This is a genomic window from Eubacterium coprostanoligenes, from assembly GCF_900167205.1.
Taxonomy (GTDB): domain Bacteria; phylum Bacillota; class Clostridia; order Oscillospirales; family Acutalibacteraceae; genus Eubacterium_R; species Eubacterium_R coprostanoligenes.
The window spans coordinates 1-57,671 of record NZ_FUWW01000010.1 but is presented as its reverse complement, the minus strand read 5'-3'; the positions used below and the strand labels follow the sequence as shown (position 1 = coordinate 57,671).

Sequence of the window (57,671 nt, the reverse complement as noted above, 5' to 3'; positions counted from 1 at the left end):
ACAATCAGCAAGGCGGTCACAAAAACTTCTATCCGGGCGACAAGGCAAAATTCTACCGTCGTACAAATCTCAACGAACTTCCGGGTGACTTCACAGTTAAGGCTGTTGTTGATGACCTTGAGGGCAAAACCTGCAAGGTAACATTCAACGAAACACTTCCGCAAAACATCGGCGAAAAGCATCTTCATCAATCAAATATTGTTATTGAAAACAAGACCTACTGTCCAAATGTTGAAATCAGCGATTGTGTATTCACCGCTATTCCGACAAGAGATATTCTCTGCACAACATCGGGCAAGGTCAGAATTCATCACAACATTTTCAAGCACAGTCAAATGGCTCATATTTTCATCAGTGACGACTCAATGTTTTGGTACGAAAGCGGTCCTGTAAGAGATGTTGAGATATATGAAAACAAGTTTTTGCTTTCACCATCTATTTATTCAAAATGCCCTGCTATTCTCATCAAGCCAATCACATTTGGCAAAATGAACAGCAAGGTGCACGAAAACATCACAATCCGCAGCAACTACTTCCTTGTTGGCAGAGATGTGCCAATCAGAGCAAAGGGCGTTACAAACCTTGACATTTACAGCAACACATTTAACGGTTCATCAAGGGTTGTGACCTCTTGTTGCAAAAAAAGCAAATAAAATAGCAAAACAAAATCGAAAGGAGGATACACCTTGACAGAAAAAGAATTGCGAAAAAAAGCAATGGCATTGCCACTCAATCCCGGCGTGTATATTATGAAAAACAAGGACAAAAAAATAATATACATCGGCAAGGCAAAGGCTCTCAAAAACCGTGTTTCTTCCTACTTCGGCTCGCACACAAATCATTCACTCAAGGTAATAAGAATGGTTGAAAATGTTGATGATTTTGACTACATTTTGTGCGACACAGAATTCGAAGCTCTTGTGCTTGAATGTTCGCTCATCAAACAGCACACACCAAAATACAACATTCTTTTAAAAGACGACAAGGGCTACAACTACATCAAAATCACAAAAGAAGAATTCCCAAAAATCAGCGAAGCAAAACAAGTGCTTGATGACGGAGCAACATACATCGGTCCGTTTGTTTCTAACTTCTCGGTAAAAAATGCGGTTGAAGAAACTTTGAGAATATTCAAACTTCCGCAATGCAACAAGAAATTCCCAAAGGACTACAACAAATCCCGTCCGTGCCTGAACGGATTTATGGGCATTTGTTCCGCACCGTGCAACGGCAGAATATCCAAGGAGGATTATCAAGCCTCAATCAACGATGCAATAGCTTTTTTAAAGGGCGGAGCAATCAAATCCGTTGAGGATATGGAAAAGCGAATGTACGAATATTCCGAAGCGATGGAATTTGAAAAAGCCGCAAAACTCCGAGATAGAATAAAGGCAATCCGCAACCTTGAAGAAAAGCAAAAAGTAGTGTCAATCAATGTTCCGGAAGAGGATGTTTTTGCACTTGTCAACTCCAACAAAAAGGCTTGTTTTGAGGTTATTCGTTTCAAATTCGGCAAACTTGTTGACAGCGAGCACTGGATAATTGACAGCGTTGACGACCTTGCGGAAGCACGATTTGACTTGATTGAAAGATATTATTCTATGCGTTCAGACATTCCCGGCAGAATAGCCGTTGACGGTGATATACTTGAAGAAGAACTTTTGCACGAATATCTTGAAAGTCAGCGTGGCAAGAAGCTTGAATTCATACATCCGCAAAAGGGCGAGCATCTGTCGATTGTTAACCTATGCATCAAAAATGCAAACGAACACCTTGCACAAAACCAAGGCAGACTCGGAAAGGAATTTGCCGCACTTGAAGAACTTGCGGAACTTTTGGGTTTGCCGAAGCCTCCCGAATATATTGAATCCTACGATATTTCGCACACATTCGGCGCAGACAATGTTGCGGGAATGGTTGTGTTCCACAACGGCAGACCGATGAAAAAAGCATACAAGAGATTTGCCATAAAAGGCTTTGACGGGCAAAACGATGTCGGCTCAATGAACGAAATTTTGGAACGCAGATTCAAGCATTACTACGAAGACGATGACGAAAGTACATTTAAAATTTTGCCTGATTTAATTTTGCTTGACGGCGGTCAACCGCAGGTCAACGCTGTGCTCCCGGTTATTGCAAAAATGAACATTGATGTGCCTGTCTTTGGTATGGTCAAGGACAACAAGCACAGAACAAGAGCAATAGCATATGACGGTGGCGAAATCGAAATAAATTCGCACAGAAGTGCATTCACCCTTGTGTCACGCATACAAGAAGAGGTGCACAGATTTGCAATCACCTACCACCACAAAAAACACCAAAAATCATCGTTTACCTCCTCCCTGCTAAAGATTGACGGCATAGGAGAAAAAAAGGCGAAAGCACTTATGAAGCAGTTTAAAACAATTTCTGCAATCAAAGAAGCAAGCGTTGAGGAACTTTCAGAGGTTAGCGGAATATCGAAAGCAAACGCAGAAAGTGTCTATCAATATTACAGAAATGATTAAAATACAAAAGAAAACTTGACGAAAAGCAGTTGTATCTGTATAATATAATAGTAAAAAATTAAGGAAATGTTTTTATGAAGGTAATTACAGGCTCTTTAAGAGGACGAAATCTTGAAACCTTGAGCGGTGACGAAGTCACAAGACCAACAACACAAGCCACAAAAGAAGCGCTGTTCAGCTCTATTCAATTTGAGATAGAGAACAGAAAAGTGCTTGACCTTTTTGCAGGCTCGGGTCAGCTCGGAATCGAGGCACTCTCACGAGGAGCAAGAGTGTGCACCTTTGTTGAAAGCAACAGAAGCGCATACAAAATCATCGAGGGCAACCTCGAAAGATGCAGAATTGCCGACAAAGCCAATTTGGTTTTTTCGGAAGCAAAGAGCTTTTTGATGAAAAAAGACAACTTTGACATTGCATTTTTAGACCCGCCGTATCACCAAAATCTTGTTGTGGATTGCTTGCCAAGCCTTACAAACCTTATGAGCGAGGACGGCGTGATTATTTGCGAAACTGCCAAAGACGAGGAGCTTCCGCAAGAAGTTAATTCTTGGCAAATCTCAAAGCAAAAAAAATATGGCAAGACATTGCTCACCTATTACAGAAAGGGTTAGCGAAAATGAAGATTGCAATTTGTCCGGGAAGTTTTGATCCCGTAACCCTTGGACACCTTGACATTATTGAGCGAGCAGCCGAATTATTTGATGAAGTTATCGTTTTGGTAATGAGCAACAAGTCAAAAAAGACATCACTGTTTACTATTGAGGAACGCATTGACCTGCTAAAAAGGACAGTACATTCCAAAAATGTAAAAATTGATACATACGACGGTCTTTTGGTTAACTATGCAGAACAAAAAGGCGCAGTCGCAATTGTTAAGGGCTTGCGTGCTATGTCGGATTTTGAATACGAATTCCAGCAGGCGCTTACAAACAAATCACTTTACCCAAAGGTTGAAACTATATTTTTAACTTCTGAAGGCAAAAATATGTTTTTGTCATCAAGTATGGTAAAAGAGGTTTGTACCCTCGGAGGGGATATTTCTTCATTCGTTCCGAAAGAAATAATAAACGATATTTATAAAAGATGCAAAGGAGATCAACAAAATGACTAATACCGATATTTTACTTGAAGATCTTGAGGATGTGCTTGATGACGCTACATCCATTCCGCTTTCTAAAAAGTGTGCTGTTGATGTTGATAAAATAAAGACTATTATTGAGGACATCAGACTCAACACACCGCAGGAAACAAAGCAGGCAAAGGCTATTGTTGACTCAAGAAACACAATTCTTGAAGAGGCAAAGAAAGAAGCTGCAGAGATCATCAAGAAGGCACAGGAAGAAGCAAGAGAGCTTGTTGCCAAGGATGAAATCACAAAGACTGCACAGGCTGAAGCTGCCGACATCATTGCAAAGGCAAATGAGCAAGGCAAGCAGATGGTAACCGAGTCTCAAAACCAAGCAAGCGAGATTTTGAGCAACGCAACAACACAGGCAAACGAGATGGTTACATCAGCTCAAAACAAGTCAAGAGAGATGCTCACAGCTGTTAACAACTATGCAGACGACACTCTCCTTTCAATTGACGATGCACTCTACAAGGCACTTACAGACGTTCGCAGAATCCGTCAGGGTATCTCAAACGCACAGCACAAAGAGGGCTAATCCAAAACGAAACAAAGCGGTAAAGACAAAAATCTTTACCGCTTTTATTTTTTATCTATCAAGCAAAATAAAAAACGGTACAACAATCAAAATCGTACCGTTTTGTTATTGTAGAATTAGTCGTTAAAACCGCTCTTTACAAGTGCTACAAGACCTTCTACTGCTTCTTCCTCATCAGAGCCGTCTGCAATAATTCTAATGTCTGTGCCACCCATAATGCCGAGTGAAAGAACGCCCAAAAGTGACTTTGCGTTAACTCTTCTCTCTTCCTTTTCTACCCAGATTGATGACTTAAATTCGTTAGCCTTTTGGATAAAGAAGGTTGCAGGACGAGCATGCAAGCCAACCTGATTTTCAACAGTTACATCTTTTACGAACATAATATTACCTCTCAACTAATCTTAAAACATAGCAGTATTTCACTACTTAATTATTTAACTTTACAATGGTATTATATCACTATTTTTGCAATCGTCAACTTAAAAAAACAAACTTCGTTTATCTACTTAATTATAGCCAACAAAAAATCACTTTATTTGTGCAGATTTAACAAAAACTTTAGCTATGTTTTTCATTTGCTTTAAGTTCTGAAAGATACAATTTATCCTTCTTTGAAAGCTCTGCATTTTCGAGCATATCGGGTCTGCGTTCAAAAGTTCTTTTGATAGACTGTTGTCTGCGCCAAGCATCAACATTTTGATGATGTCCGGAAAGCAAAACCTCCGGCACTTCCCTACCGTTCCACTCGGCAGGATGGGTGTATTGCGGATATTCCAAAAGCGAGTTAAAATGGCTTTCGTCCTCAAAACATTCATCATCCGAAAGAACACCCGGAAGCATACGGGAAATGCTGTCTGCAACGATGAGAGCGGGCAATTCACCACCGGTGAGAACATAGTCGCCTATTGAGATTTCCTCCGGCTGAAGTTCCTCTATTACACGCTCGTCAATGCCCTCATAATGACCGCACAAAATGGCTATATTATCCATCTGTGCAAGTTCCTTGACTCTGTCTTGAGTGAGAGTTTTGCCTTGCGGAGTCATATACAAAAGGTGCGGTTTTGCCCCTATTTCATCACAAATAGCATTAAAACAATCATATATAGGCTGTGGTGCCATAATCATACCCATTCCGCCGCCATAAGGCTTGTCGTCTACTCTGCGGTGCTTATCCTTGGTATAATCACGGATGTCAACGGTGTTAATTTCCACCTTGCCTGCATTTCTTGCTCTGCCGATAATACTTTCACCGAGCACGCTATCGCACATATCGGTGAAAAGCGTCATTATATCAATCCTCATCAAAAAGTCCTTTCATCGGTTTTATGCGAACAGTCTGATTTTCTGTGTCAATCTCAACAACAACATCATCAATGGCCGGAATCAAAGTGTGCTTGCCGTTCCGTTCAACATCATAAATATCACTTGCGCCGTAATTGAGGACATCTGTAATTTTGCCGTATTCCTCGTTTGTGTCAACATCAACAACGGCACAGCCGATAATATCTGCCAAATAATGAGCATCGTCATCAATAACGGCATCGTCCCTGTTGCAGTACAAAACCTTGTTTTTCAGTTCTTCTGCCGAGTCAATAGTTGTGATTTCGGCAAATTTAAGAATAGCGACATTCTTTTGCTGACGAGCCGACAAGAGAGTTAACGGCTTTTTGCCCTCATCATCAAGATACACTGTTTTCAACTGCTTGATGTAGTCAATATCATCGCACCACATAAGCATTTTTACTTCACCACGCAAGCCATGAGTGTTATTTATTTTTCCTATTTCCAAATACTGTTTCATTTTATCACCGATATTAATATAACATAAGTTTTTATGTTATGCAAACAAATTATACAAAAGAAAAACCCCGTGTTTTGCACGGGATTTTAGGATTAATCAATTTCGATTGATATTTTTGCATCATTGCGGGTAGCTGCGGCACGCATTACAACACGGATAGCCTTGGCTATTCTGCCCTGCTTGCCTATAACTCTGCCCATATCACCCTCTGCAACATGAAGATGATAAACTGTTACGCCTTCTTCGTTTGGCTCGTCAATATCAACGGAAACTTTGGTTGGATCATCAACAAGACCCTTTGTAATGGATATCAACAATTCCTCCAAAGAAAACACCTCCTACTATAATCTTGTTTTGATGCAAGATTAAAGAATGCCTTCTTTTTTGAGAATTGACTTAACTGTGTCAGTTGGCTGAGCACCGTTTGCAATCCACTTCTTAGCTTTATCAGCGTCAATCTTAATTTCAGCCGGGTCAACCATTGTGTTGTATGTTCCGATTTCTTCGATGAAACGACCGTCACGAGGATATCTTGAATCTGCAACTACTACACGATAGAAAGGAGCCTTCTTTGCACCCATTCTGCGAAGTCTGATTTTTACTGCCATTTTTCTTACCTCCAAATATATAGTTATAATTATCAACCAAATTTATAAAAAACTTAATTGGGTTAATACGATTTGTTAAAATCCGAACGGATTATTGTTGCCACCTGTTTGACCCATCATTTTTTGAGCCATTTCAGGATTTTGTTGCATCAAGCGACGCATCTTTTTGCTAACCTTTGGTCCTTTGCGACCGCCGACCTGCTTAACCATCTTTTGCATTTGCTTGAACTGTGTCATAAGTTTGTTGACATCTTCAATGCTTGTGCCCGAACCTGCCGCAATACGGCGTTTGCGAGATGGATTGATAATTTCAGGATTTGCTCGTTCTTGCTTTGTCATTGAGTAAATGATACATCTCAAACGGTCAAATGCCCTTTCGTCTATATCTTCATCTTTAATTTGCTTGCCGATACCCGGAATCATCTTGATTGTGTCCTTAAGTGAACCCATACGCTCGATTTGCTCAAACTGATCAAGCAAGTCATTAAAGTCGAATTTGTTTTTTGCGAGTTTCTTTTCAAGCTCTGCCGCTTTCTTTTCATCAAGAGCCATTTCGGCTTTTTCGATAAACGAAAGCACATCGCCCATACCGAGAATACGGGACGCCATTCTTGCCGGATGGAAAACCTCAAGATTTTCAAGTTTTTCGCCTGTGCCGACAAATTTGATTGGCTTGCCTGTTACGGCACGAACAGAAAGCGCCGCACCGCCTCGGGTGTCACCGTCAAGCTTTGTGAGAATAACGCCGTCAATACCGAGCGACTCATTAAAGCTCTTTGCAACATTTACTGCGTCCTGACCTGTCATTGCGTCAATAACGAGCAAAATCTCATTTGGGTGAACCGTTGAGCGAATATTCTGAAGCTCCTCCATAAGAGCTTCATCAATATGCAAACGACCTGCGGTATCTATGATAACATAGTCGTAGCCGTGGTCTTTAGCATGCTTTACAGCCTCCTCGGCAATGTTGACAGGATTGATTGTGCCCATTTCAAACACAGGAACATCAATCTGTGAGCCGACAACCTGAAGCTGTTTGATAGCAGCCGGACGATAAACGTCACAGGCTACAAGAAGCGGTCTGTGACCGTCTTTTTTAAGTTTAAGGGCAAGTTTGCCGGAATGAGTTGTTTTACCCGAACCTTGCAAACCGCACATCATAAGAACAGTTGGTGGGTGTTTTGCGATAGAAAGACGGGATTCTGTGCCACCCATAAGTTCGGTGAGTTCCTCGTTAACTATCTTGATAACCATCTGACCCGGTGTCAGATTTTCCATAACATCGTCACCGATAGCACGCTCGGTAACTTTGTTGGTGAATTCTTTTGCTACCTTGTAGTTTACATCGGCTTCGAGAAGTGCAAGTCGCACCTCACGCATAGCTTCCTTAACATCTGCCTCGGTAAGTTTACCCTTGGCACGAAGTTTTTTAAATGAATTTTCAAGGCGTTCGCTGAGTCCTTCAAATGCCAAGTAATCACATCCTATTTAGATATTCACACAGAGCCTTAATTTTTGCGACATTATCATTGATATCCTTTGACACATTTGTGGTGAGGTTGAAATCATAGATTTGATCCGCACACTCGCTGATGTCATTCAGGCATTTGGTAAGCTCCGAGCTTTTCTTTGCAAAGCCAAGCTTGTTTTCCAAATCAATAAGAGTGTTTTCTGCCCTTTTGATAGCGTCACGCACACCCTGACGGGTGATATTTTCGTTCTCTGCGATTTCTGACAAAGAGAGGTCGTCGTTATAATAGAAGTCAATAAAGCTTCTCTGCTTTTCTGTTAAGCATTCACCGTAAAAATCCAAAAGGTACGAAATCTCAAGATTTTTAGCCATACGAACCCTCCCTGTAAAGTATTTTGCCTTTGTAAAGTATTTGTTCTTTACAGCAATGATATTATACATAAAGCACGCCCCAATGTCAAGAGAAAATTTTTGTTTTTTATATTGCATTTAGCGCTTTAATGTGCTAATATGTTAAAAGGTGATAAGAATGAATGATTTATGGAAAAACAATTTGAGAAATATTGAGCCGTACACACCTGGTGAACAAAGCAAGGACAAGGATATTGTGAAGATTAACGCAAACGAAAATCCATATCCCCCATCACCCAAAGCTGTTGAGGCTCTGAAAAATTTTGACACGGACAAACTGCGATTTTATCCGCAGGCAGACAGTATGCCGTTGAAGCAGGCTATTGCAAATTTCTACGGTGTTGAGGCAAAAAATGTTTTTGTCGGCAACGGCTCGGACGATGTTTTGGCACTTGCGTTTCAGTCGTTTTTCAACAGCGACAAGCCTATTGCTTTCCCCGACATCACATACAGTTTTTATCCTGTTTGGTGCAGTCTTTTCAACATTGAATACACGAACCCGAAACTTGATGAGAATTTCAGAATTAACGCCGATGACTACAAGGCAGAAAACGGCGGTGTAGTTATTCCGAACCCGAACGCCCCGACTTCGCTCGGCGAGAGCACGGAATTTGTGGAGAAGATCCTCAACTTCAATCAAGACTGCGTTGTTATCATTGACGAGGCGTATTGTGATTTTGGCGGTGAAACAAGCGTACCGCTCACAAAGAAATACGAAAACCTGCTTGTTACAGGCACATTTTCAAAATCGAGAAGCCTTGCGGGAATAAGAATCGGTTTTGCAATCGGCAGTGAAACGCTGATAAACACCCTTGAAGCGGTGAAGAACAGCTACAATTCATACACGGTTGACGCACTTTCAATAGCAATTGGTGTTGAAGCGATGAACGATGTTGAATACTTCAACCAAACCGTTGCAATGATTAAAGCGACAAGGCAGAGAGTTACCGATGAATTGAGGTCACTCGGCTTTGAGGTTCTTGATTCTCAAACAAACTTTATTATGGCAACGAATGACAAGCTCGACATCAAAGATATGTTTGAGTACCTAAAGACGAAAAAGATATTTATCAGATACTTCAACCAGCCGAGAATCAACAAATATGTGCGTATAACTATCGGCACAGACGAAGAAATGGACAAATTCCTGCAAGGAGTCAAGGATTATATCGAGCAATAAAAAAGCCTCACGGATGCAAAAGCGTATCCGTGAGGTTAAATTATTTTAAAAACATTGTAAGCAAAAGAATAATAACGAGAATAACTGCGATTGTAACAAACGCTTTGACAATACGGGTTACGGCATCAAAAGTATTGGTTGGGCAAAGTTGCATAATGATATACTTGAGCGGATTGTCCACTTTTCTGCCGACAATATCTTTATAACGCATATCATAGGTTTCAATATGTCCGTCAGTGAAAAGGTCGATAACTCTTGTACCTCTGTCCATACCCGGACCGTAAACATTGAAGCCTGCGCCTTGAGTGTAGCCAACATCTACGCCGTTGATTTCGCCGTTAAAGGAATTATTGTGGTCGTGACCGAAGTAAATACCCTTTACATCGCCTTTTTCGCACATAGCGTCAAATTCTCCGCTGTTAACCTGTGGGTCGGCAGGAGATTCTTTCATAAACGCTTCCTTGTTTACCCTATCCTTTTTGAGTACAAAGTATTCGCCCTCGTGAGTTCTGAATCCTCTTACAGAGCCACGCTTTGTGAAATTAACCTTTTTGAGCAGGTCAAAGACCTCGCACACAGGAATATGCTGAATAACAACGCTCGGCACAACCTTGCCGAGTTTTTGCTCATAGCTGTCACGAATTGCTCGATACCAATCAATCTGATTTTCGTGCACACAGTCATAGCCTACCTTGAGATTGCTGTGGCTGTCGATTGTATAAAGCAGGAACTTAACTTCATCGCCGTCCTTAATCTCGAAGCAATGGTTGCCGACTCCGTCAACACCGTCATCACTTTCACCGACAAAGCCCTCAAAGGTTTTGTAAATCTCAAACTGCTCCTCGTTTGTAAGTCCGACCTGTCTGTCGTGATTGCCGAAACATATTGCAAAAGGAATTTTGCGTTTTACAACAGGCTCAACAAGAATTGAGAGCACCTCTTTTACCTTATTGGCATCTCCCTTAAAACTGTGCTTACCCCAAATTTGGTCACCACTGTAAATAACCAAATCCGGTTGACTTCTGTCGAGAGAAGCCTCAATAAGTTTGATTGTATCTGAATTAACCTTTGCGCCCTCTTGGGTGTCGGCTATCATAAGTATTCTGAATTTTCCGTTATTAAATTTTAATGTCATATAATCACCAAAAATAATAATAACATAAATAAAAACAAAGTGCAATTATATAGTCAAAAATTATGCTAATATGTAGGTTTTTTTGGAAAATTTGTTAAACTTGACAAAAAAGGCAACAATTTATTGAACACAAAAATTACCTGTGATATAATCATTTTGACAAAAAATAAACGAAGGAATAAAAGATGAAATCGTTTTTTGAAAAAGTGAAAATATCACAGATGTCCGATTCGTTCATAACAGCAATATTTGTTGTGCTTTCAGGCGGATTTCAAGATGCCTACACATATATGTGCAGAGATAAGGTTTTTGCAAACGCTCAAACGGGAAACATTGTTTTGATGAGTTCACACCTCTTTCAAGGCGAATTCAAAAGTTGTGTGAGATATTTGGTGCCGTTAATATCATTTATGGTGGGCACATATGTTGCGGAGCATGTACATTACTATTTCAAATATCTTGAAAAAATACACTGGCGACAAATCATTATTCTTTGCGAAATTGTGCTTTTGTTTTCTGTTGGGTTCATTTCACAAAAACACAACGCACTTGCAAATGCTCTTGTTTCATTTGTATGCGCAATGCAGGTGCAAACATTCCACAAGGTTCGTGGCCAGGTTTACGCATCCACAATGTGCATAGGAAATATGAGAAGTGCAATTGTTTCGCTGTTTGCATATTTTCAGTACAAGGACAAAAAAATCAGAGAAAAGGCAATTGTATATTTCAGCGTTATCGGCGTGTTTGCAATCGGTGCGGGTCTCGGCAGTGTTATAACAAAGCAACTCGGTGTAAAAGCAATTTGGGTATGCTGTGCATTGCTGACAATCAGTTTCTTTATGATGTTCATTGATTTGGAACTCAACGAAAAACGAAACAGCAAGAACGGCAGAAAGAGCAAAGAAGAAATCAAGCAAAAAGAACCGAACACCAACCCCCAAAAAACAAACACACATATGGATTAAAAAACAACAGTGCTTCCCCTAAACAGAGGAAGCACTTAATTTTATATTTTATTCACCGAGTTTTGCGAGTTCATCACGGAATGATTCGGCAGAATCGAATTCCTTATAAACCGATGCAAAACGAACATAGGCAACTTCGTCAATTTCCTTGAGCTTTTCCATAATAAGCTCACCGATACGAGATGAAGAAACCTCACGGTCAACCGATGACTGAAGCTGTGCCTCAATTTCATCAATCTTTTCATCAAGTTCTGCAACGGTAACCTTACGCTTTTCGCAGGCACGAAGCATACCCTTGAGAATTTTATTTCTGTCAAAAACTTCTCTTGACCTATCTTTTTTGATTACAATAACAGGAACATCCTCTATGGTTTCATAGGTGGTGAACCTTTTTGAACACTGAATACACTCTCTGCGGCGGCGAATACGCTCATTTTCGTCGGTCGGTCGAGAATCGATAACCTTGCTTTCGGTATAACCGCAAAACGGACATTTCATAGCATTTTCCTCCAATGCAACAGTTGTTTCTTATTGAATAATTGCTATTATACCACAACATATAGAAAAATGCAAGAAAAACAACAAATCTATATATAGTTTATGTTATGCTTTTTTGAGCGAGTTATCCTTGTTATTGTATATAAACATCCAAACTGCCATGGCAATGATGATTGTGTAGCCCACTACGGATAGGGTGTCGGGCACTTGATGACCGAGGAAAAAGTAGCCTTCAATAGCAGTAAAGATGATATTTGAATAATCGAAAATTGAGATTTCGCTACTCGGAGCGAAGCCGTATGCGGCGGTAATTCCGAACTGACCGCCTGCGGCACAAAGACCTACAAGCATAAGATACAAGAACTGTTTACCCGTCATTGGAGAATAATTAAAAATCAGATAAGGCGCTGTGACAGCAACCGAAAACAGGGAGAAGAAGAATACTGTAAATCTGCCGTTTTCGCCCTTATTTGCCATATGGCGAACGCAAGTATATGCTGCACCGGCACTGAGTCCGCCCACAAAACCGGCAATTGACGGCACAATCTCAATGTTTGACATTGTAGGCTTGATAACGAACATTGCACCAACAAAGGCTACAATAATCGCAACCGCCTGTTTTGGCTTAACCTTTTCTTTGAGAAAAATTGCGGAGAACAGAAGCGTTGCAAACGGCGAAAGTTTGTTGAGCATTGCCGCATCTGCCGTGTGTGCCATATGGGTTGTAGCATAAAAATTGCCGAACACTCCCAAAAGACCCACGCTTGAACGCAAAAAATGATATTTTAGACATCCTTTTGTAGGTTTAAACGGTTCGTGATTTTTCAGCAAAACCGCCGAAGCGAAAAAAAGAGCAACAAGATTGCGGAAAAACACCTTCTGCGGAACAGGAACATCCCCCGAAAGATTGATAAACGAACTCATTCCGCTGAAGCATAATGCGGAAAAGAGTATACATAAAATTCCCTTTGTCTTGTTGCTTAACTTATTCATAATTTAATACTGTCCAAATACTGTTTGCTAAAGGCTAATTCATTCATAACATCATAGCCTTTTGAATAAATCTCTATCACATATCCACCTTTATAATCGGCATCGTTCATCATTTGGAACAAACGCTTGAAATCGAAAGTTCCCCTACCCGGAGGCATACAATCAACCTCGGGAGTATTGTCACTCAAATGAATATGTGTGATTTCATTTTTAAATTCATCGGCAACATAAAACGGGTCGTAACCGCTGCGGATAGCCTGCTTTACATCAAATACCATATGAAAATCATCGCCGAGATAATCTCTCATTCTTTTAAGGAAATCAACACTTTGACTTCTGAATCGAACAACATTTTCCTGACAAACATTGACGCCCTCTTTTTTGCCGAGTTCAACAAGAGAAGCGAAGCGGTCGAAATAGAATTCCTCGCTCATATTTCTCTTTTGAACGGCAACCGAACCGTGAATAACAACATTCTTTGCACCGAGGAGAGCGGCAGCGTGAAAATGCTTTTGATACAGACTGATAAAATCGTCATATCTACGCTCATATTCGGCAAAGATGCAGTTACTTTCAAGTGCTGATGAAAACGGATGAACCGACAAAACCTTTGCTCCGTGGTCGTCCGTATTTTTGCGAAGTTGCTTTACAAACGGCTCCTCAAGCTCTGAAGAAGTGTTGAAAAACACCTCTGTTTGCTTGAATCCGAGAGATAAAACATTATCAAGCGACTTTTCCGTTACCAACGGAAAGAAGCAGGATGATGAAGCACCTACTTGCATTAGCCCACCAACTTTTCTATTGCCGCAAGTTTTACGCTTGTGCAAAGGATTTGTGTTGCAAGATCAAGTTCTGCAACAGGAGGAAGTGACGGAGCAATACGGATGTTGCTGTTGTTAGGGTCATCACCGTACGGATAAGTTGCGCCGACTGTTGTAAGAGTTACTCCTGCTTCCTTGCAAAGCTCGCCGACCCTCTTTGCAGTGCCGTTCATAACATCAAGGCTGATGAAATATCCGCCCTTTGGATCGAGCCATTCAGCGATACCCAAACCGCCAAGTTCATTTTCAAGATGTTCAATAACCATATCGAACTTTGGCTTCATAATAGCTGCGTGCTTCTTCATATGAGCAAGAAGTCCGTCAACATTGCCAAAGAACTTTACATGGCGAAGTTGATTCATCTTGTCATAGCTGATTGTTTCGCAGTTGAGTCTTTTCTTGATTTGTGCAATATTTGCATCACTTGCAGCAAGTGCAGAAACACCTGCGCCAGGGAAAGTCATCTTTGAAGTTGAGCAAACCTCAATAACCATATCCTCGTTATCGCCCAAAACATCAAAGATGTTGAGAAGTGTGTCGCCCTCGTCCTTAATATCGTGAACACAATATGCGTTATCCCAAACGATTCTAAAGTCCTTTGCGGCAGGCTTAAGTGCGGCAATACGGCGAACTGTGTCATCAGAGAAAGTGATGCCCTGTGGGTTTGAATACTTTGGCACGCAGAACATACCCTTTACGGCTTCATCCTTTACAAGCTCTTCGATAACATCCATATCAGGACCTTCGCTTGTCATAGGAACATTAATCATTTTAATGCCGAAGTGCTCCAAAATTGTGAAGTGTCTGTCATAACCCGGAACAGGACAAAGGAATTTAACCTCGTCAAGTTTGCACCAAGGAGTTGAACCGAGAACGCCCTCGCAATAGCACTGGCAGATATAGTCATACATAAGGTTCAAAGAAGCTGACGGACCGATGATGATATTCTTTGCTTCAACACCGAGCAAATCGGCAAAAAGTTGCTTACAGCTCTTGATACCGTCAAGAAGTCCGTAGTTACGAACATCAAAACCGTCCTCTGTATAATCAATAGGCTTGAGCATATCCATTGAAAGGTCAAGTTGTTCCTTTGACGGCTTACCCCTTGACATATCAAGATTAAGACCCATTGCCTTAAATTCATCAAACTTTTTAAGGAGAGTTTCTTTTTCTGCAAGAAGTTCCTCTTTTGTCATATTTCTGTATTCAGACATAAAAATTCCTCACTATATTTAAATTACTGAAATATTTTATCACAAAATCAGACAACATTCAATATACCATAAATATAAAAGAGCATCCAAAATGCCTTATTTTTTGGTAAATGTACCTATAAAAGTACTATTGCATTTATGTATATTGTATGATAAAATATAAGTACAATAAATTTTAAGGAGGAATTATCATGGCAGGTATGACATATGAATCAATCGTGTCAGCTACCAGAACAAAATTCTACAACGCAGATGTTTCAAACGTACAAGGTACAATGGCTTTTCAGATTAACATTGAAGGCAAAGCAGTCAACGGCATTTTTTACATAGAAATAAAAGACGGTCAGGTACATGTTGAGCCTTATGAATATTATGACAGAAATGCTATTATTCACATCAACGGCACAAACTGGATCAAGCTCATCAACGGCAAACTCAACCCTGTTGTTGCATTCACAACCGGCAAACTCACAGTTGACGGCGACGTAAATGCGGCACTTGAGATGACAAAGTTCTTGGGCTAAAAAAGCCACATAATCAAACACGGCTTCCCTTTTGATATAAAGGGAGGCTTTTTATTTATAAAAAAAGTAATTAGGCGAACACAGTTCGTCCCTACGGTGTTCATATCCTTTTAAGCGACAATAAGACAATACATTCTGCAAACCACATCGAAATTCAGTGTGGTTTTTTCAATTGTAACACTTCCGTGCGATTTTCATAGTATGAGTTAGAAAACACGAAAGGAGGTCGCACAATGGGTTGTTGCAATAATTGCGGATGCGGTAATTCTTCTTGGGTAATTATCCTTATCATCATCCTTCTTTTATGTGGCGGTTTCAACAACAACGACTGCGGTTGCGGTTGTAACTAACGGCTGAGTACACAAAGAGGCTACGGAAATCCGTAGCCTCGATTTTTGTTTTATGATTTTATTTTATGAAGCAAGTGCTCCGACAAGCATCATATAGTCGCCGATTTGAACACCAAATTCAGGACCGCCGTCCATAATGAGTTGCTTTTCAGCAGTCATCTTGAACATATCGCCTGTGCCGAGAAGAATCATAAGAGCAGATTTTGGACAGTCGAACTTCATATTGAAGAACGGCTTTGCTCTCTTGTACTCGCCTCTGCCGGCTCTCGACTTACCTGCCTTGATACGAATATACGCTGTACATTCAGGATGGCCGATAACCTCCCATTGATAGCAACGGTCAGGTGATTTAAGTGCCCATTCGTGAATGTCAGGATGTCCGAGCTTATTAAGCTGTGAGATACCCGATGAAAGCAAGTAGAAATAGAGCTTGCAAAGAAGAATTGCGGTTGGCTCATCAACGCTGTCAGGGTCCTTGATGCCCAAAAGTGATGACATCTTGAGGAGAACCTGCATAAACTTCAAGAACTTGCCGAAATTCTTAATTCTCAAAGCAGGGAGAAGGTTTGCAACCTTGCCCTTCATAAATTCATTCATCTTTTCCATTGACGGAAAAGCAAGCTCTGCATCAATCTTCTTCTGTCCGAGATATTCACCGAGCTTAACAGTCCATTCACCGTTTTCGATAATAAAGTGAACAGCCTCAACATCTTCCGCATTTACCCTTGCGGAAACTTGATAAATTGCGTCCACGCCCTCAAACTTCTTTTTGAGTTCAGGAACATCGGTAGCAATAGTCTTTAAAAGTGGCATTGCGCCCGCCATAAAGACTTTATTTGTGTAGCGAACCTCATCGCTTGGCATAATAATACACTCCTTTCGGTTAGATAACAATTGAGATTGGTGAATTTTCTTTAGAACTCATCATCCCAAGCATCGTCTGCCTCAAAATCAGCGTGCATCATTTCCTGAATTGTTTCTGCGATACCGTTTGCATCAATCTTTGCCATAGCAAGAAGGTCTTCCTGCAAGCCGATTGTTGAGAATGCGTCTTGGTGACCGAGCATCTTGAATGCACAAGCCTTACCTGAAGAAGCAACAACCTCTGCAACAGCTGAGCCCAAACCACCCATAACTTCGTGGTCCTCAACAGTGATGATACGGCGAGTATCTGAAATTGCTGAAAGAACAGCCTCTTTATCAATAGGCTTGATTGTGTGCATATTAAGAACACGAACTGAAAGACCGCCGTCTGATGCAGCGATACGAGCAGCCTGCATAGCCTCGAATACACATGAACCGCAAGCGATAACAGTGATGTCTGTACCTTCGTTCATAACAGAAGCCTTATCCCAAACGAAGTTGCACTCCTCAGGGCTCTTATAGATAACCTGGTCGAAACCTCTGTTGATACGAATATAAACAGGACCCTCAATATCATAAGCAGCCTTAACTGCATTGTATGTTTCTGCACCGTCACAAGGGCAAATAACAGTCATGTGAGGCAAAGTTCTCATACAAGCCATATCAATAAGTGCATGGTGAGTTGAACCTGCCTGACCGAATGATGTACCTGCGTGAGTTGCAATCATCTTTACAGGAACATTTTGATAGCAAATGTCTGTATGGATTTGGTCAAGAGATCTTGCTGCGGTGAAAATAGCAAATGTTGAAGCAAAAGGAATCAATCCGTTTTTAGCCATACCTGCTGCTACACCGAACATATTTTGCTCTGCGATACCTACATTGAAGAATCTATCCGGGAACTTTTCACCGAACATTCCGATTTTTGTTGATTTTGCAAGGTCGGCTGTAAGAGCGACAACATCCTTATGTTCTTCACCGAGCTCACAAAGAGCGATACCGTAGCATTCTGCTGTTGACAGCTTTGTTGTATCTGTCATTGTATAAGACATACCACCCATATCTTACGCCTCCTTTTCTACACGAGCACAACGCTCTGCCAAATATTTGTCAAGTGATGCATATGCTTTTGCAAGTTTTTCATCATCAAGTGAACCGTAGTGCCACTTGTAGTCATCCTGCATAAAGTCAACGCCGGCACCCTTAAATGTGTCCATAATAATAGCTGTCGGCTTGTCACCGCCATCCTGATGATTCTTGATAGCAGCTTCGATAGCGTCGTTGAGTTCCTTCATATTATGACCGTCAACACGGAAAACATTGAAGCCGAAAGCCTCGAACTTCTTATCAAGAGGTTCAACCTTCATTTCATCATCAACACGACCGTCAATCATACACTTGTTGTTATCGGCAAAAACAACAACATTTGAAAGTTTGAACTGTGCGGCACTCATTGCAGCCTCCCAGTTTGAACCCTCGTTGAGCTCGCCGTCACCGGTAAGAACATAGTTCATATAGTCAATGCCGTTTACTCTGCCTGCAAGTGCAAAACCTACTGCAAGAGAAAGGCCGTGACCAAGTGAACCGGTTGAGCAGTCTACACCTTTAACCTTGTTGCAGTCCATATGCATACCGATTTTTGCACCGGTAAGGTTGAAGATTTTAAGTTCTTCTTCAGGCATAAAACCGCAATCAACAAGCACAGGAGCGTAGCCTACTGCACAGTGACCCTTTGAGAGAACAAAACGGTCTCTGTCCGGCATATCCGGATTTTGAGGATCAATCTTCATAAAACGATTGTAGAGAATTGTCATACAATCCATTGCAGATAACGAGCCGCCTACATGTCCCGAACCGCCCCATACGGCAGTCTGCAAACAGTAGCGTCTTAAAAAGTCAGCCTTTTTTTCAAGGCGGAGCCATTCTTCTTTATCGAATGGCACATAATTTGCTGGCATAAAAATACCCCTTTCTTTTATTAAAATAATTTACTCCAAAAATTATTTAATTCAAATTACTTAAGACCCAACTCCGGGTGTCTTGCAGCAACAACGCCGAAAGCATCTTCTGCAATATCAACAGCGAGCTTGATGTCCTCATCTGTTACGGCAGCGTTCATGAAGTGGTTGTGGTGAGAAGCAAGGAACAAACCTCTGCTTACACATTCAGCAATCCACTCCTGATGAAGCATAAGGCTGTCATCGTTTGCGATACGGAGATAGAAAAGTGCAGGCTCACCTGAAACCTTAAGGTTGAAGCCGTGCTCCTTACCTGCGGCAACAAGACCGTCACAAAGGAGTGTACCCTTTTCTCTGAACATCTTAGGTGTATCAAGTCTCTTCATCTTTGGAATACAAGCAAGACAAGCAGCGAATGGCTCGGCACTCATCCAATATGAACCTGTATATACAACTGATGAAGCAGTATTTTTCATATGCTCCTGACCGCATACAGCAGACATATTGTAGCCGTTTGCAAGTGCTTTACAGAAACAGATAAGGTCTGCCTTAAAGCCATAGTAATGGTCAGAACCGGCAAGGTCAAGACGGAAACCTGTACGAACATCGTCGATGATAAGAACCATACCGTGATCGTCACAGAACTTACGAACCTTTGCCCACTGCTCTTTGGTTGCAGTTGTGTTATCAAAGAAGTTACCGTGGTCATATGGCTGTGCGATAAGACCTGCGAAATCGCCGTTTGCCTCATCATATGCCTTTTGCATAGCGTCCATATCAAACCAAGGAACAACAACATTGTTTTCTACTTCTTCAGGGAGAATACCCGGATAGTCAGCCTTTTGTGCCCACTGGAAGTCACCGTGATAGTAGCCCTTGAAGAACATCATCTTCTTTTTGCCTGTATGTGCTCTTGCACACATTACAGAGAAAGTTGTTGCGTCAGAGCCGTTCTTCATAAAGAATGCCCAATCTGCTGTTGCAACAGTATCCTTGAGGAGTTCGGCACACTCTACCATCTTATATGACGGAGAAGTTGTGCAGTTGCCCTGCTTGAGCTGTGCCATAGCGGCTGCGTCTACATCCTCATCACAATAGCCAAGAACATTTGGACCGTAAGCACACATAAAGTCAAGATACTTATTGCCGTCTACATCCCAAAAATATGTGCCCTTTGCGTGATCTGACATCAAAGGCCATTTTGTGATTGGGAGGAACAAGCCTTCAGACGGACCAAGGTGACCGTAAACACCTGAAGGAATTGCGTTGAGGGCTCTGTTGAACCACTCTTGTGATTTTTCGTGTTTATATTCAGGGAATTTGCTCATTATACCGTGTCCTCCTTAGCCCAAATATACAGCAACTCTGTCAAGAATTCTGTTGATATTGTCAATCATATTAATCATACCGCACATATAGATGTTGCCTGCACAAAGCTCTGCCATTGTTGATGCAGTGCCGTTGAAGAGTGCATTTGCAAGCTCTACAGTCTTAAATTCCATAACTGCTCTTGGAGTGTCAGGCTTTTCCTTGATAAGTTCAAGGTGATGATCTCTTGCTCTGATTGTTACATAGCAAGCGTCTGTGATACCCATCTGAATGTCGCCGTCAGGGATATATGATGCAGAAAGTTTGCTGATTGAATCAGTGTTGCCTAATGCACAAATAGCACCGCCGATTGTGTACATTGTGAGGATAGTTGACTTTCTGAAGAAATCCTTATCCTTCAAATCTTCTTCACTCGGCATAAGATACTTTGTCAAGATATTTGTGAGCTTTGTGAAAGGACCCATAAGGAATGACAAAACCTGTGCGATATTCTTTGCAGGAATACCAGGCTTGCTGTCATCAATAAGGGCATTGAATTTTTCAGGAGATGCAAACTTCATCTTGCAGGTGCAACCATAGTCGCCCTCTGTCATTTTGCATCCATCTTGTGTGAAATGATAAGTTACGCAAGGACCGTCTGTAACATCAAAGCACAATGAAACAGGCTTTTTGAGTCCTCGGCAAACTGCTTTTGCTTCGTCAACCATATCGCAAAGGTTCTCTAATGTTGCGAGAACGCCGTACGCATTGACAAATGCCATTGATTTTGCTTCTTTCAAAACAATTCCTCCTTAATTCTGTCGTTGCTAAAATTCAACATACGAATGCCTAATATACATTGAAATTATAGCATAAGTCACAGTTTTTATCAACAAAATATATTAAATAAATGTAAACTAATTCAATTTTATACATTTATCACAAAATATACCACAACTTTTTGTATCATTATAATATTTTACTTTGAAATTACGGCTTGACAAATAAATATCAAAGTCATTTTGGGCAAAAAATAATCGGACAACCCAACGGTTATCCGATTAAACTTCATTAATTTATAAACGCAAATACACCGGCAGTAAGACCGCTAAGTCCCATGAGCACTGCCAATACAATAGCCGTTATTTTTACCCATGTTCTGTTCATTAGCTATTCCTCTTATTCCATAAATCTTCCGGCTGCCTCAACCAAAGTATCTGCAAGGTTGTGTGCACTGTTTTTATCTGTGCCGATTGCAGTGATATATGCCTTGATTTTTGGCTCTGTGCCTGACGGTCTGACAATAAGCTTGTTACCATCGGTAAGGTCGAACGCAAGAACATTTGATTTTGGCAAATCAATAGTCTTTGACGGAGAACCGTCTGCATAAGTGATTGTTGAACTTTCGTAATCAGACACGGCTGTTACTGCCATACCTGCAATTTCCTTTGGCGGATTTGTACGGAGAGTGTCCATAATAGAAGCCATTTTGTCCATACCTGCTGCGCCCTCAAAGGTATATGACTCAACAACATTTGCATAGTAGCCAAACTCGTCATAAAGAGAATTCATAACATCAACAAGATTCATATTCTTTGTTTTATAATAAGCTGCCATTTCGCAAATAAGCATTGAAGCGACAACTGCGTCCTTATCTCTTGCGTGAGTGCCTGCAAGATAGCCGTAGCTTTCTTCAAAACCCATAACAAAATCGCTTGCTCTGCCCTCTGCTTCAAGATTTGTGATAAGCTCACCGATATACTTAAATCCTGTGAGAAGATTCTTGAATGTGCAGTTATACTTTTTAGCAATAACTTCTGCAAGGTCGGTTGAAACAAAAGATTTTACGGCAATTGCAGATGACGGCAATGTGCCATTTGCTTTGCGCTCTGAAAGAATGTAATTGAGGAGCATTGCACCAACTTCATTACCGCTCAAAAGAACAGGCTCACCCTTATCATCAGGAACGGCAATGCCCACTCTGTCGCAGTCAGGGTCGGTTGCAAGAAGCAAATCTGCCTTGATAGTCTTGTTCATTTCAAGTCCGAGTTCGAACACCTGCTTGATTTCAGGATTTGGGAACGGACAAGTTGGGAAATTGCCGTCAGGATATTCCTGTTCCGGAACAACATAAACATTCTTAACACCGATTCTGTCGAGAATTTCACGAACCGGCTTGTTGCCCGTGCCGTTAAGTGGAGTGTAAATAACCTTCAAGTCCGCATTCTTTACAATATCAGGATTGATGCACTGCTTTTGAACTTCATCAAGGAACAGCTCGATAACATCCTGACCGATATATTCAATTGTGCCGTCGGCAACAGCCTTGTCAAAATCAACCTTTTTGATACCTGTGAAGTAATCCACCTTTTGGATGAACTCGTATGTTTCCGACGCTTCCTCATCAGTCATTTGGTAGCCCTTTGGGTTATAGCACTTATAGCCGTTATACTTTGCAGGGTTGTGTGAAGCGGTGAGAATAATACCGCTTGATGTGTGGAAGTGACGAATTGCGAATGAAAGGCAAGGAGTAGGCTCAAGCTCGTCATAAAGATAAACCTTAATTCCGTTTGCAGCCAAAATGCTTGCCGCCTCTTTGCTGAAATATTCCGATTTAATTCTGCTGTCGTAGCCGATTGCAATAGACGGTGAATCGTAGTGAGCGTTGAGGAAATCCGCAAGTCCCTGTGTTGCTCTGCCGACAGTGTAAATATTCATTCTATTTGTGCCTGCTCCGATTACTCCACGAAGTCCGGCAGTACCAAATTCGAGTGAACGATAAAATCTATCCAATATCTCATCGTCATTGCCCTTTATGCTTTCAAGTTCTGCCGTAAGGTCAGGGTCGCCTGTTGCCTTTTGCAACCACTCGTTATATAAAGCGTTAATGTCCATAAGAAACTCCTTAATCAATTAAATATTTATTTGAAAATTCAAGCTTATTTTAAACTTATTATTTTGTATTGTCAATATTTCAAATATAATGTATAATATTTATTAACAATTTACTCATAGGTGATAAGATGAAAAAGAGAATTGCATTGTGGGACAACCTAAAATTCCTGTTGATTATATTGGTTGTAATAGGTCATTACACGCAACAATTAAGAGCTGACAACGATATTATGCAAAGAATATATGTTTTTATATATTCATTTCATATGCCGGCTTTTATTTTTGCAACAGGATTGTTCTCAAAAAGAGCCGTGAACGAAAAAGACATCAAAAAAGTGTTGCCGTACTTAACTTGCTTTTTTGCAACAACGGTAATAATGTTTTTGTCGGCATCGGCACTTCGTTGGAAACCTACAATTGAACTGTTCAGTCCGAGCGGACTGCCGTGGTACTTAATGTCTATGTTCTTTATGTTCCTAATTACAATGGTGCTAAAGGACTACAAACCACAATACATATTTATATTATCACTGATTATAGGCGTTATGTGCGAATTTGCACAAACAGAAAATCCCGACTTTTTCACTTGGATGCGAACACTGATATTCTATCCGTTTTTCTATCTTGGTTACTGCCTTGACAGTGAAAAAATCGAAAAAGCAACAAACAAGATAAGCATAAAAATCACGGCTGTAATATTTTTTGTTGCAATTTATTTGCTGATATATTTCTATCCAAAGCAAGCAAACAAAATCAGCAGATTAAATACGGCAAGGCACACATATTCGGAATTGGGCAGATTTGCACCTTACGGATGGGAACTGCGACTTTTGACATATGCAATTTCATTTGCGGCAATATTTTTGCTTATTAGCCTTATTCCGAGGAAAAAAATCAAAGGCTTTACCTCTTTGGGTGAACGCACCCTCGGAATATATATGTTCCATTATGTTATCATACACATAGCAATATATGTGATTAAGATTCAAAATATATTTAAATCCGTTTTTCCAAACAGTTGGGCATATTTAATCATTCCTGTTGCAATACTGACTGCGTATTTCTGTGGAAATCCGATGTTCAATCAGGTATCACAAAAGCTGTTTTCACGCAAAGAAAAGCTGAAAGGATAAACTATGTTTGCTAAAGTAAAAAGTGAAGGACTTTTAGGAATAGAAAGTTACGATGTTGAAGTTGAAGCAGACCTCAGCTCCGGTATGCCAAGGTTTGACCTTGTTGGCTTGCCTGACACAGCGGTTAAAGAAAGCCGTGAGCGTGTGAGAGCATCAATCAAAAACTGTGGTTTTGACTTCCCTGTTTCAAGAATAACGGTCAACATTGCCCCTGCCGACATCAAAAAAGCAGGAGCTGTATATGACCTGCCTATACTCGTTTCGATACTAAAAGCAAGCGGTCAAATCAAAGCGAATTTGGATGATTTTGCATTCATAGGTGAGTTGTCGCTTGATGGCGAAATTCGAAAGGCAAACGGTGTTTTGCCGATGGTTTTGCGAGCAAAGGAAAAAGGCTTGGGGGCAATTTTTGTGCCGTATCAAAACGCATTTGAAGCAAGTGTGGTTAAAGGCATTGATATTCTCCCTGCAAGGAGCATAAAAGAAATTGTTTCTCACCTTGATTTTGGCAAACTGATTGAGCCTGTTTCGCACGATATAAACGAGGACGACATCCTTGCAGAACAGCTTGACTTTGCTGATGTAAGAGGTCAAGAAGCCGCAAAAAGAGCAATTGAAATTGCTGCGGCAGGCTCACACAACTTGATTATGATTGGACCTCCGGGCACGGGTAAATCAATGCTTGCAAAAAGAATCGGTTCAATTTTGCCTGATATGACAATTGATGAAAAAATAGAAACAACAGCAATTTATTCGGTTGCAGGAATGTTGCCCGAAGATGTCAAGCTTATATCAAAACGACCGTTCAGAAGCCCGCACCACACAATTTCTGCACAGGGCTTGACCGGTGGCGGAACAAATCTTCGACCGGGTGAACTGTCGCTTGCACACAACGGCGTACTTTTTATGGACGAGTTCCCTGAATTTGACAGACGAACAAAGGAATCACTGCGACAACCGCTTGAAGATTCAAGAGTTACAATCAGCCGTGCAGGAGGCACAGTCAGTTATCCTGCAAACCTGATGGTTGTTGCCGCAATGAACCCTTGCCCGTGCGGTTATCTTGGGCATCCGACAACACCGTGCAAATGCACAGACGCAGCAAAGAGAAAATACCAAAACAAGATTTCGGGTCCGTTGCTTGACAGAATGGACATTCACATTGAAGTGCAAAATGTGGAATACGAAACAATATCAAGCAAGGAGAAAGCCGAAAGCTCGGCAGAAATCAAAAAGCGTGTTGACAAGGCAAGAGCCATTCAGCAAAAGAGGTTTGAGGGCACGGAAATCAGTTGCAACGCAAAGATGACACCGTCTGCAACTCAAAAATATTGCACAATGTCACCGCAAGCAAACGCAATGATGAAGAACAGCTTTGAAAGACTCGGAATGTCGGGCAGAGCATACGACAAGATTTTGCGTGTGGCAAGAACAATTGCCGACCTTGACGACAGCGAAAACATCGAGGTTCAGCACATTGCAGAAGCATTGCAATACAGAGCACTCGACAGAAAATATTGGGGATTATAACGCATAAAAAGTTTAAAAGAGTTGGACAAAATCCAACTCTTTTCATTTTGTCAACCCCACCGTCAACACTTCGTGTTGCCACCTCCCCTTGCTCACGCAAGAGGAGGCACATAAGGTTTTAGATTATATTTCTGTTTTTAAACACTTCAAGTGTGTGTTTGATTTGGTCATCAAAAAATCGTTGTTCTTCTGCGCTCAATTCGTCAGGTGAAATCTCACCGATATTTTGCACCTTGTTTGCTCCGTGAAAATCAGAGCCTGCCGTAAAGACAATATTAAGATTATTATATTTTTTGCACCTCTCAATTATCTGCCGGCGAAAGTCGGCATTTTGCTTGTAATGCCACAATTCGACACCCACCGTGTCGGTTGCATCTGCCGTGATAGTCGCTATTTCATCTATTTCCTCATCTGTAAATCTATACTCAACAAAATGAGCGATACTCGGCAATCCGCCGCATTGCACAACAGCATACAAACCCTCTTCAAAGGTCATTTCTCTACGCTTGACAAAATACTTTGATTTTGTATTGATTACGGTCTTGAACGCATTGCTCACAGAATCTGTGATTCCCTTATCCGTCAGATACCTTGCAATATGAACACGATTGACAAAACCGTCACCGTTAAGCATTGACAAAAATTCATCATAGCTGACATCAAAATCAACCGAAAGATTGTCAATCATCTGCCTAACCTGAACAGATTTTGACTCTGCCTCCCTGTCAATAAGCGCCCTTAAAGGAGCAAATTTTTCGCTGTCAAAATCGCTGTTAACATTGAAATATCCGAGCAAATGGAGCTTTTTGCCGTTATGCTTTGTTGACAGCTCAATGCCTGCGATTTTGTGTGGCAATTCATCAGTCATTCCCTTTAAAACACCTACACTTTGAAAATTATTATGGTCGGTTATCGCAATATATTCAAAATTATTTTTTCTTGCAAATTCAACAATTTGAGGCACGGTAAGTGTGCCGTCCGAAAAAGTTGAATGAATATGCAAATCCACTTTCATATCATCACCGTATATTCAAAAACTGCCTTGCATTATTATTTGCAAAGCAGTTTGATTTACTATTATTCATCACCGTCAGCTTGATAATCAAACGACGAAGCATTGTAGCCAAAATACTTTTCAACAAGCGGAGTGAACTCGTCACCTTTTCCGTAGTTTTCCGACTTCATTTCTCGAATAGCCTCATTGATTGAATCCTTCCAACCGCTGTTTTTTGCACAAGCGATAACATACTCGATTGTGTCAAGTTCGCCGTTCAGAATATTGAAGCTGTCAGACTTTGCGGTTTCTGTTTGGCGATATGTAAATTCGTCAACAACTACTGCGTCATACTTTTTGCTCAATTCATTTACAGCGTTGTCAAAAGGCACAACATCAACACTTGCGCAAGCACCGGATATGGCAGAATTCTTTTCAAAAGCAGTTTTTGCAGTGTCACCGACAACTGCAACCTTTGCACCCGAAAAGTCTGCATATGATTTAATACCGCTGTTTTTTGGAACAAGAGTGATTACTCTGTTTGTAACAATAGGTTCTGTGTATGAATAGTCCTTATTGAAAGTACCGCTGTTTTTTGACACAGCACCGAAAAGCAGGCACGCACTGTATTCCCTGTTATTGCTGTCAAAAAATCCGCCGTCTTCTTCAAGAATATAACCATCGGCAACCTGTTCGTAACGGAAAGATTTGAGATCGCCTTTTACACTGTCAAAGATTCCATTCCACAACTCAGGCTCAAAACCTTTTGCCTTGCCGTTTTTGACATCTGTAATAAACGGTGCAGCCTCTTTTGTGTACCCGATTACAGCCACATCAGTGCCGTATTTTTCGGCATTTTGATTTGAACAACCGGCAAAGCACATTGCAATGATTGCAACAGCACAAAGCACAGCTCCTATTTTTTTGATTAATTTCATAAGGATTCCCCCATTCGTATAATTCAATTTTATAATATTCACAAATCAAAGTCAAGAAATTATACCATTTTTTGCATATGTTTTACACTCAACTTTCTTGACAATGATAATAAAAGGTTTATAATATAATCATTACTATTACAAAGAATAAGAGGAAAATCATATGTTATCATTAGACAGAGTGTACAAAGCCTCAACAATTCTCAAAGAAATCATCAGAGAAACAGATTTAATTGCGGCACCGAATCTACACCAAGGTTGTAATGTTTATCTCAAAACAGAAAACCTGCAAGTTACAGGTTCATTCAAAATCAGAGGCTCATACTTCAAAATCAGTCAATTAACAGAAGAAGAAAAGAAAAAGGGCGTTATCGCTTGCTCTGCGGGTAACCACGCACAGGGCGTTGCGCTTGCAGCCACAAAGAACGGCATAAAGTCAATTATCTGCTTGCCTGACGGTGCTCCTATCAGCAAGGTAGAAGCAACCAAGAGATACGGCGCAGAAGTTTGCCTTGTAAAAGGTGTTTATGATGACGCATACAACAAAGCACTTGAACTCAAAGACGAAAAGGGTCTTACATTTATTCATCCGTTCAACGACCCTGATGTTATCGCAGGTCAGGGCACAATCGGACTTGAAATTCTCAATCAACTTCCGAGTGCGGATGTGGTTGTTGTGCCAATCGGCGGCGGCGGACTCATCAGCGGTATTGCCTACACAATCAAACAGTTGAAGCCTAACTGCAAGGTATACGGTGTTCAGGCTGCCGGTGCTCCGTCTATGGAACACTCAATTGCAGACGGCGAAATCGAAACACTCGACTATGTAAATACTATTGCGGACGGTATTGCGGTTAAAACTCCGGGTTCGCTTACATATGACATTTGCAACGAATATGTTGACGGAATTGTTACCGTAACAGATGACGAAATCGCACTTGCAATCCTCACACTTTTGGAGCAACAAAAGCTTATCGCAGAGGGTGCGGGCGCTGTGCCTGTTGCCGCTGTTATGAACGGCAAAATTCCTGATGTAGACGGCAAAAATGTTGTTTGCGTTGTATCGGGCGGTAATATTGATGTCACAATCCTTTCAAGAGTTATTGAGCGTGGTCTTAAAATGGGCGGAAGAACCGCAGACATTGTTATTGCTTTGTCTGACAAACCGGGTCAGCTTTCAGGCGTAAGCCAAATTGTTGCCGAGCAAGGCGCAAATGTTGTTTCCGTTAACTACGACTCAACCGACCTTGATATGAACATTACAGACTGCTATCTTAAAATCGGCGTTGAAACAAGGAACTTTGAGCACATTGTTGCTGTTAAAAAAGCTCTTACAGACGCAGGATTTAAAGTATTGGAATAACAAACAAAGGAGATAAAAATCATGGAATATGTTGCAACAAACAATGCACCAAACGCAATCGGACCTTATTCACAGGCAGTAAAGGCAAACGGCTTGCTTTTCACTTCGGGTCAAATCGCAATCAACCCTGCAACCAACACAGTTGAGGCAAAAACAATTGAGGAGCAAACCACTCAAGTTTGCAAAAATCTTAAGGCTGTTGTTGAAGCGGCAGGCACTGATATGAGCAAAGTTGTAAAGACTGTTTGCTTCCTTGCAGACATCAACGACTTCGGCGCTTTCAACGAGATTTACGGCAAGTATTTCACATCAAAGCCGGCAAGAAGCTGTGTGGCAGTAAAAGATTTGCCAAAGGGCGTTCTTTGCGAGGTTGAACTTATCGCCGAATTATAAAACAAAACAAGACAAACAAAAAATCGTGCAGTTGGGGCACACTGCACGATTTTTTATTTTTATATGTATTTAATTTTTATGTTTCATTGTGCCGTCTTTTTCCCAAGAAACGGTTGAAATGTCGTAGTAAACATTTTTATTGCTGTCGTAATATATTGACATACTGTCCTTTTTCAGCGACAGCTTATTATCCTTGTCAAAATAAAAATTGCCCTGCTCGGTCACATAGCACTGAAAGCCGTTCAACTTTTCGCCTGTTGTTTGATTGACATAATCAGGCAAATAATCTTCGGTCATTTCAAGTTTATATGCTGTGCCCTGTTCATCATAAAACAAGACATCAAACTTTGATGAATAGGCATTTCCCTTTGCATCATAAAACTGTTCCTGCACTTCGGTTGTTGACGGTTGTTCCTTTGGCGGTTGCTCCGTTTTTGAACACGCAGAGAAAACAGACGCCAACGCAATAACCGCAAGCAATATACTCAAAGATTTTTTCATCATCTTGAAAATACCTCTTTGTAAATATTCGAAACATCTTCGGATGTGAATTTGACAGGATTGTTGCCAAGACGGGTTACATCAACCTTTGATGTGAAAATCGGGATATTCTTTTCATCTGTTTTTGGATAAGGAAGTTCAAAATCTTTGAGAATTCCGTTGAAAATTTCAAGCCCTTCTCTTGCATCCTTGCCACCTAAAAGGACACCGATTTCGTCGAATCTGTCATACGCACCTGCGTACGCCTCCTTGCCTCTGTTATTGAGCATATATTCCCAAATAACAGACAAGCCCGAAGCCACGGAATGACCGTGAGAAGTGCCACAGTTCATTGTTATGCAATAGCACATTGCGTGAGCCGAAGTTGTGCCCGTGATGTTGATAGCCTTGCCTGCATAATAAGAAGCCCAAAGCATACCCTCATTGCCGTCAGGTGTGTTGTTGATATATCCGTCCTTATTTGCCATAAAGCCAAGTATTCCCTTTTTGGCATATTCACGGCTTTCGTCGTTTGCCTTTACAGACCAATAACTCTCGATAGAATGACAAAGAGCGTCAAGACTTGTGCACTTGCGTTGATAAAGCGGAAGTGTTGACAAGAGGCTTGAATCAAGAATCACATAATCAGGCAAAAAATCAAGATTTGCAACGCTTATCTTGTCAACCTCATTGATGTAGAACACAGACGACTTTGTTGCCTCTGCGCCCGTGCCTGCGGTTGTCGGAATATACAGCGACTTTATATCGTTGTTTTCCATAGGCTCTTTAAGGCATTTTGACACATCATTTGTTGCCATAAGTCTAATCATTTTTGCACTGTCAATCGGTGAACCGCCGCCTGCACCAATTATGAAATCGCAACCCTCATCATTGAAAATCTTGGCAGCGTCAACCATATCCTCAAACCTCGGATTCGGTCTGATATTGTCAAAAACAACAATGTTAAACTGCTTTAAATATTCAAAAATTTCTGTTTGTTGAAAGCTCTTTCCACAGCAAACAAAAGGCTTTTTGACATTGTTTTGCTCAAAAATATCCTTAATCTGCTGATAACTTTCAAGAATTATACCTTTATTCTGCATTTGCCAACCACTCATATTCCGGAACATAAATCCTTGTTTTATCCCACGGGTCACCGTCAAGGTGACGAATCATCCAAACATAGTACATCTCAAAACCCGGTGCGGTCACCTGCTGATGAGCATTGCCCCCACGGATGCAAAGGCAAGAGCCGTTTTCTGTTTTGTACGGAGTGTCGCCCTCAAAGCCTGCGCCAAAGCCCTCTTCGTGGTCGAATTGATAATAATAAACCTCCGGCTGTGGGTGATGATGAGGAGGATATGACGACCACTTGCCCGGCTGATTGAACACTTCGCCCATAACCATATTTGAATACGGTGCATTGTCGAGGTCAAACATTGTGGACACGATTCTGTGACCTGTGCCACCCCACTGTCCTTTACCGAATTCCTGATACAAGCAATTATCAGGATTATAAAAAACAGGTGCCCAAGTTCTGTCGTTATCGGTCATCTGAACAATAACTTCACTCTCTTTGTGAGCGGTTACAACAGCCTTTGTGCCGTGTGAAAAATGAACGGCATACGGTGTTCTTTGGAACGGATTTGCACGCTCACAATCCTCGTTTATACTATCTCCGACAGCAAAATTGACTGCGCCTTTAAGAAGAAGAATTGCACACTCGTTGCTCTCATCTTCAATGGTCAAAACTTCACCATCGGCTAATTTCTTAACATAAATATCCATCAGCATATCGCTGTTTTCGCCGTTCATTCGGCAAAGATATTTTCTTCCCGTTTCGTCAAACTGTGGTTTGTAAAGCATAACAACACCCCTTTTAGTTATGTTTGAATATTTATAGATTAATCAATAGTTTTCAGGTTTTTAAGGCTGACATCCATAATCATTGCAGAGTGAGTGAGAGCACCGCAAGAAACAAAATCAACACCGATTTCTGCAATTTCCTTAAGTCGCTCTTTTGTTACATTACCGCTACACTCTGTTTGAGCCTTGCCGTCAATCATCTCAACTGCCTTGCGCATAGTGTCGTTGTCCATATTATCAAGCATAATGATGTCTGCACCTGCGTCAAGAGCTTCTTTGACCTGCTCAAGAGTTTCGGTTTCTATCTCTATTTTTCTTACAAACGGAGCATAAGCTTTTGCCATTTCGATAGCCTTTGTAACAGAGCCTGCTGCACCGATGTGGTTATCTTTGAGAAGGACACCGTCAGAAAGATTATATCTGTGATTTGTTGCGCCGCCGACCTTAACAGCGTGCTTTTCGAAAGGACGCATATTAGGTGTGGTTTTTCTTGTATCAAGCAAAACAGTCTTGTAGCCGTCAAGCTCGTTTACATATTCTCTTGTCATAGTGGCAATACCGCTCATACGCTGAAGATAATTGAGTGCAGTTCTTTCGCCGGACAAAATAGCCTTTACATCGCCGTAAATTACACCGATCAAATCGCCTTTTTTCACAAAATCGCCATCCTTAAAATTAGCCTCAAACCGGCTTGTGTCATCAAGGATTTTGAATGTGCGTTCAAAAACATCAAGACCGCAAACTATGCCGTCCTGCTTGCAAATAAGGTCTGCTCTGCCTTGCTTGTCCTCGGGCATAACGGCATTTGTGCTTACATCCTCGGAGGTGATGTCCTCCTTTAATGTGTTGATAATGTAATCATCAACATTAATCTTCATCGTTACACCATTTAGCATAAAAATCCGGGTCCTTTCTCTTTATCTCGTCCATAATAATATGTTTAAATTCTTTTTGTATTTCTTCCTTTGAAGTGTACTTTTCAAGGTCAACCTCAGGAACATCACTCGGTTTAACCGAAGTGTCATTTGCAATTGTATCGGCTGCACGCTTTGCAAAAACAAGGCTTTCAAGAAGCGAATTTGATGCAAGACGGTTTTTGCCGTGAACACCGTTGCAAGCGGTTTCGCCTACGGCATAAAGATTTTTCATAGAAGTTACGCCGTTTGTGTCGGTCTTGACGCCGCCCATCATATAGTGCTGTGCAGGGGTTACGGGAACATTGTCCTTTGTCATATCGTATCCCTCTTCCATACAAGCCTCAAAGATGTTTGGAAATCTTTTCTTTGCTTCCTCGCTTGTCATAGTAGGAAGATTGAGATACACATGGTCTGTGCCAAACTTTTTCATTTCCTCGACAATAGCATTTGTAACAACATCTCTCGGTTGAAGCTCATCTGTGAAACGCTCACCGTTTTCGTTGAGCAACACAGCGCCCTCACCTCTTACACTCTCGCTGATAAGGAAGCGTCTGCCCTCTTTTTTGCTGTAAAGAGTAGTTGGGTGAATTTGAATATAGTTCATATTTTGAAGCTCAATGCCATGCTTGAGAGCAAGAGCAAACGAGTCGCCTGTAATATGCGGATAATTTGTTGAATTCTTGAAAAGACCACCTATACCACCTGTTGCAAGAATAACATTGTCTGCAAGGATTGCACCTTTTTCGCCATATTCATCATAGCAAACAATGCCATAGCACACATTGTCTTTTTCAATTAGGTCAATCATTGTTGTGCGTGTAACAAATGTAATATTAGTCTTTGTTTTTGCAATGTCAAGAAGCGTTGCGGTTATTTCCTTGCCTGTTTCGTCCTTGTGATGAAGAATACGGTTGCGGCGATGTGCACCCTCTCGAGTGTAGTCGTATTCACCGTCACCGTCGGTATCAAACTTTACTCCCAAATCAATAAGCGTGCCGATGACATCCTGCGACGACTCAATCATAACACGAACAGACTCCGGATTATTCTCATAATGTCCGGCTTTCATAGTATCCTCAAAATAGCAGTCAAAGTCGTTTATGTCTTTAAGAACACACACTCCGCCCTGTGCCAAAAACGAATCGCAGTCATCAAGATTTTCCTTGGTGATTACCAAAACATCCTGTTCTTTCGGCAAGCAAAGTGCGGCAAAAAGTCCGGCTACGCCGGAACCGACAATTACTGTATTAGTTTTTATAAAATTATCATTTTTCATACTCTTAAAATCCTATAATAAATTTTTTTATTTTTAACTATACTTATTTAAATATATATCGTTACCAGTAAAATGTCAATAGAACAGCGTCAGAAATTGTTACAATATAAAGAAAAATAATAAAACTTGAAAAAATGATAAAAATCATTTATAATAGAAAGTGTAATTGTGTTATTTGAGAGGAACATATTTGTACTATGGACATTAAAAATTTTGAAACCTTTATACAGGTTGCAGACCAAAACAGTTTTACAAAAGCGGCGAAGAAACTCGGCTACACGCAGTCGGCGGTTTCGGCACAAATCAAACAGCTTGAGCACGCATACGGAGTGCTTCTTTTTGAGCGTGTAAACCACACTGTAAAGCTGACGCCAAAGGGTGAGCAGATACTTCAGCTTGCACAAAAATTGCTTGCAACCGTTGAAGATATTGAAAACACGGCAAGCAGCAAGAAAGACATCAACGGCAAAGTTAGAATTGCAATGTGCGACTCCCTCTGTCACTGGCTGTTTTGGGATAATTTTGACCATTTCCACAATACATATCCAAACATTTCGCTCAAGATTTTTCCTGCAAGCACGGAAGAAATGTTCCGCCTTGCGAACCAAAATGATGTTGACCTTATCTTTACACTCGACAAGCATATTTACGACAGCAACTACACGATTGTAAAAGAGCACAAGGTGAAAACTCACTTCATTATGGGCAATGAAAATCCGCTGTTCAAAAAGGACAAAATCACCATTGAGGATGTGCTCGAACAGCCGTTCATACTCACCGAAAAAGGTATGAGTTATCGCCAAAGGCTTGACGATTATCTTGCAAAAGAATCTATGGAAATCAATCCGTTTTTGGAAATTGGCGACACCGAACTTATTTGCCATTTGGTTGAAAAAAATATGGGAATCTCGTATCTTCCTGACTTCATTACTGACGAATATGTTGCCAAAGGCAAGGTTAAGCAATTTGAAGTTGACACCATCAGCGATGAAATTTGGATTCAGATGCTCTACCACAAAAGCAAGTGGATTACCCCTGCAATGCAAACTGTTATGGATTACATCTGTTCAATATTATAACTATTAAAACCGTAAGACAATTTCTATTATCTTACGGTTTTTGTCATTGTGATTGAATTTAATTTCTACATACGATAAAAATCTTTAATGTTCAAACACTTGAACATAAATTATTTTGGTGATACACTGTTGTTGTAATAAAAAATTTTAAAGGGGTTATTAAAATGAAAAAGGCAATCAAAAGAGTAGCCTGCGTGGCACTTTCTGTGCTTATGATAGGCGGAGCGTTTGCAGGATGCAGTACACAGAGCGACAGCAATGACGGCAACAAAGTGTACAAGGTTGGCGTTTGTCAGCTTGTTCAGCACGCTGCACTCGACAAAGCAACAGAGGGTTTCCAAGCTGCAATCAAGGAAAAGTTGGGCGACAAAGTTGAAGTTGATGTTCAAAACGCATCAGGCGACACAGCAAACTGCACAACAATCGCAAACAAGTTTGTTTCATCAAACTACGACCTCATCATGGCAGTTGCAACACCTGCACTCCAGGCTTGCACAACAGCAACCGCAGCATCTCAAACACCGATTGTTGCAACCGCTGTTACACACTTTGGCACAGCACTCGACATTGATATGCCGGCTGACGGAGCAACAGGCATCAATGTAACAGGAACTACGGACCTTGCACCGCTTGACAAACAAGCAGAACAGCTTGCAACATTGTTCCCGGAGGCTAAAAAAGTTGGCATTCTCTACTGCTCGGCAGAGGCTAACTCAAAACTTCAAGCAGACGAAATGATAAGGATTATGAGCAAAATGGGTCTTGATGTTACATCATACACATTCACCGACTCAAACGATATTCAATCAGTTGCACAAAAGGCCGCAACATCATCGGATGTTCTTTACATCCCAACCGACAATATTGTTGCATCAAACGGTGCAATCGTTGACGAAGTTTGCCAAACCGCAAACACACCGATTATCGGTGCCGAAGCATTGGCTTGCCTCAAGTACAACGCTGTGGCAACATATTCAATCGACTATTACGAAATCGGCTACCAAGCAGGCTTGATGGCATACGATATTCTTGAAAACGGCAAAAACCCTGCAACAATGAATATTCAGTCACCGCAAAAACTCACATCAATGTACATTCCTGAAATGGCAAAGAAATACGGCGTTCTTGACAAGATTGAAAAGGACGGCACATACCAGGTTTTGGAAGCAGAAGAAGAATAAGCACTGCGAAAATGTATTTTGATACGCTGTAGACCGTTGATAAAGCTCTGAAACACGCCAAGATTTGTTGACGGAGAGATTATAAAAGCACCGTAAGTATCGAACTTACGGTGCTTTTGGCGTATTTCGGAAGCTTTATCAAATTTACGATGTTTTATTATTTATAGTTTTGCCGTCTACATACTGTGTACCCGGTTCAGGTTTTTTGCCTGATTTGGCGGCAACAAGTTCATCACAGGTTACAAACTGATAACCCTTTTTGAGAAGAACAGGAACCATTCTTTCAAACGCATCTGCGGTTGAACCGTAGATTTCGTGCATAAGAATTATATCACCGTCCGATACATTCTTGATCACCGCATTGTACACCTTGTCGGCATTTCTGCTCTTCCAATCCTGGGTGTCGAGCGACCAATAATAAAGTGGCGTTTTTTCCTGCTTACAGGTTTTGCGAATAAGCTCCGTTGTTATTCCGCCCGGAGAACGGAACGCAGTAGGACGAACTCCGCAAGCCTTTTCAATAGCATCCGATCCCTTTATAATATCGTTTGGAGTGACATTTTTGCCGTAATGCTCATGATTGTAGGTGTGGTTGCCGATTTGACAGCCGAGAGCCACCTTGCGCTTTACATTCTTTGTGAGATTTGAAGCATTTGAGCCAATCATAAAGAATGTTGCTTTGATGTGATATTTTTCGATGACATCAAGGATTCTGTCCGAAGCTCCATTATAACCCGGTCCGTCATCAAAAGTAACGGCAATCATAGGCTTTGTTGCGTCAACCTTTGCAATGCCTGCTGCATCAAGCACCTTGGCATTTTTGATTTTGCTCCACTTGCCGTTGATTTTTTGCTCATTGAAATAAACATAAGAGCGAACTCTGACATTGTATTCATCACCGACAGCAAGTTCCATAACATCTGTTGATTCGGAATTTACATCCTTGACATTGATGCTTTGCTTGTCACTGAAATCTTTTGACTTTGCATATTGAATTTCGTATCCGCCGCATTTTGAATTTGCCTGCCAGCTGATTTTGAGGGAATTTGGCTGAACAGCCTCTACCTCTGCAACCTGCTGTTTTGGATTTGTGAAAGCCGAAACTTCTGTGAACTTTTCGCTTTCAACAAGTTTTTTCTTATTCTGCTTAAAAGCCTTTACAACAAATGTATATGCAGTGGAATCATCAAGATTTTTAACTGTGCAACCGAGTTTTTGCGGATCTTTTACAGTCTTTATCTTTTTGAACTTGTCGCCTTTTTTCTGATAAACAAAATACCCGTCTGACGAGCCGACTCTTTTCCACGAAAGTTTTACTGAATTATCCGATGTGCCAACAACAACGGGCGATTTGACAGGTCCGATATTTTGCGATGAAACGCCACAAATTGCAATCAATCCGGCAAGCAAAATAACTGCCATAATAAACAATCCTGTCAATCTGATTTTTCTTGACATAATTTCCTCCGAGTTCCTTTTTTGTATTTGAAATTATTATACAACAAACAATTTTTTTATTCAATAGAAAACACCAATTATTTATTAGTAAATTTTAGTATTGTAAATATAATCAAAATTTATAAACATTGTTAAAGATTTATCATTGATTTTGTATAAAAACTGTGATATTATTTATGCGGTATTATATTAATACCTATTAGACAAACGAGAAATTTGTTAAATTCTCATAAGGAAAAGAGGCTACTAAATGGAAATTATGATTGCGTTTCTTGTTGGCTTTCCGTTCGTTAGTGCATTGTTGCACGGAATCGTGAAAGACAACAAGACAAGAAAAGTCATAACCTACACATCGGCAGGTCTGATTATATTTGCCGCTCTTATGTTCACGGTAACATATTACATCAAGGGCGGAGGATATATCACATTCAACGAAGAATTCTTAATCGGCGGATTGCCGTTTGTGGAAATCGTTGACTACCTGATGGTTGCAGGTGAAGTATTCTTGGTGGTGCTAATCACCGTGCTGTCAATTAAGTACAAAAAATACTATGCGGCAGTTTTGTCAATAGCACAAACCGCACTTGAATTTTGGTATGAATTTTCAGGAATCAAACCAAAAAACCAAATTTCGAATTTTTATTGCGACCAACTCACAATAATTATGATACTGATTATTGCGATTGTCGGCACATTCATCACAATTTATGCCTGTGGATATATGGACGACTATCATCACCACCACGGCAATGAAGTGAAAGACAGACGAGGCTTTTTCTTTGCAATTATGTATGTATTCATCGGTGCAATGTTTGGTCTTGTGCTCTCAAACAACCTCATTTGGCTATATTTCTTCTGGGAAGTTACAAGTGTTTGCTCATTTCTCCTCATCGGCTACACAAGAAGTGCAGAGGCAATTACAAACTGTTTCAAGGCATTGTGGATGAACCTCCTTGGCGGTCTCGGAATGGCGATTGGCATTGTTATGCTCGGTGTTAATCACTCCGTTACAAGCCTTCAAGGCATACTTGAGCAAGACAAATCACTTATAGTATTGCCTATAATTTGCCTTTCATTCGGTGCTCTCACAAAGAGCGCACAGCTTCCGTTTTCAAGATGGTTGCTTGGCGCTATGGTTGCTCCCACACCGTCATCGGCACTTTTGCACAGTGCCACAATGGTCAAAGCAGGCGTTTATCTTTTGATCAGAATGGCTCCGGCAATGAGCGGAGAATTCAGCGGATATATGGTTGGACTTGTCGGCGGTCTTACCTTCCTTGCTATGTCTATGCTTGCAATCACGGCATATGACGGCAAAAAGGTTTTGGCATATTCAACGCTCTCCAACCTCGGACTTATTACAGCGTGTGCAGGTATCGGAACAGAGGAAACTGTTTGGGCTGCAATTTTCCTTGTAATTTTTCACGCTGTATCAAAATCACTTTTGTTCCAAACAGTCGGTTCAATCGAACACCAAACAGGCTCAAGAGATATAGAAACTATGCACGGTCTTGTAAGAAGATACCCATATCTCACATGGACACTTGTTGTGGGAATTGCAGGTATGTTCCTTGCTCCGTTTGGTATGCTGGTTTCAAAATGGGCAGCTCTCAAAGCATTTGTTGACACAGGTCTTGCAAGCGGTAACACACTCGAAATCATTGTTTCTACCCTTCTCGTACTCTGCATTTGCTTCGGTTCTGCAACAACACTTTTCTATTGGTCAAAGTGGCTTGCAACCGTTCTTTCGTCAAATCCATCGGACAAAAGACACAAAAACACAATTTCCATAAATCAATGGGCATCTCTTTTCACCCACGGCGGTCTTATGATTCTCATTGTATTTGTATTCCCTCTTATTTCAAAATATGTTGTTAAACCATACACTGCAAAGGTATTCCGCAACGAATATGCGGTTATCTCATACGAAAATATTATTCTTACAATTTTGATGGTTATATTCATCTTTGTAATTCCGATTGCAAACTACTTCCTTATTGCAAAGAACAGACCGTTCCCTAAAGCAGATAGATATTTCAACGGCGTAGGCACTCCCGACCAAATTGGTTTTGTTGACTCCTTTGGCAAAGAGAAAAAGGAATTCTTGACCAACTGGTATATGGAGGACATCTTTGGCGAAAGCCATATGTACAAGCCAAGCGTTTACACATCAATATTCTTAATTGCGGCATTTACAATTGCTGCAATAGTAACGGGAGGTGTTTGCTGATGAAAGACCTCATTTTATCAATAATCAGCGCCGTACTGTATTTTGTGCTCGCTCCGTTTTTTGGTGCGTTGCTTGCCGGCGTTGACAGAAAAATCACTGCAAGAATGCAAGGCAGACAAGGTCCGCCTGTTCTTCAGCCACTTTACGATGTAGCCAAACTTTTGAAGAAGCAAACAAAAGTCATCAACCGAGTTCAAATGTTGTACTTGCTTACATTCCTGTTTTTCATCATCATAACAGGTTTACTCTTCTTTGCAGGCTACGACATTATGCTTGTTCTCTTTACACTCACAACCGCAAACATTTTTCTTGTAATTGCTGCATCAAGCGGTCACTCACCTTACGCATTTATGGGTGCAAGCAGAGAACTTGTGCAGATGCTTGCATATGAGCCTATGGTGCTTATTGCGGCAATCGGATTTTACATTGTTTCGGGCAGTTTCAGAGTTTCTGCAATTGCAACCCACGACAGCTTGCCTGCAATAGTACTTTTGCCGGGCATATTCCTTGGATTTGTATTCATTCTCACAATCAAATTGAGAAAGCACCCGTTTGACATTTCAACCTCTCACCATGCTCATCAGGAAATGGTAAAAGGTATCACAACCGAATTCAACGGTCAGATGTTTGCGATTGTTGAAATCTCGCACTGGTACGAAAATGTCTTTCTTTTGGGACTTTTGTCGCTCTTCTTCCTCAATTCAAAACCGTGGAGCGTGCTTCTTGCAATAGTTTGTATGGTTATCTGCTATTTTGCGGAAATTCTTATTGACAACACAAATGCAAGACTCAAATGGAAGCAAATGCTTGACAACACATGGATTGTCACCGCAGTTTTGGGTGCGCTCAACCTTATTGTAATTGAAGTTCTCAAAGGCAAGGGGGTAATATAAATGGCAGATGTAACAAAATCACCTTGGATTATGCACTATGACGGAAGCTCGTGCAACGGATGTGACATCGAGGTTCTTGCGTGCCTAACTCCATTATATGACATAGAACGCTTTGGTATTATCAATACAGGAAATCCAAAGCACGCAGATATTTTGCTTATCACAGGCTCTGTCAATTCACAGAACGAAAGTGTTGTTAAGCAAATATACGAACAAATGACAGAGCCAAAGGTTGTTTGTGCAATCGGAATCTGTGCCTGCAACGGCGGTGTATTCAAAGACTGCTACAATGTTTTGGGCGGTGTTGACAAGGCTATTCCCGTTGACATTTATGTTCCCGGCTGTGCGGCAAGACCGCAATCCATCATTGACGGCGTTGTGAAATCACTTGACTTGCTCAAAGAAAAGAGCGAAAAGCTCAGTGAAAAGAGAAAGCAAGCAAAGGAGGCACTCAAAGATGAATAACTACAACGATTTTGCAATCACAAAGGTCACAAAAGATGAACTTTATAACATTATGCAAAAGAAATACGAGGACGGCTACCGTCTTTCGCAGATTTGTTCAATAGCCTTTGAGGGCTACAACGAGGTGATTTACTCCGTCAACAAGGACTATCTTATGGAAAACTACAAGATTGACTTGCCGATTGACGAGGAAATCAAAAGTTTTTCAGACATCTTCCCTGCCGCAACCCTCTACGAAAACGAAATCAAGGAGCTTTGGGGCGTCAAAGTTGTCGGTATGAACATTGACTACCACAACAAATTTTACAGAATAAAAGAAGAAACACCGTTCAAAAAGCAAATCACGGTTATAAAAAAGGAGGACACAAAGGATGAGTAAGCAATCAATTGTTCCTTTCGGACCTCAACACCCTGTTTTGCCGGAGCCTATACACATTGACCTTGTGTTGGAGGACGAAAAAGTTATCGAAGCAATCCCGTCAATCGGCTTTATTCACAGAGGACTTGAACAGCTTGCAGAAAAGCGAGATTTCAACGACTATCAATATGTTGTTGAAAGAACCTGTGGTATTTGTTCATTCGGTCACGGACTCGGCTACTGTGAAGCGCTTGAAGCAATATTCAATGCCGAAGTGCCCGAAAGAGCAAAGTTTCTCCGTACATTTTGGTTTGAAATGAGCCGTATACATTCTCACCTTTTGTGGCTCGGTCTTCTTGCAGACGCATTCGGCTTTGACGCATTGTTTATGCAAGCGTGGAGAATGAGAGAAAAAGTGCTTGATATGTTTGAAGAATCAACAGGCGGTCGTGTTATCTTTTCGGTCAACAAAATCGGCGGTGTTCTCAAAGATATGGACAGCAGTATGATTAACAGCTTTGTTGACATACTGAACGGAATGGAAAAAGACATCAGAAAAATGACAAATGTTTTCCTCAACGACTATTCTGTTCAAAAAAGGCTCAAGGGTGTCGGTATTCTCACAAAAGAGGATGCACACAGATTGAGTGCCGCAGGTGCTATGGCAAGAGCAAGCGGCATTGAAATGGATATGAGAAAGACAGGCTACGAAGCATACGACAAGATTGATTTTGACATCATCACATCAAACGACTGTGACGGTTATGCAAGATGCGCTGTAAGAATCGGCGAAATCTTCCAATCAATCGAAATCATCCGTCAATGTGCTCAAAAAATGCCGCAGGGTTCTATATGCAATCCACAAAAGGGCAACCCAAACGGCGAAGCGTTTGTAAGAATTGAACAGCCTCGTGGCGAAGCAATTTACTACGCAAAGGCAAACGGAACAAAATTCCTTGAAAGATTCAGAATCCGTACTCCTACCTTTACAAATATTCAATCGCTCATTCATATTTTGCCGGGCAGTGAGTTTGCCGATGTGCCTATGCAGGTGCTCACAATTGACCCGTGCATAAGCTGTACGGAAAGATAAGGAGGAGTAAGATATGAAGTTTATGGATTTTACCGGCTTTGCTCTGAAAAACCTTTTTTCCAAGCCGGCAACAAAGAATTATCCTGCCGAACCTGCGGTTTATCCGGAGCGTTCAAGGGGTCACATTGAAATTGACATAGATAACTGCATTATGTGCGGAATGTGCCAAAGAAAGTGCCCATCGGGTGCAATCAAGGTTGACCGTGCAACAAGAACCTGGTCGATTGAAAGAATGGGTTGTGTGCAGTGCGAAAACTGTGTTTCGGGCTGTCCGAAAAAATGCCTGCACATCAAACCGGGCTACACAGAACCAAGCAGGACTATGACGGTTGACTCATATTCTCAACCGATTCCAGAACCTCCAAAGGCAGAAAAAGCTGAAGCAGACTCCCCTGCTCTTACATCGGGCAAGATTGAAAACGATATGAGCAAGTGTATTCTTTGCGGACTTTGTGCAAGGAAGTGCCCGTCAAGCGCCATCACAGTTGACAGAAACGAGAAAACTTGGAGCATCAACCGTGACGAATGTGTGCAGTGCGGTGCATGCATTGACGCCTGCTTGAAATTCCACAGCTTGAGCTACGCAAAAGACGACGGCGAAAGCGGACAAGTAACCTACAAAAAGGAAGCGTAAAGCATTACTAAAAAATACACCTTTTCAGGTATCGTTCAGGGTATCGGATTTCGCCCCACAGCCCTGAGGCTCGCACAGGAGCTTGACATAAAAGGCGAAGTGAAAAACACAGGCGGTAATGTTGAAATTATCGCACAGGCAGAAAATGAGGCGTTGGAGGAATTTATCCGACGCCTTATCGGCTTGTTTAACATAAAATCATTCAATCAAGAAATTACAGAAAACAAAAGCTACTCCCAATTCAAAATCATTCATTCCACCAACGACAACGACATTCCGTTCATCACTCCCGATTTGGCAACCTGCCCGAATTGTGAACGAGAACTAAAAGACGAAAACAACCGCAGATACAACCATCCGTTTATCAGCTGTATCAACTGCGGAGCAAGATATACCATAATCAACACTCTGCCATACGACAGAGAAAACATTACAATGAGCGTGTTCCCTCTTTGTGACGAGTGTCAAAAGGAATACACGACACCGCAAGACATCAGATGCCACGCACAGACCATTGCATGCAACGACTGCGGACCTGCAACAAGTATTACAATCAATGAAGCTGTGCAGACGCTGAAAAGCGGCGAAATCCTTGCAATCAAAGATATTGGCGGATACCACCTATCGTGCCTATGCGAAACAGAGTGCGCAACAAAACTCCGTGAAATCAAAGGCAGAGAAACAAAGCCGTTTGCAGTTATGTTCAAGGACATTGACGAAATTGCCGAATACTGCGAAATATCCGACAAAGAAAGAGAACTCCTGCTGTCCCCTGCACGGCCGATAGTTTTGCTCAAAGCGAAAAAAGAATTTCCCGTTGGAGTGTGCGACGGTTCGGACTTTATAGGTGCGTTTTTGCCGTGCAATCCGATACAAATACTTATACTCGACAAGGTTTCGCCACTCATAATGACGAGTGCAAACCTATCGGGTGAGCCGATAATAATTGACGATGAAGAAATAAAAAAATTCGGCATGAAAATTCTATCTCACAACCGAGAAATACTAACACCTCTTGATGACAGCGTGGTGCAAATCAACGCAGGAGAGGTACAGTTCATCCGCCGTGCAAGAGGCTATGTTCCGCTTGCAATAGATGTCGGAACAAAGGCGAAAAGCGACATTCTTGCACTTGGCGGTGACATTAAAAGCAGTTTTGCAATTATGCACGGCAACTATATTTATCCGTCACAATACTTTGGTGATTTGGAAGATGCAAAATGTTTTGAAGCATACAAAAACAACATTGACCGTTTTTGCAGACTCCACAGCTTCACACCTGAAAAAACCGTTTGCGATATGCACCCACTGTACTATTCTTCAACCGTAGCAAAAGCAGATTACAAGCACCAGCACCATTTGGCACACGCATACAGCGTTATTGCAGAGCACCGACTAAAAGGTGATGTGTTGAGTTTTGTATTTGACGGCACAGGCTACGGAACAGACGGTGCAATTTGGGGCAGTGAAGTGTTCTTCAACAGAGAAAGAGTTGAGCACCTTGAATACACAAAAATGCTTGCAAGTGACGAGGTTTCAAAAAATGCGGACATCTGCCTTGCCTGCTATGACGGAAGCAATCCGCTTGTCAAAAGTGCGATTGAGCACAACATAAACACGGTGAACTCATCAAGTATGGGCAGGCTGTTTGATGCCGTTGCATCGGTGCTTGACATCTGCCACTACAACACATATGAGGGCGAATGTGCCATAGCACTTGAACGCACGGCACGAAAAGCAACCAAGGCTTTCGAGTTGACTCCTACCCTATCACCAAAAGCCATAATTGAAGAAATCAAAAACGCAAACGCACCAAAGGAAGAAATCGCACTTGGATTTCATCATATGCTTGCAAAATTGATACTGAATATTTCAAAAAAACACAACGCAAATCAGGTCACGCTCAGCGGAGGTTGTTTCAACAACCGAATACTTACCGAGCGAACCTTTGAGCTTTTGAAGCAAAACAACATAAAAGTATACATAAACAACAAAGTGCCGTCAGGAGACCAAGGAATTTGCCTCGGTCAAGCATATTTGACAGCACTTGACGAACAGAAAGAGGTGTAGGCTATGTGTGTTGCGGCACCGGGAAAAATAATTGAAATAAACGGAAACACGGCAAAAATCGACTACTCATCAAACATCACAACGGTCAACAAAGGCATAGTTGACTGCAAGGTGGGCGATTGGGTTTTAGTTCACGCAGGGCTAATAATTCAGGTTTTGCCCGAAAACGAGGCAGAATATATGGTTGACCTATTCAAAGACCTTGAGGAACTTGGACAATGAACATAAACGATGTAATCAAGGCTCTAAAAGAATATGACGGCGAAGAAATCACGCTTATGGAGGTTTGCGGAACTCACACCGCATCAATCAGCGAAAACGCTATTCCGTCACTTATAAGCAACAAAATTCATCTTATCAGCGGTCCGGGTTGCCCTGTTTGTGTTACTGTTTCGGACTATGTTGACAAGTTGATTGAACTTGCACTTGAGGGCAATGTAATAGTCACATTCGGTGATATGATTAGAGTTCCGGGCAGAGAAAAAGCACTAAAAGACATCAAGGCTGACGGTGCGGACATCAGAATGATCTATTCCCCGATGGAAACGATTGAACTTGCAAAAGCTGAACCGTACAAAAATTTTGTGTTTGCGGCAGTCGGATTTGAAACCACAACGCCGATTTATGCACTATTGCTTGATGAAATCATAAAACAAGAAATTAAAAACGTGCAACTCTTGACCGCACTGAAAACTATGCCGAATGTTATTGCCACCCTTTGCGAAGCCGACAACAAGATTGACGGTTTTATTGCACCGGGGCATGTTGCGGTTATTACGGGAAGCAACGCATTTGTGCCTCTTGCCGAAAAATACAGCTTGCCGTTTGCTGTCAGCGGATTTGAAGCGGAAGAAATACTTGCATCAATATATGCACTTATTAAACTTCGCAAACAAGGTAAAGTAATCAACCTTTACAAATCAGCGGTAACAAGCGTAAGAAACGAAAAAGCGTTTGAAATTGTGCACAAATATTTTGAAGAATATGATGCACCATGGCGAGGATTGGGCATTATAAAAGGCTCGGGAATAGCATTAAAAAAAGAATATACAAAATATGATGCAGGTTCACGAGAACTCACGAACGATTATTCACACCAAAAAGGGTGCTTGTGTGGTGAAATAATTTCGGGCAACAAGAAACCGACCGACTGCCCTTTATATAATAAAATCTGCACACCCGAAAATCCAAAAGGCGCTTGTATGGTGAGCATTGAGGGTACTTGCTACAACTATATAACTAACAACAGGAAGTAAAAATATGAAAATTACATTATCACACGGAAGCGGAGGAAAAGCGACAAGCGAGCTTATTGACCAAATTTTTGCACGCCACTTTTCCAACCCGATACTGAATATGATGGAGGACAGCGCAGTTGTTGACGGCTACGGCAAAATCGCAATAACAACCGACAGTTTTGTTGTTACTCCCCTGTTTTTCAAGGGTGGTGACATCGGCAGACTTGCAGTTTGCGGAACGGTGAACGACTTGCTCATGAGAGGTGCTGTGGCAAAATACATTACATCCGCATTCATCATCGAGGAGGGTGCAGACACCGAAACGCTTGAGGCTATTGCATCATCAATGGCAAAAACAGCAAACGAAGCGGGAGTGTGCATTGTTGCAGGCGACACAAAGGTTATCGAGGGCAACGGCGGAGTGTACATCAACACCACAGGCATAGGCTTTGCGAACAATGAAAACATTGTTTCAACCAATCTGCAAAACGGCGACTGCGTAATTGTCAGCGGTACTATGGGCGACCACCACGCAACAATTCTCTCTGCAAGAATGGAAATTGAAAACGACATTCAATCCGACAATGCTCCGCTGACCGACATAGTAAAAAACCTGATTGACGGCGGAATTGACATCCACTGTATGAGAGATGTCACAAGAGGCGGACTCGGAACTGTACTGAATGAACTTGCAAACGCATCTCAAAAACAAATTGAAATTGAAGAAACCGCAATTCCAATCAGCGATGAAGTCAAGGCATTTTCAAAAATCCTGGGACTTAACATTATGCATATGGGCAACGAGGGCAAGTTGGTTGCAATTGTTCCGAGTGAGCAAGCAAACAAGGCTGTGGAGATAATGAAAAACAGCAAATACGGTGAAAATGCCACGATTATCGGCAAAATCACGAACGGCGAGGGTGTTATACTCAACACACGGCTCGGCGGACAAAGAAAAATAAATGTGCTTATCGGCGAGGGACTTCCGAGAATTTGCTGATAAGACAACAAAAAAGATGAACCGCACCATGAGACACGATTCATCTTTTTATTTTTAACATAAAATATACAGAGAGGGTTATTTAATTTGCTCAAATGCCTGAGCGAGATCGGCAAGAATATCGTCAATATGCTCTGTGCCGATTGAAAGACGGATGGTGTTCGGCTTGATGTTCTGTTCTGCAAGTTCCTCGGAACTGAGCTGTGAGTGAGTTGTTGTTGCAGGGTGAATAACAAGCGACTTAACATCTGCCACATTTGCAAGGATTGAAAAGATTTGAAGCGAGTCAATGAACTTCTTTGCCTCTGCTTCTCCGCCCTTGATTTCGAATGTGAAGATTGAACCGGCACCGTTAGGGAAATATTCATTGTAAAGTGCCTGATACTTAGGGTCGAGTGACGGGTGATTTACTTTTTCAACAAGCGGATGATTGTTGAGGTATTCAATAACTTTCTTTGCATTTTCAACATGACGCTCAACACGAAGTGAGAGAGTTTCTGTTCCCTGAAGAAGAAGGAATGCGTTGAAAGGCGAAATTGTAGCACCCGTATCACGAAGAATGATTGCACGAATGTAAGTTACAAATGCCGCAGGACCTACGGCATCTACAAAGCTGATGCCGTGATAGCTTGGGTTTGAATCTGCGATTTGCGGGAATTTGCCCGAAGCCTTCCAATCAAACTTTCCGCTGTCTACGATGATACCGCCGAGGGTTGTACCGTGACCGCCGATGAACTTTGTTGCGGATGAAGCAATAATATCCGCACCGAGTTCGATTGGACGAAGAAGATATGGAGTTGTGAATGTATCGTCAACTACAAGCGGAATGTTGTGCTTGTGAGCGATTTCGGAAACTGCCTTGATATCGATAATGTTTGAATTTGGATTGCCCAATGTTTCAATAAAAATAGCCTTTGTGTTGTCCTGAATTGCATCTTCAAAATTCTGAACATCATCAGGGTCAACAAATGTTGTTGTAACACCGCTGTGTGGGAAGGTGTGTGCAAGATAATTGTATGTGCCGCCGTAAATTGTCTTTGCGGCTACGATATGGTCACCTGCAGAAGCAAGTGCCTGAAATACATAAGAAATTGCTGCCGCACCCGAAGCTGTTGCCAAGCCTGCTACACCGCCCTCAAGAGCCGCAAGTCTTTGTTCAAAGACATCTTGAGTGCTGTTTGTTAGTCTGCCGTAAATGTTGCCTGCATCTGCAAGACCAAATCTTGCCTGTGCGTGGTCGCTGTTGCGAAATACATATGATGTTGTTTGATAAATCGGCACTGCTCTTGCATCTGTTGCCGGGTCCGGTGATTCCTGTCCTACATGAAGTTGTAATGTTTCAAATTTATAATTAGCCATGATAATAATTTCCTTTCAAGTTAAAAAATGTTTTTGTGATAATCGGTTTTAATAAATCAACAGCAAAAACACATTCGCCCAAAACGGAAATTTTGGCGTAACAATCGTTCAAATAAATTATTCATAACCAATCTCCTATTACCTACTTTATTGGTAGGCTTTGTTGTTATGTTTGCATTATAACTCACAATACCCACTATGTCAATAGGTTTTCTGTATTTTTTTAAAAAAACTTGACAACACCCCTTTTATATGGATAATAATTATTAGGTGATATAATGAACAAAGAACAATTATTGAACATATTACAAGGCGTGCAAAACGGCGATATTTCCCCTGACAACGCACTTGAAAAAATCAAACTTGCACCGTATGAAGATATTGGATTTGCAAATATTGATACTTCACGCTCACTCCGTCATGGGGTAGGAGAAGTGATATACGGCGAGGGCAAAAGTGCCGAGCAAATCAGGGCTATTGCACAAAAGCTGATTGACAACGGAGAAAAAACCGTGCTCATCACCAGAATTGACGAAAGCAAGGCTGAATATGTAAATCGCACAATCACTCTTGAATACGACAATGAATCAAGAACTGCCGTTGCAGGCAAAATACCCGAACCGAACGGCAAGGGCAAAATCGTTGTTTGCTGTGCAGGAACTTCAGATTTATACTGCGCAAAAGAGGCGTTAATTACGGCAAAGGCTTTCGGCAACGAAGTTGTTGAAATGTATGATGTCGGCGTTGCGGGAATTCACAGATTGCTTGACAAGGCAGAACTTTTGTCAAATGCCAAGGCAGTCATTGCAATTGCCGGAATGGAGGGTGCACTTGCAAGTGTTGTGGGCGGACTTGCCTCCTGCCCTGTTATTGCCGTTCCGACAAGTGTTGGCTACGGTGCAAGTTTTGGCGGAGTTTCGGCTCTTTTGGCAATGCTCAACAGCTGTGCAAGCAATGTCAGCGTAGTGAATATCGACAATGGATTCGGCGCAGCTTATATTGCAAGTATGATAAATCATCAGGAATAACATATGAAAAGTTTATATTTAGAATGTAATATGGGTGTTGCAGGCGATATGCTATGCGCTTCTCTGCTTGACACACTCAATGAAAAAGACAAAGAATATATAATAAATAAATTAAATACATTATTATGTGATGTGACCGTCAGCCTAAACACAACAACAAAAAGCGGTATCAGAGCATCAAAATTTGATGTGACAATAAAAGAAAGCGGACACACTCACACGAGCATATCCGAGATATACAAAATTATTGACGGTTTTGACATTCCGCAAAAAGTCAAAGAAAATACAAAAGCTGTGTACAAACTGATTGCCGAAGCAGAAAGCAAAGTGCACGGCACAACGGTTGCCGATGTTCACTTGCACGAAGTCGGTGCAAAGGATGCCATAATTGACATCACCGCCTGCTGTTTGCTGATTGATTATTTGCAGATTGACAAAATCGTTTGCTCACCGATTGCAACAGGCTTTGGCAAAGTCAAAACAGCGCACGGAATTATGCCTGTTCCTGCTCCTGCGACTGCGGAACTGTTAAGTTCGATACCGTGCTTTACGGGAGACATAAAAGGCGAACTGACAACTCCGACAGGCGTGGCACTTGTCAAATTCTTTGCAAATGAGTTTTCCGCTTCAAACGGCGAATACGAAAAAGTCGGCTACGGTGCAGGCACAAAAAACTTTGAAAAGCCAAACATAATAAGGACTTTTATCAAAGAAAGCGATACCGACACCGTGTTTGAACTTCGCTGTCAAATTGACGATATGACGGGCGAGGAACTCGGATATGCACTGAACAAAATGCTCGCCCTCGGAGCAAAAGACGCATACATCAAGCCTATTGTTATGAAAAAGAGCAGACCCGCCTTTGAATTTACGGTCATCTGCTCCCCTGCCGACAAAGACGAACTCACACGGCAGATGTTCAAACACACAACAACGCTTGGCATAAGGCAGATTGAGTGTGTTCGTGCAATCCTCGACAGAGAAATATACGAAAAAAACGGTGTTCGCATAAAGCGTTCGCACGGCTACGGCACACAAACCGAAAAAATCGAATTTGATGATATTGTAAAAATTGCGGAAGAAAAAGACATCTCGGTTTTTGAAGCAAGAAAAATGATTGAAAAATAAAAACGCCCCTGTAAAGATTTTCTCTTTACAGGGGCTTGTACTATCTTATCTTGCTTTTGTTGCGATTTCGGTTACGATTCTTGAAAGGAACTCGTCAACAGAGGTTGCGCCCTCGTCGCCGTTCTTTCTTGAACGAACAGAAATTGTGTTTGCTTCGATGTCCTTATCACCAACAATAATCATATAAGGAACTTTCTCCATTTGAGCAGAACGAATCTTGAAGCCTGTCTTTTCGCTTCTGTCATCAAGTTCGCAACGAACACCTGCTGCCTGAAGTTTTGACATAACCTCACGGCAATAATCCTGATGTCTGTCTGCAACAGGAAGGAACTTAACCTGAACAGGAGAAAGCCAAGTTGGGAATGCACCTGCATACTTCTCGATAAGGAGAGCAAGGGTTCTCTCGTAGCAACCGATTGAAGTTCTGTGGATGATGTAAGGATTCTTCTTTTGACCGTCCTTGTCTACATATTCCATACCGAACTTTTCTGCAAGCATCTGGTCGATTTGGATTGTAACAAGAGTGTCTTCCTTGCCAAATACATTCTTGATTTGAATATCAAGTTTCGGACCGTAGAAAGCAGCTTCGCCGATACCAACCTTGTAGTCGATGCCGAGGTCGTCAAGGATAGTTTTCATAACGCCCTGTGCTTCATCCCACTGCTCTTTTGTGCCGATATACTTTCCCGTATCTTCAGGGTCCCACTGTGAGAAACGATAGGTCAAATCCTCTTTGAGTCCCAAAACATCCATCATATAGTTTGTAAGTTCAAGGCAAGCCTTGAATTCGTCCTCAAGTTGATCAGGACGGCACATCAAGTGACCCTCTGAAATTGTAAACTGACGAACACGGATAAGGCCGTGCATTTCGCCCGATGCCTCGTTACGGAAAAGAGTTGATGTTTCGTCATATCTGAGCGGAAGGTCACGGTATGATCTTGCTCTGTTAAGATATGCCTGATACTGGAACGGGCAAGTCATAGGACGGAGTGCGAAAACTTCCTTGTCCTTTTCCTCATCGCCGAGAACAAACATACCTTCCTTATAGTGATCCCAGTGACCTGAAATCTTATAAAGGTCCGATTTTGCCATAAGAGGAGTTTTTGTAAGCAACCAACCTCTCTTTTCTTCCTCGTCCTCTACCCAACGCTGGAGAGTTTGAATAATTTTTGTACCCTTTGGAAGAAGAATAGGCAAGCCCTGACCGATGTAATCAACTGTTGTAAAGAGTTCGAGCTCTCTGCCAAGTTTGTTGTGGTCACGCTTTTTAGCCTCTTCAAGAGCTGCAAGATGTTCTTCAAGCATTGAAGCCTTAGGAAATGCGGTACCGTAAACACGGCAAAGCATCTTGTTTTTCTCATCGCCTCTCCAGTAAGCGCCTGTGCACTGTGTAAGCTTAAATGCCTTTACAACCTTCATATCCATAAGGTGAGGACCTGCGCAAAGTTCTGTAAATTCGCCTTGCTCATAAAAACTGATCGGTTCGCCTTTTTCTGCATGCTCCTTAATAAGTTCAATCTTGTAAGGCTCATTCTTGCTTTCCATAAGAGCGATTGCTTCGTCAACAGGAAGTTCAAATCTCTTGATTTCAGGATTTTCCTTAACAATCTTCTTCATTTCTGCTTCGATTTTTGCCAAATCGTCCGGTGAGAATGACTTTTCAACATCAAAGTCATAATAGAAACCATTATCAATAGCAGGGCCTATAGTAAGTTTTGCTTCAGGATAAAGGCGCTTAACTGCCTGTGCCATAATGTGAGATGCGGTGTGGTTGAATGCCTTTCTGCCATCCTCGTCATCAAAGGTGAGGATTTCAAGTGTGGCATCGGCATCTATAACTGTTCTCAAATCCTTAACCTCGCCGTTAATCTTGCAGCAGGTTGCGTTTCTGAAAAGTCCCATAGAAATGTCTTTTGTAATGTCGCCGGCTGTCTTTGCTTCGTTATATTCCAAAACTGAGCCGTCTTTTAATGTGATTTTCATAATCTAATCCTCCTTAAAAATAAAAAAATCACCCTGAAAAACAGGGTGAATAAAATCCACGGTTCCACCTGAATTGCGATTGAACAATCGCCTCTCAATGCTCTGTAACGGGAGCTCCCGACCTGTATTAAAGGCACTCCGAGGTGGTAACAAAACTCTGCTTGACACATCCTTTCACCAACCGGATGCTCTCTGAAGTCGCCCAAAAGCCGTCATATTCTCATCAAAGAATTTATCATATTCTTCATTTGAATGTATAATAGCACTGTTGATTTTGTTTGTCAAGTAACATTTTTTAAATTTCTAAACACAGTCTAAACACAGTACCGTACGCAAAATATTTTCTTGACAAATACTATATATTGAAGTATTATATTTGTGACATTCTGTATATAAACCTATTGTATATGGTACTTACAAATGTCAAAATTGCATAAAACTGTACCTTTTCTGATGAAATTAACAATTATGTAAAAATTTAGAACAGAAGGAGGTGCTATTGATATGATAAGTATTGTTATTACTATAATTATTGCCGTTGTATGTGCAGTGCTTTTTGCCGTACTCGGATTTTTGTTCGGATATACAAAAAGAGGAAAATCGGACACAGCAAAAATCGGTGACGCTACAGAACAGGCAACAAAAATTTTGAATAATGCTCTTTCAGAAGCGGAGAACACAAAGAAAACTCTGCTTTTGGAAACAAAAGACGAAATACACAGACTTCGTTCAGACGCAGATAAAGAAATCCGTGAAAGAAGAAACGAAGTTCAAAAACAAGAAAAAAGACTTAACCAGCGTGAAGAATATCTTGATAAAAGAGCTGACACTCTGGAAAAGAAAAATGAAAGTTTAAGTGAAAAAATTAAGTCGGCAGATGACAAATTACTTGAAATCGATGGCATCAAGAAAAGTCAGTTTGATATGCTTGAAAGAATTTCGGGCTTATCACAAGAGGATGCAAAGGCTCAACTCATGAATTCCCTTGAATCCGAACTTGATATTGAAAAAAGCAAAAGAATTCTTGAACACGAGCAAATGATTAAGGATCAAAGCGATGTAATCGCAAGAGAAATCATCGGTACCGCTATCCAGCGTTGTGCGGCTGACCACACAGCAGAAACCACTGTTTCGGTTGTTTCGCTTCCGTCAGACGAAATCAAAGGACGCATCATCGGCAGAGAGGGTCGTAACATCCGCTCTATCGAAAAAATCACAGGTGTTGAGCTTATCATTGACGATACCCCGGAGGCTATCACAGTAAGCTCATTTGACCCTGTAAGACGAGAAATTGCCCGTTTGACACTTGAAAGATTGATTCAAGACGGTCGTATTCATCCTACAAGAATTGAGGAAATGTACGAAAAGTCAAAGAGAGAAATCAACCAAACAATCAAAGCAGAGGGCGAAAAGGCCGTTATCAGCGCAAACTGTGGTTCTGTTCACCCTGAACTCGTTAAACTTTTAGGTAAACTCAAATACCGTACATCATACGGTCAAAGCGTTCTCAAGCACTCACTTGAAGTATCGTACATTGCCGGTCTTATGGCCGCAGAACTCGGAGCAGACGAAAAACTTGCAAGACGAGCAGGTCTTCTCCACGACTTGGGCAAGGCTCTTGACCACGAAATGGAAGGAAGCCACGTTGCTCTCGGCGTTGAATACGCAAGAAAGTACAAAGAAAGTGAAGCTGTTGTTCACGCAATTCAGGCTCACCACGGTGATGTCGAATGCAAAACAATCGTTGCTTGTCTTGTTCAGGCTGCGGACGCTGTTTCTGCTTCAAGACCGGGCGCAAGACGAGAAAACATTGAGCACTACATCAAGCGCTTGCAACAGCTTGAAGAAATTTCAACAAGCTTTAACGGCGTTGAAAAGGCATATGCTATTCAGGCAGGCCGTGAAGTAAGAGTTATGGTTAAGCCGGATGTAATCTCTGACCAAAAGATGCCATATATTGCACACGAAATTGCAAAGAAAATTGAAGAGGAAATGGAATATCCGGGTCAAATTAAGGTTAATATCATCCGTGAAAGCCGACACTCAGATGTTGCAAAATAGTAAAAAATAACTATTACAATAGGGTTGCCGTGCGGTAGCCCTATTTTGTATTTTGAAAGGAAAAATATTATGATTAAGCACATTGTATGCTTTAAGTTAAAAGACAACAGCCCTGAAGAATGCAACAAGGCTGCGGAGATTTTGCGTTCTATGGAAGGAAAAGTTGACCTCATCAGAGATATTGAGGTTGGTGTTGACTTTTTACATTCAGAGCGTTCATACGACATCATTCTTCAGGTCGTTTTGGGCAATGCGGAAGCTCTTGAAAAATATCAAAATGACGAATATCACTGCAATGTAGTAAAAAAACATATGCACGCTGTAAGAGAATCTTCAGTTGCAATTGACTACAACATTTAATCTCACAAATTATCCCGGCAAACTATTAAAAAAGGAGAGGAATAATGCCATGTTTAGAATTTTAGTAGTAGAAGACGATGTAGACCTCAACAACGCCGTCTGTACATTTTTGAGAAAAAACGGATTTGATGCAGAGGGTTGCTACAATACAACACAGGCATACAGCGCAATGTATGACAATGTTCATGACATCATCATATCGGACATTATGATGCCGGGTGAAGATGGTTTTGAATTTGCAAAAAACATACGAAAGCTGTCAACAAACATTCCTATTCTTTTTATGACCGCAAGGGACGACATTGCATCAAAGCAATTAGGTTTCAGCTTGGGAATTGACGATTATATGGTTAAGCCTGTCAACTTGGACGAGCTTGTTATGAGAATCAACGCCCTGCTCCGCCGTGCAAAAATTGCAGAGAGCAAAAAAATCAACATCGGCAAATTGAGCATAAACGCCGATGAAAGAAGCGTAACCTATGACGGCGAGGAAATCAATCTCACATCAAGAGAATTCAACATTATTTACAAAATGCTCTCCTACCCTAAAAAAACATTTTCACGCACACAGCTTATGGATGAATTTTGGGGTGCAGACACCACCTCCGGCACAAGAACAGTTGATGTTTATATGACAAAACTTCGTGACAAGTTTTCAAAATGCAAAGAATTTGAAATTGTCACCGTTCACGGCTTGGGATACAAGGTGATTATCAATGAAGAATTCGAGTAAGCCTCTTTTAATCCACGACTTAAAGCGTGGAAGATTAAGTTACAAATACCATGTTAGAAATGTCATAAACTCATTTTTGTTTATGGCACTTCTTGTTTGCTTTTCAACACTTGGCACTGTCAGTCTTTTAAAGGCTACAAACAGCAAAGTTCCGGGTTTGGACACAACTGAAAATTTCAGCGAGTTAATATATTTTTCGATTATACTGATTATTTTTTACACAGTTTGGCAACTCGTGTTCACCAGACTTATGATTGAAAAGCCTACAAAGGAGTTTGCAAAAGCAAGCGAAAAAGTTGTTCAAGGCGATTATTCTGTAAGAATTAATATGGACGAGCTTCTACTCGGAAGCCTTGAGTTCATCAACATTGCACAGAATTTTAACATTATGGTTGAACAGCTCGGAAAAGTTGACAGCTTGAGCAATGATTTTATATCAAATGTTTCTCATGAAATGAAAACACCGCTTGCGGTAATTCAATCATATGCAACTATTTTGCAAAATCCTGATTTGAGTGAAGAAGAGCGAAAAGAATACACAAGCAAAATTTACGCTTCAACCCAACAGCTATCTGTTCTTGTTTCGAACATTTTGAAACTGAACAAAATCGAAAACAATCAAACAAACACAAAAGAAAGCAACTATAATCTTTCGGAACAATTATCGCAAAGTTTGCTTGATATGGAAAATCTGTGGGAAAGCAAAAATATCGGAATTGAATTCAATGTTGAAGATAATGTATACATAAATTCCGATGAAGAACTGATGAAAATCGTGTGGGCAAACCTGTTTTCAAATGCAATAAAATTCACTCCTTCAGGCGGTGTAATAACCGTCAACCTTGTTAAGCACGCAGATAAAATTGTTGTTTCGGTGGCTGATACAGGGTGCGGAATGAACGAAGAAACAAAGGCTCATATTTTTGAAAAATTCTATCAGGGCGACACTTCCCATTCCGAAAAAGGCAATGGGCTCGGACTTTCTTTGGTTAAACGAATTATTGATTTGACAAACAACGAAATCAGTGTTGAAAGCGAACTTGGAAAAGGCACCGCTTTTACGGTTACATTAAACAACTAAACAAGGCAATTGACGGCAAACCAATGAGTTTGCCGTTTTTTATTTGTGCGTTCTTTATATAATATATTATAATATTTATATATATTATTGTTCATTTGTCAATGATGTGACACCGAGATATTAAAATAAAAAGTATTGGGAAAAGGACAATGTGATGATTAAACGGAGCGTAGCGAAGTGAA

58 protein-coding genes and 1 other annotated feature (1 of these 59 running past the window's edge) are annotated in these 57,671 nt (G+C 41.2%); of the genes, 30 read left to right on the top strand and 28 right to left on the bottom strand.

Annotation, left to right across the window (positions count from 1 at the left end):
- The 5 genes from B5D29_RS05445 to B5D29_RS05425 form a co-directional block, all read left to right on the top strand.
- Nucleotides 1–653: the final stretch of an alpha-1,3-galactosidase-related protein gene (locus B5D29_RS05445; RefSeq protein WP_078768568.1), read on the top strand. Its footprint begins 1,009 nt before the window's first position; 653 of the gene's 1,662 nt are visible here — the last part of the coding sequence; the start codon falls outside the window, past its left edge; the stop codon is at nt 651–653.
- Nucleotides 654–686: 33 nt separating this feature from the next.
- A complete protein-coding gene (uvrC, locus tag B5D29_RS05440; RefSeq protein ID WP_242941752.1) occupies nt 687–2,507 on the top strand; it encodes an excinuclease ABC subunit UvrC in 1,821 nt (606 codons plus the stop codon).
- A gap of 74 nt (nt 2,508–2,581) precedes the next feature.
- Nucleotides 2,582–3,118, top strand: coding sequence for a 16S rRNA (guanine(966)-N(2))-methyltransferase RsmD (rsmD, locus tag B5D29_RS05435; RefSeq protein WP_078768567.1), 537 nt, complete (start codon nt 2,582–2,584; stop codon nt 3,116–3,118).
- A gap of 5 nt (nt 3,119–3,123) precedes the next feature.
- Complete coding sequence (gene coaD, locus B5D29_RS05430; RefSeq protein ID WP_078768566.1) at nt 3,124–3,618, top strand: pantetheine-phosphate adenylyltransferase; 495 nt, start codon at nt 3,124–3,126, stop codon at nt 3,616–3,618.
- The gene (locus tag B5D29_RS05425; protein WP_078768565.1) at nt 3,611–4,171 is read left to right on the top strand and encodes an ATP synthase subunit B family protein; all 561 of its coding nucleotides are present in this window, start codon (nt 3,611–3,613) and stop codon (nt 4,169–4,171) included. Before coaD ends, B5D29_RS05425 begins: the two co-directional genes overlap by 8 nt.
- Before the next feature lie 116 nt (nt 4,172–4,287).
- Here B5D29_RS05425 and B5D29_RS05420 read toward each other — a convergent pair whose 3' ends face one another.
- The 7 genes from B5D29_RS05420 to ylxM form a co-directional block, all read right to left on the bottom strand.
- Nucleotides 4,288–4,551 (bottom strand): HPr family phosphocarrier protein, encoded by a 264-nt coding sequence (locus tag B5D29_RS05420; RefSeq protein ID WP_078768564.1) that lies wholly within the window; start codon nt 4,549–4,551, stop codon nt 4,288–4,290.
- A gap of 178 nt (nt 4,552–4,729) precedes the next feature.
- Complete coding sequence (gene trmD / locus B5D29_RS05415) at nt 4,730–5,473, bottom strand: tRNA (guanosine(37)-N1)-methyltransferase TrmD (protein WP_078768563.1); 744 nt, start codon at nt 5,471–5,473, stop codon at nt 4,730–4,732.
- Nucleotides 5,463–5,972 (bottom strand): ribosome maturation factor RimM, encoded by a 510-nt coding sequence (gene rimM / locus B5D29_RS05410; RefSeq protein WP_078768562.1) that lies wholly within the window; start codon nt 5,970–5,972, stop codon nt 5,463–5,465. Before rimM ends, trmD begins: the two co-directional genes overlap by 11 nt.
- A 92-nt stretch (nt 5,973–6,064) precedes the next feature.
- Nucleotides 6,065–6,298 carry a KH domain-containing protein gene (locus tag B5D29_RS05405; protein WP_078768561.1) on the bottom strand — a complete coding sequence of 78 codons (234 nt, stop codon included), beginning with the start codon at nt 6,296–6,298 and terminating at the stop codon, nt 6,065–6,067.
- A gap of 39 nt (nt 6,299–6,337) precedes the next feature.
- A complete protein-coding gene (gene rpsP / locus B5D29_RS05400) occupies nt 6,338–6,580 on the bottom strand; it encodes a 30S ribosomal protein S16 (protein WP_078768560.1) in 243 nt (80 codons plus the stop codon).
- Between the two features lie 75 nt (nt 6,581–6,655).
- Entirely contained in the window at nt 6,656–8,053 is a 1,398-nt protein-coding gene (gene ffh, locus B5D29_RS05395) for a signal recognition particle protein (RefSeq protein WP_078768559.1), read from the bottom strand.
- Between the two features lie 4 nt (nt 8,054–8,057).
- Nucleotides 8,058–8,423 carry a YlxM family DNA-binding protein gene (ylxM, locus tag B5D29_RS05390; protein WP_078768558.1) on the bottom strand — a complete coding sequence of 122 codons (366 nt, stop codon included), beginning with the start codon at nt 8,421–8,423 and terminating at the stop codon, nt 8,058–8,060.
- A 157-nt stretch (nt 8,424–8,580) separates the two neighbouring features.
- Between ylxM and hisC the strand changes: the two genes are divergently transcribed.
- Nucleotides 8,581–9,642 carry a histidinol-phosphate transaminase gene (hisC, locus tag B5D29_RS05385; RefSeq protein ID WP_078768557.1) on the top strand — a complete coding sequence of 354 codons (1,062 nt, stop codon included), beginning with the start codon at nt 8,581–8,583 and terminating at the stop codon, nt 9,640–9,642.
- A gap of 40 nt (nt 9,643–9,682) precedes the next feature.
- Here hisC and B5D29_RS05380 read toward each other — a convergent pair whose 3' ends face one another.
- Nucleotides 9,683–10,777, bottom strand: coding sequence for a metallophosphoesterase family protein (locus B5D29_RS05380; RefSeq protein WP_078768556.1), 1,095 nt, complete (start codon nt 10,775–10,777; stop codon nt 9,683–9,685).
- Between the two features lie 185 nt (nt 10,778–10,962).
- On the opposite strand from B5D29_RS05380, the gene B5D29_RS05375 reads away from it, so the two are divergent.
- On the top strand, nt 10,963–11,742 hold the full coding sequence (locus B5D29_RS05375) for a YoaK family protein (RefSeq protein ID WP_242941751.1): 780 nt from the start codon (nt 10,963–10,965) through the stop codon (nt 11,740–11,742).
- A gap of 48 nt (nt 11,743–11,790) precedes the next feature.
- Here the strand turns inward: B5D29_RS05375 and nrdR are convergent, their stop codons facing one another.
- The 4 genes from nrdR to B5D29_RS05355 all read right to left on the bottom strand — a co-directional run bounded on the left by nrdR (nt 11,791) and on the right by B5D29_RS05355 (nt 15,268).
- Nucleotides 11,791–12,240: a transcriptional regulator NrdR gene (gene nrdR / locus B5D29_RS05370; RefSeq protein ID WP_078768555.1), complete on the bottom strand. Its 450-nt coding sequence runs from the start codon at nt 12,238–12,240 to the stop codon at nt 11,791–11,793.
- A 105-nt stretch (nt 12,241–12,345) separates the two neighbouring features.
- Nucleotides 12,346–13,233 carry a DMT family transporter gene (locus tag B5D29_RS05365; RefSeq protein ID WP_078768554.1) on the bottom strand — a complete coding sequence of 296 codons (888 nt, stop codon included), beginning with the start codon at nt 13,231–13,233 and terminating at the stop codon, nt 12,346–12,348.
- On the bottom strand, nt 13,230–14,015 hold the full coding sequence (locus B5D29_RS05360) for a sugar phosphate isomerase/epimerase family protein (RefSeq protein ID WP_078768553.1): 786 nt from the start codon (nt 14,013–14,015) through the stop codon (nt 13,230–13,232). Before B5D29_RS05360 ends, B5D29_RS05365 begins: the two co-directional genes overlap by 4 nt.
- Nucleotides 14,015–15,268, bottom strand: a complete 1,254-nt coding sequence (locus B5D29_RS05355; protein WP_078768552.1) for an aspartate aminotransferase type Ic — start codon at nt 15,266–15,268, stop codon at nt 14,015–14,017. Before B5D29_RS05355 ends, B5D29_RS05360 begins: the two co-directional genes overlap by 1 nt.
- A 191-nt stretch (nt 15,269–15,459) precedes the next feature.
- On the opposite strand from B5D29_RS05355, the gene B5D29_RS05350 reads away from it, so the two are divergent.
- The gene (locus tag B5D29_RS05350; protein ID WP_242941750.1) at nt 15,460–15,792 is read left to right on the top strand and encodes an SCP2 sterol-binding domain-containing protein; all 333 of its coding nucleotides are present in this window, start codon (nt 15,460–15,462) and stop codon (nt 15,790–15,792) included.
- Between the two features lie 413 nt (nt 15,793–16,205).
- Here the strand turns inward: B5D29_RS05350 and B5D29_RS05345 are convergent, their stop codons facing one another.
- The 6 genes from B5D29_RS05345 to B5D29_RS05320 all read right to left on the bottom strand — a co-directional run bounded on the left by B5D29_RS05345 (nt 16,206) and on the right by B5D29_RS05320 (nt 23,167).
- Nucleotides 16,206–17,006 (bottom strand): hypothetical protein, encoded by an 801-nt coding sequence (locus B5D29_RS05345; protein WP_078768551.1) that lies wholly within the window; start codon nt 17,004–17,006, stop codon nt 16,206–16,208.
- A 50-nt stretch (nt 17,007–17,056) separates the two neighbouring features.
- Nucleotides 17,057–18,067, bottom strand: a complete 1,011-nt coding sequence (locus B5D29_RS05340) for a transketolase family protein (RefSeq protein WP_078768550.1) — start codon at nt 18,065–18,067, stop codon at nt 17,057–17,059.
- A gap of 3 nt (nt 18,068–18,070) precedes the next feature.
- Nucleotides 18,071–18,964: a transketolase gene (locus tag B5D29_RS05335; RefSeq protein ID WP_078768549.1), complete on the bottom strand. Its 894-nt coding sequence runs from the start codon at nt 18,962–18,964 to the stop codon at nt 18,071–18,073.
- A gap of 56 nt (nt 18,965–19,020) precedes the next feature.
- On the bottom strand, nt 19,021–20,292 hold the full coding sequence (locus B5D29_RS05330; protein WP_078768548.1) for an aminotransferase class III-fold pyridoxal phosphate-dependent enzyme: 1,272 nt from the start codon (nt 20,290–20,292) through the stop codon (nt 19,021–19,023).
- 15 nt (nt 20,293–20,307) lie between these two features.
- Complete coding sequence (locus tag B5D29_RS05325) at nt 20,308–21,072, bottom strand: hypothetical protein (RefSeq protein WP_078768547.1); 765 nt, start codon at nt 21,070–21,072, stop codon at nt 20,308–20,310.
- A gap of 379 nt (nt 21,073–21,451) precedes the next feature.
- A complete protein-coding gene (locus B5D29_RS05320; protein WP_078768546.1) occupies nt 21,452–23,167 on the bottom strand; it encodes a phospho-sugar mutase in 1,716 nt (571 codons plus the stop codon).
- 128 nt (nt 23,168–23,295) lie between these two features.
- On the opposite strand from B5D29_RS05320, the gene B5D29_RS05315 reads away from it, so the two are divergent.
- Together B5D29_RS05315 and B5D29_RS05310 are read left to right on the top strand one after the other, a co-directional pair.
- Nucleotides 23,296–24,300 carry an acyltransferase family protein gene (locus B5D29_RS05315; protein ID WP_078768545.1) on the top strand — a complete coding sequence of 335 codons (1,005 nt, stop codon included), beginning with the start codon at nt 23,296–23,298 and terminating at the stop codon, nt 24,298–24,300.
- Nucleotides 24,301–24,303: 3 nt separating this feature from the next.
- On the top strand, nt 24,304–25,830 hold the full coding sequence (locus B5D29_RS05310) for a YifB family Mg chelatase-like AAA ATPase (RefSeq protein ID WP_078768544.1): 1,527 nt from the start codon (nt 24,304–24,306) through the stop codon (nt 25,828–25,830).
- Nucleotides 25,831–25,948: 118 nt separating this feature from the next.
- Here the strand turns inward: B5D29_RS05310 and B5D29_RS05305 are convergent, their stop codons facing one another.
- The gene (locus B5D29_RS05305; RefSeq protein ID WP_078768543.1) at nt 25,949–26,845 is read right to left on the bottom strand and encodes a PHP domain-containing protein; all 897 of its coding nucleotides are present in this window, start codon (nt 26,843–26,845) and stop codon (nt 25,949–25,951) included.
- 62 nt (nt 26,846–26,907) lie between these two features.
- A complete protein-coding gene (locus tag B5D29_RS05300) occupies nt 26,908–27,762 on the bottom strand; it encodes a substrate-binding periplasmic protein (RefSeq protein WP_078768542.1) in 855 nt (284 codons plus the stop codon).
- Nucleotides 27,763–27,925: 163 nt separating this feature from the next.
- On the opposite strand from B5D29_RS05300, the gene ilvA reads away from it, so the two are divergent.
- Together ilvA and B5D29_RS05290 are read left to right on the top strand one after the other, a co-directional pair.
- Nucleotides 27,926–29,125 (top strand): threonine ammonia-lyase, encoded by a 1,200-nt coding sequence (gene ilvA, locus B5D29_RS05295; RefSeq protein ID WP_078768541.1) that lies wholly within the window; start codon nt 27,926–27,928, stop codon nt 29,123–29,125.
- Between the two features lie 21 nt (nt 29,126–29,146).
- Entirely contained in the window at nt 29,147–29,518 is a 372-nt protein-coding gene (locus tag B5D29_RS05290; RefSeq protein ID WP_078768540.1) for a RidA family protein, read from the top strand.
- A 69-nt stretch (nt 29,519–29,587) separates the two neighbouring features.
- On the opposite strand, the gene B5D29_RS05285 is transcribed toward B5D29_RS05290, so the two are convergent.
- Genes B5D29_RS05285 through B5D29_RS05265 form a run of 5 tightly spaced genes read right to left on the bottom strand, consistent with a single transcriptional unit; the run spans nt 29,588 to nt 34,057 of the window.
- The gene (locus tag B5D29_RS05285) at nt 29,588–30,022 is read right to left on the bottom strand and encodes a hypothetical protein (RefSeq protein WP_078768539.1); all 435 of its coding nucleotides are present in this window, start codon (nt 30,020–30,022) and stop codon (nt 29,588–29,590) included.
- Nucleotides 30,019–31,101 carry a phosphonoacetaldehyde reductase gene (locus tag B5D29_RS05280; RefSeq protein ID WP_159443405.1) on the bottom strand — a complete coding sequence of 361 codons (1,083 nt, stop codon included), beginning with the start codon at nt 31,099–31,101 and terminating at the stop codon, nt 30,019–30,021. Before B5D29_RS05280 ends, B5D29_RS05285 begins: the two co-directional genes overlap by 4 nt.
- Nucleotides 31,091–31,864 carry a 5-deoxy-glucuronate isomerase gene (locus B5D29_RS05275; RefSeq protein ID WP_078768537.1) on the bottom strand — a complete coding sequence of 258 codons (774 nt, stop codon included), beginning with the start codon at nt 31,862–31,864 and terminating at the stop codon, nt 31,091–31,093. The genes B5D29_RS05280 and B5D29_RS05275 overlap by 11 nt, the downstream gene beginning before the upstream one ends.
- Before the next feature lie 38 nt (nt 31,865–31,902).
- The gene (gene nadC / locus B5D29_RS05270; RefSeq protein ID WP_078768536.1) at nt 31,903–32,760 is read right to left on the bottom strand and encodes a carboxylating nicotinate-nucleotide diphosphorylase; all 858 of its coding nucleotides are present in this window, start codon (nt 32,758–32,760) and stop codon (nt 31,903–31,905) included.
- Entirely contained in the window at nt 32,732–34,057 is a 1,326-nt protein-coding gene (locus B5D29_RS05265; RefSeq protein ID WP_078768535.1) for an L-aspartate oxidase, read from the bottom strand. The genes nadC and B5D29_RS05265 overlap by 29 nt, the downstream gene beginning before the upstream one ends.
- Before the next feature lie 197 nt (nt 34,058–34,254).
- Here B5D29_RS05265 and B5D29_RS05260 point away from each other — a divergent pair, with 197 nt between their 5' ends.
- Entirely contained in the window at nt 34,255–35,136 is an 882-nt protein-coding gene (locus B5D29_RS05260; RefSeq protein ID WP_078768534.1) for a LysR family transcriptional regulator, read from the top strand.
- A gap of 164 nt (nt 35,137–35,300) precedes the next feature.
- Nucleotides 35,301–36,317 carry an ABC transporter substrate-binding protein gene (locus B5D29_RS05255; protein WP_078768533.1) on the top strand — a complete coding sequence of 339 codons (1,017 nt, stop codon included), beginning with the start codon at nt 35,301–35,303 and terminating at the stop codon, nt 36,315–36,317.
- Between the two features lie 144 nt (nt 36,318–36,461).
- On the opposite strand, the gene B5D29_RS05250 is transcribed toward B5D29_RS05255, so the two are convergent.
- The gene (locus B5D29_RS05250; protein ID WP_078768532.1) at nt 36,462–37,775 is read right to left on the bottom strand and encodes a polysaccharide deacetylase family protein; all 1,314 of its coding nucleotides are present in this window, start codon (nt 37,773–37,775) and stop codon (nt 36,462–36,464) included.
- A gap of 250 nt (nt 37,776–38,025) precedes the next feature.
- Between B5D29_RS05250 and B5D29_RS05245 the strand changes: the two genes are divergently transcribed.
- The 10 genes from B5D29_RS05245 to hypE are packed head-to-tail and all read left to right on the top strand — an operon-like array spanning nt 38,026 to nt 47,756.
- Nucleotides 38,026–40,005, top strand: a complete 1,980-nt coding sequence (locus tag B5D29_RS05245) for an NADH-quinone oxidoreductase subunit 5 family protein (RefSeq protein ID WP_078768531.1) — start codon at nt 38,026–38,028, stop codon at nt 40,003–40,005.
- Nucleotides 40,005–40,898 carry a respiratory chain complex I subunit 1 family protein gene (locus B5D29_RS05240; RefSeq protein ID WP_078768530.1) on the top strand — a complete coding sequence of 298 codons (894 nt, stop codon included), beginning with the start codon at nt 40,005–40,007 and terminating at the stop codon, nt 40,896–40,898. Before B5D29_RS05245 ends, B5D29_RS05240 begins: the two co-directional genes overlap by 1 nt.
- Complete coding sequence (locus tag B5D29_RS05235) at nt 40,899–41,363, top strand: NADH-quinone oxidoreductase subunit B family protein (protein ID WP_078768529.1); 465 nt, start codon at nt 40,899–40,901, stop codon at nt 41,361–41,363.
- On the top strand, nt 41,356–41,742 hold the full coding sequence (locus B5D29_RS05230; protein ID WP_078768528.1) for an NADH-quinone oxidoreductase subunit C: 387 nt from the start codon (nt 41,356–41,358) through the stop codon (nt 41,740–41,742). Before B5D29_RS05235 ends, B5D29_RS05230 begins: the two co-directional genes overlap by 8 nt.
- A complete protein-coding gene (locus B5D29_RS05225; protein WP_078768527.1) occupies nt 41,735–42,814 on the top strand; it encodes a hydrogenase large subunit in 1,080 nt (359 codons plus the stop codon). Before B5D29_RS05230 ends, B5D29_RS05225 begins: the two co-directional genes overlap by 8 nt.
- A 13-nt stretch (nt 42,815–42,827) precedes the next feature.
- Nucleotides 42,828–43,448, top strand: coding sequence for a 4Fe-4S dicluster domain-containing protein (locus tag B5D29_RS08585; protein WP_143406734.1), 621 nt, complete (start codon nt 42,828–42,830; stop codon nt 43,446–43,448).
- A 3-nt stretch (nt 43,449–43,451) separates the two neighbouring features.
- Complete coding sequence (hypF, locus tag B5D29_RS05210) at nt 43,452–45,518, top strand: carbamoyltransferase HypF (protein WP_078768526.1); 2,067 nt, start codon at nt 43,452–43,454, stop codon at nt 45,516–45,518.
- Between the two features lie 3 nt (nt 45,519–45,521).
- Nucleotides 45,522–45,740, top strand: a complete 219-nt coding sequence (locus tag B5D29_RS05205; RefSeq protein ID WP_078768525.1) for a HypC/HybG/HupF family hydrogenase formation chaperone — start codon at nt 45,522–45,524, stop codon at nt 45,738–45,740.
- Entirely contained in the window at nt 45,737–46,774 is a 1,038-nt protein-coding gene (gene hypD / locus B5D29_RS05200; protein ID WP_078768524.1) for a hydrogenase formation protein HypD, read from the top strand. Before B5D29_RS05205 ends, hypD begins: the two co-directional genes overlap by 4 nt.
- 4 nt (nt 46,775–46,778) lie before the next feature.
- On the top strand, nt 46,779–47,756 hold the full coding sequence (gene hypE / locus B5D29_RS05195) for a hydrogenase expression/formation protein HypE (protein ID WP_078768523.1): 978 nt from the start codon (nt 46,779–46,781) through the stop codon (nt 47,754–47,756).
- A 78-nt stretch (nt 47,757–47,834) separates the two neighbouring features.
- Here the strand turns inward: hypE and B5D29_RS05190 are convergent, their stop codons facing one another.
- Nucleotides 47,835–49,115, bottom strand: coding sequence for an O-acetylhomoserine aminocarboxypropyltransferase/cysteine synthase family protein (locus tag B5D29_RS05190; protein WP_078768522.1), 1,281 nt, complete (start codon nt 49,113–49,115; stop codon nt 47,835–47,837).
- Between the two features lie 278 nt (nt 49,116–49,393).
- On the opposite strand from B5D29_RS05190, the gene larB reads away from it, so the two are divergent.
- A complete protein-coding gene (gene larB, locus B5D29_RS05185) occupies nt 49,394–50,143 on the top strand; it encodes a nickel pincer cofactor biosynthesis protein LarB (protein WP_078768521.1) in 750 nt (249 codons plus the stop codon).
- Between the two features lie 3 nt (nt 50,144–50,146).
- Nucleotides 50,147–51,271: a nickel pincer cofactor biosynthesis protein LarC gene (gene larC / locus B5D29_RS05180; protein WP_078768520.1), complete on the top strand. Its 1,125-nt coding sequence runs from the start codon at nt 50,147–50,149 to the stop codon at nt 51,269–51,271.
- 45 nt (nt 51,272–51,316) lie between these two features.
- Here the strand turns inward: larC and thrS are convergent, their stop codons facing one another.
- Nucleotides 51,317–53,257, bottom strand: a complete 1,941-nt coding sequence (gene thrS, locus B5D29_RS05175; protein ID WP_078768519.1) for a threonine--tRNA ligase — start codon at nt 53,255–53,257, stop codon at nt 51,317–51,319.
- A gap of 35 nt (nt 53,258–53,292) precedes the next feature.
- Nucleotides 53,293–53,490 (bottom strand) — a binding site (T-box leader).
- 268 nt (nt 53,491–53,758) lie between these two features.
- On the opposite strand from thrS, the gene rny reads away from it, so the two are divergent.
- The 4 genes from rny to B5D29_RS05155 all read left to right on the top strand — a co-directional run bounded on the left by rny (nt 53,759) and on the right by B5D29_RS05155 (nt 57,489).
- Nucleotides 53,759–55,315 (top strand): ribonuclease Y, encoded by a 1,557-nt coding sequence (gene rny / locus B5D29_RS05170; RefSeq protein ID WP_143406733.1) that lies wholly within the window; start codon nt 53,759–53,761, stop codon nt 55,313–55,315.
- Between the two features lie 69 nt (nt 55,316–55,384).
- Nucleotides 55,385–55,675, top strand: coding sequence for a Dabb family protein (locus B5D29_RS05165; protein ID WP_078768518.1), 291 nt, complete (start codon nt 55,385–55,387; stop codon nt 55,673–55,675).
- Between the two features lie 49 nt (nt 55,676–55,724).
- Nucleotides 55,725–56,408, top strand: a complete 684-nt coding sequence (locus tag B5D29_RS05160) for a response regulator transcription factor (RefSeq protein ID WP_078768517.1) — start codon at nt 55,725–55,727, stop codon at nt 56,406–56,408.
- Complete coding sequence (locus tag B5D29_RS05155; protein WP_078768516.1) at nt 56,392–57,489, top strand: HAMP domain-containing sensor histidine kinase; 1,098 nt, start codon at nt 56,392–56,394, stop codon at nt 57,487–57,489. Before B5D29_RS05160 ends, B5D29_RS05155 begins: the two co-directional genes overlap by 17 nt.
- Nucleotides 57,490–57,671 lie beyond the last annotated feature (182 nt).

Coding starts and splice junctions, on each gene's coding strand:
- B5D29_RS05240 (WP_078768530.1), top strand. CDS start 40,005: ATGAAAGACCTCATTTTATCAATAATCAGCGCCGTACTGTATTTTGTG.
- larB (WP_078768521.1), top strand. CDS start 49,394: ATGAACAAAGAACAATTATTGAACATATTACAAGGCGTGCAAAACGGC.
- B5D29_RS05290 (WP_078768540.1), top strand. CDS start 29,147: ATGGAATATGTTGCAACAAACAATGCACCAAACGCAATCGGACCTTAT.
- B5D29_RS05190 (WP_078768522.1), bottom strand. CDS start 49,115: ATGGCTAATTATAAATTTGAAACATTACAACTTCATGTAGGACAGGAA.
- B5D29_RS05250 (WP_078768532.1), bottom strand. CDS start 37,775: ATGTCAAGAAAAATCAGATTGACAGGATTGTTTATTATGGCAGTTATT.
- coaD (WP_078768566.1), top strand. CDS start 3,124: ATGAAGATTGCAATTTGTCCGGGAAGTTTTGATCCCGTAACCCTTGGA.
- B5D29_RS05265 (WP_078768535.1), bottom strand. CDS start 34,057: ATGAAAAATGATAATTTTATAAAAACTAATACAGTAATTGTCGGTTCC.
- B5D29_RS05205 (WP_078768525.1), top strand. CDS start 45,522: ATGTGTGTTGCGGCACCGGGAAAAATAATTGAAATAAACGGAAACACG.
- B5D29_RS05320 (WP_078768546.1), bottom strand. CDS start 23,167: ATGGACATTAACGCTTTATATAACGAGTGGTTGCAAAAGGCAACAGGC.
- nrdR (WP_078768555.1), bottom strand. CDS start 12,240: ATGAAATGTCCGTTTTGCGGTTATACCGAAAGCAAGGTTATCGATTCT.
- B5D29_RS05280 (WP_159443405.1), bottom strand. CDS start 31,101: ATGCAGAATAAAGGTATAATTCTTGAAAGTTATCAGCAGATTAAGGAT.
- B5D29_RS05380 (WP_078768556.1), bottom strand. CDS start 10,777: ATGACATTAAAATTTAATAACGGAAAATTCAGAATACTTATGATAGCC.
- B5D29_RS05255 (WP_078768533.1), top strand. CDS start 35,301: ATGAAAAAGGCAATCAAAAGAGTAGCCTGCGTGGCACTTTCTGTGCTT.
- B5D29_RS05355 (WP_078768552.1), bottom strand. CDS start 15,268: ATGTCTGAATACAGAAATATGACAAAAGAGGAACTTCTTGCAGAAAAA.
- B5D29_RS05365 (WP_078768554.1), bottom strand. CDS start 13,233: ATGAATAAGTTAAGCAACAAGACAAAGGGAATTTTATGTATACTCTTT.
- hisC (WP_078768557.1), top strand. CDS start 8,581: ATGAATGATTTATGGAAAAACAATTTGAGAAATATTGAGCCGTACACA.
- B5D29_RS05350 (WP_242941750.1), top strand. CDS start 15,460: ATGGCAGGTATGACATATGAATCAATCGTGTCAGCTACCAGAACAAAA.
- B5D29_RS05225 (WP_078768527.1), top strand. CDS start 41,735: ATGAGTAAGCAATCAATTGTTCCTTTCGGACCTCAACACCCTGTTTTG.
- B5D29_RS05420 (WP_078768564.1), bottom strand. CDS start 4,551: ATGTTCGTAAAAGATGTAACTGTTGAAAATCAGGTTGGCTTGCATGCT.
- rimM (WP_078768562.1), bottom strand. CDS start 5,972: ATGAAACAGTATTTGGAAATAGGAAAAATAAATAACACTCATGGCTTG.
- larC (WP_078768520.1), top strand. CDS start 50,147: ATGAAAAGTTTATATTTAGAATGTAATATGGGTGTTGCAGGCGATATG.
- B5D29_RS05260 (WP_078768534.1), top strand. CDS start 34,255: ATGGACATTAAAAATTTTGAAACCTTTATACAGGTTGCAGACCAAAAC.
- hypE (WP_078768523.1), top strand. CDS start 46,779: ATGAAAATTACATTATCACACGGAAGCGGAGGAAAAGCGACAAGCGAG.
- B5D29_RS05275 (WP_078768537.1), bottom strand. CDS start 31,864: ATGCTTTACAAACCACAGTTTGACGAAACGGGAAGAAAATATCTTTGC.
- B5D29_RS05160 (WP_078768517.1), top strand. CDS start 55,725: ATGTTTAGAATTTTAGTAGTAGAAGACGATGTAGACCTCAACAACGCC.
- B5D29_RS05315 (WP_078768545.1), top strand. CDS start 23,296: ATGAAAAAGAGAATTGCATTGTGGGACAACCTAAAATTCCTGTTGATT.
- B5D29_RS05310 (WP_078768544.1), top strand. CDS start 24,304: ATGTTTGCTAAAGTAAAAAGTGAAGGACTTTTAGGAATAGAAAGTTAC.
- ylxM (WP_078768558.1), bottom strand. CDS start 8,423: ATGGCTAAAAATCTTGAGATTTCGTACCTTTTGGATTTTTACGGTGAA.
- B5D29_RS05230 (WP_078768528.1), top strand. CDS start 41,356: ATGAATAACTACAACGATTTTGCAATCACAAAGGTCACAAAAGATGAA.
- B5D29_RS05305 (WP_078768543.1), bottom strand. CDS start 26,845: ATGAAAGTGGATTTGCATATTCATTCAACTTTTTCGGACGGCACACTT.
- B5D29_RS05360 (WP_078768553.1), bottom strand. CDS start 14,015: ATGCAAGTAGGTGCTTCATCATCCTGCTTCTTTCCGTTGGTAACGGAA.
- rpsP (WP_078768560.1), bottom strand. CDS start 6,580: ATGGCAGTAAAAATCAGACTTCGCAGAATGGGTGCAAAGAAGGCTCCT.
- B5D29_RS05425 (WP_078768565.1), top strand. CDS start 3,611: ATGACTAATACCGATATTTTACTTGAAGATCTTGAGGATGTGCTTGAT.
- B5D29_RS05375 (WP_242941751.1), top strand. CDS start 10,963: ATGAAATCGTTTTTTGAAAAAGTGAAAATATCACAGATGTCCGATTCG.
- B5D29_RS05235 (WP_078768529.1), top strand. CDS start 40,899: ATGGCAGATGTAACAAAATCACCTTGGATTATGCACTATGACGGAAGC.
- hypD (WP_078768524.1), top strand. CDS start 45,737: ATGAACATAAACGATGTAATCAAGGCTCTAAAAGAATATGACGGCGAA.
- B5D29_RS05345 (WP_078768551.1), bottom strand. CDS start 17,006: ATGCCAAGCGATGAGGTTCGCTACACAAATAAAGTCTTTATGGCGGGC.
- B5D29_RS08585 (WP_143406734.1), top strand. CDS start 42,828: ATGAAGTTTATGGATTTTACCGGCTTTGCTCTGAAAAACCTTTTTTCC.
- B5D29_RS05335 (WP_078768549.1), bottom strand. CDS start 18,964: ATGCCAGCAAATTATGTGCCATTCGATAAAGAAGAATGGCTCCGCCTT.
- rny (WP_143406733.1), top strand. CDS start 53,759: ATGATAAGTATTGTTATTACTATAATTATTGCCGTTGTATGTGCAGTG.
- rsmD (WP_078768567.1), top strand. CDS start 2,582: ATGAAGGTAATTACAGGCTCTTTAAGAGGACGAAATCTTGAAACCTTG.
- nadC (WP_078768536.1), bottom strand. CDS start 32,760: ATGCTAAATGGTGTAACGATGAAGATTAATGTTGATGATTACATTATC.
- B5D29_RS05155 (WP_078768516.1), top strand. CDS start 56,392: ATGAAGAATTCGAGTAAGCCTCTTTTAATCCACGACTTAAAGCGTGGA.
- B5D29_RS05285 (WP_078768539.1), bottom strand. CDS start 30,022: ATGATGAAAAAATCTTTGAGTATATTGCTTGCGGTTATTGCGTTGGCG.
- B5D29_RS05300 (WP_078768542.1), bottom strand. CDS start 27,762: ATGAAATTAATCAAAAAAATAGGAGCTGTGCTTTGTGCTGTTGCAATC.
- B5D29_RS05245 (WP_078768531.1), top strand. CDS start 38,026: ATGGAAATTATGATTGCGTTTCTTGTTGGCTTTCCGTTCGTTAGTGCA.
- B5D29_RS05340 (WP_078768550.1), bottom strand. CDS start 18,067: ATGGGTGGTATGTCTTATACAATGACAGATACAACAAAGCTGTCAACA.
- ilvA (WP_078768541.1), top strand. CDS start 27,926: ATGTTATCATTAGACAGAGTGTACAAAGCCTCAACAATTCTCAAAGAA.
- trmD (WP_078768563.1), bottom strand. CDS start 5,473: ATGAGGATTGATATAATGACGCTTTTCACCGATATGTGCGATAGCGTG.
- B5D29_RS05330 (WP_078768548.1), bottom strand. CDS start 20,292: ATGAGCAAATTCCCTGAATATAAACACGAAAAATCACAAGAGTGGTTC.
- B5D29_RS05165 (WP_078768518.1), top strand. CDS start 55,385: ATGATTAAGCACATTGTATGCTTTAAGTTAAAAGACAACAGCCCTGAA.